This is a genomic window from Kitasatospora sp. NPDC023120 (genome assembly GCF_055560835.1).
Genome location: NZ_JBVHHY010000004.1, coordinates 280585 through 332805, shown reverse-complemented (window position 1 = coordinate 332805; position 52221 = coordinate 280585). Strand labels below are relative to the sequence as shown.

Here is a 52221-nt window from a genome sequence, read left to right as displayed (position 1 = left end):
CTGCTCGCCGTGCCCGCGCCCGCGGCCTCCGCCGCACCCGCGCCCGCACCTGCGTCCGTACCCGCGTCGGCGTCGCCCGCGTCGGCCGCGTCGGCCGCGTCGGCCGCGTCGGCCGCCGAGGCCGACGGGCCCGGCGGGCCGCCGCCGCTGGCGGACGGCTTCGGGCTGACCCAGGTCGGCACCGCCACCGGCAGCGCCACCAACTTCGTCATCACCGTCACCACGCCCCAGGTCGCCGGGCAGCACACCATCCGGATCCTGCTGCCCGCGGACTACGCGCAGCACCCGGACAAGCGCTACCCGGTGCTGTACTTCCTGCACGGCGCCTCGGACAACCCCAGCGACCCGGCGCTCGCCTACCCCGCGCTGACCGCCGCCCAGTCGATGATCACCGTCATCCCGGACGGCGGCCTGCGCGGCTGGTACACCGACTGGCTCGACCAGGGCACCGCCGCCGGCGCGCAGAACTGGGAGACCTTCCACCTGAACCAGGTCCTCCCGTTCGTCGACGCCAACCTGCGCACCCGGACCGACCGCGCCCACCGCGCCGTCGGCGGCCTGTCCATGGGCGGCTTCGGCGCCCTGCACTACGCCCAGGACCGCCCCGAGCTGTTCGGCCAGGTCCTCACCATGTCCGGCGCCAACGACCTGTCCGCCGCCGAGATGGTCATCCGCGGCGCCGTCGTCGCCACCCTCACCAACGCCGGCACCGTGCTCTGCGGCCCCAGCGACGGCCGCCCCTGCGGCTTCGACTTCGGGCCCACCGTCTCCAGCGACGCCGTCTTCGGCACGCCGTACCCGGTGTTCAACGCCGACTGGCGCTGGAACGCCGCCGACCCGGTCTCCCGCGCGGCCGTGCTCGCCCACACCGGCATCGCCGTCTACACCGGCAACGGCAGGGGCAGCGCCGCCGACATGGAGTTCTGGGCCGAGGGCACCGCCAAGCGCCTCAAGGACCGCCTGGACGCCCTCGGTCTGCCGTACCACTACGTCGACTACGGCGACGGCACCGGCTGGGGCACCGCCTGCCAGGGCGGCCACACCGCGGGCTGCTGGGCCCAGGACCTCGTGGACTACGTCCCGCGCCTGGAGGCGGCCTTCGCCGCCGCGCCCTGAGGCTCACTCCCGTTCCCCTTCACGTACCCGACGAAAGGACACCCCCCTTGCCCGCCACCGCGACCCCCGGCCGTACGGCGCCCTGGCTGCGCCTGCTCGCGGCCTTCCTGGTGACCTGTTGCGCCGCCCTCGGCCTGACCGCCGCGCCCGCCCGGGCCGCTTCGGGCCCCGAGGCCGCCCCGGCCCCGCTCGCCGCCTGCGCCACGCCGCAGCAGTGCCTGAGCATCAAGTCGCTCAGCAACGGGCGCCAACTCGACGTCCAGAACGGCAACACGGGCGACGGCGTCTACGTCGTCACCAACTCCGCGCCCGGCTACCACCAGTCCTGGCGGCTGAACGTCGACCCCTCGGACTACACCTTCACCATCGTCAACAACGACACCGGCAAGTGCATCGACCTGGCCGCCTGGTTCGTCCCGGCCCTGCGCCAGCAGACCTGCGCCGGGCAGGCCAGCCAGCGCTGGTTCCTGCAGCCGGCGCCGGGCGGCGGCGACGCCTTCATGATCCGCCACGCCGGCGACAACACCTGCCTGGACCTGCTGGGCGGCGCCCAGTACGACGACGCCTGGACCGACCAGTACGCCTGCAACGGCACCGTCAACCAGCAGTGGTCCACCGGCTTCCCGCAGGCCGCCCGCAACCTGGCCGTCGACCACGCCGCCAAGCAGTGCCAGAAGGACACCTCCTCCTGCTCCTGGTCCACGAAGAGCGAGGCCCCGGCCGCACCGCTGCCGCGCGTGTGCGCCTCCGCGGTCTGGTTCAACAACACCAGCGGCAACGTCCAGCAGAACTTCGCGGTCACCGACACCAGCGGCTGGCAGACCACCATCGGCACCGAGATGGGCTCCGAGATCAGCGGCGGCGCCCAGGGCGCACTGACGGCCGCGGTCAAGATCGGCCTGAGCTTCCAGAACGTCTGGAACGGCTCGCGCAGCGTCAACAACGCCGTCACCGTCGAGGTTCCGAAGCAGCAGTACGGCTGGGTGACGCTCGCCGAGATCGCCCGCAAGGTCACCGGCACCTGGACCTTCGACGCCCGCGGCTTCGCGTGGACCGCCGAGGACACCGTCACCGTCCCGGTCACCTCCGACCCCGACGCCGGCCCGACCGTCTACGTCGCCAACACCAGCCCGACCTTCTCCACCTGCGCCTGACGTCTCGTCAATTCTTCGGCCGCCGCCCAGCGTTCACGCCGGGCGGCGGCCCTTGTCCGTTCGCGTCACCGGGCTTCCGTACCCTCGGCTTCCGCACCCTCGGCTTCCGCACCCTCGGGTCCGCCGTACGCCCGGGCGAGGGCCTCGCGCACGGCCAGGCGTCCGGCCACGCGGAAGGAGTGCTCGCGCGAGTCCACCGCGTGCACGGTGGTGTGGTGCACCACCACCGCCAGCGCCACCCCCCGCCCCGGCGCCCGCTCGGCCAACTCCTCGCGCATCCCCGCCGCCAGCGCCGCGTGGAAGTACTCCAGGTCCCCCGGCTCGGGGTCGCCGCGCACCGTGGCACCCGGGGCGGCCTCCAGGTGCAGGCCCTCCTCCCACGGCTCGAAGTCCACGGTCACGATCGCGACATCACCCGGGCAGCCGGCCTGGCGGACGTAGCGGACGTGCACGCCGCGGATCGGGCGGGGCGGGAAGGACGCCGGTTCGGCAGCCACGGGGATCGCCGGGATCAGGAGTACGTGATCTCGACGGACTCGACCACCACGTCCTCGACCGGGCGCTCGCCCTCGGTCGGGGCGGTGGCGATCGCGTCCACCACGGCCTTGGAGGCCGCGTCGGCGACCTGCCCGAAGATGGTGTGCCGGCGGTTGAGGTGGGTGGGGGTGCCCACGGTGATGAAGAACTGCGAACCGTTGGTGCCCGGGCCGGAGTTGGCCATCGCGAGCAGGTACGGCTTGGTGAAGAACAGCTCCGGGTGGAACTCGTCCGCGAAGGCGTAGCCCGGCCCGCCGGTGCCGGTGCCGGTCGGGTCGCCGCCCTGGATCATGAAGCCCGCGATCACCCGGTGGAACGGCGTGCCGTCGTAGTACGGGCCGCTGCCCGGCTCGCCGGTGCGCGGGTCGGTGTACTCCCGGGTGCCCTCGGCGAGTTCGACGAAGTTGCGGACCGTCTTCGGCGCGTGGAACGGGAACAGCTCCAGGCGGATCGGGCCCGCCGTGGTGTGCAGGGTGGCGAACCGGGCAGTGGCCACGGGTGACTCCTCGGGTGCGGTGGGGCTGGTGCGGCGATCGCGGAGACCGGCTACGGCATCCTGGCACAGCTCGGGGGTTCGCGGCCGAACCGGGTGGAAGGATCCGCACGTAGGACGTCCTGTGTGACGTCACGTGTGCAGGAAGGGCAGGTGGTGGCCGTGGTGGTCGGTGCGGTGCTGATCGGGGTGCTGGTGCTGGTCGTCGCCGGGTGCGGGTGCGTGGTGTGGGCCGACCGGGGCGGGCCGCCCTGGGCGCGCGTGGTCGCGACCCTCACCATCCGCATCGGGGAGGTGCTGCGCGGCTGGCTGCGCAGCAGCCGGCGCCGCGGGAACTCGGGCAGCGGCGGCGGGGACTGAGGCGTGACGGACGACGACGAACGGCTGCGGGCCGTCTTCGAGGCGGTGCTGGCCTCCACCCTGGCCGGGCGCGGGGTGCCGAGCTGCCTGGGCCTGGACATGGAGACCGACGAGGCGCTGTGGGCGATCGAGTGCGCCCGCCCCGACGTGCCGCCGGAGCTGGTCGCGGCGGCGCGGCGCGCCTTCGCCGGACAGCTGGACGGCACCAACGCGGCCCGCTGGCACGAACGGCTCGCGCAGAGGTTCACCGGGCGCGAGGGCTGACCGGCACGACGGCTGACGCGCCGCGTCCCCGGCCGCCAGGGCGATGGCGGCCGGGGACGCGAGGGGCGTCAGCTTCCGGCGTCAGTCCTCGGCGGAGCGGCGGCGGGAGACCGCGACCAGCGCCGCGCCCGCGGCCAGGGCCGCGGCGGCGCCGCCGGCCTCCCAGCCGATCCCGTCGGTGCCGGTCGCGGCGAGCGCGCCGGAGCCGACGGTGGTGATCCCGGTGCCCGTGCCGGTGACGGTGGTGGTGCCGGTGGTGGTGGTCTCGGTGAGGCCCGCGGTCTGGACGCCCTGTCCCTGCTGCCCGGCGCCCTGCCCGGCCGGGGTGTCGGTGCCGGGCTTGGCCGCGGCGGCCTCGTCCTCGGCGCGGGCCTTGGCCCAGCCGTCCTTGAGGAAAGCCGCGATGTCCTCGTCGCTGCCCTGCAGGGCGGCCAGGGCGGCCTTGCGCACGGCCGGTCCACCGGTCTCGACGAGCTGGGAGACCTTCACCCGGTTGTCGCTGGCGCGCAGCCGGGGCAGTTCGGTCTCCAGGAAGCGCCGCAGGTCGGCGGGGGTGCCGTTGAGGGCCTTCTGGGCGCCCTCGGCGACGTGCCGGCCGGTCTCCTTGTTCGCCAGGATGACCAGGATCGCGACCCGGTCGTCCTCGGCCTGGGCGGCGGGCCAGCCCTCCGTGAGGAACTTCAGGATCGCCGCGTCGTCGCCGTCCATGGCCTTGCTCGCCGCCTCGCGCACCGCACGGCCGCCGGAGCCGATGAGCTGGGCGACCTTGACCCGGTTGTCGTCGGCGCGCTGCCTGGGCAGCTCGACCTCCAGGAAGTGCCGCAGGTCGGCGGCGGTGCCCTTGAGCGCCTTCTCGGCCGCCTCGCGCACGCCGCGTCCGCTGTCCTTGTCGGCGAGGATGCGCTCGACCTCGGCGCGGTCCTGGTCCTCGGCGCGGGCGATGTACTGACCGGTGTTCAGGAAGTCCAGGATGTCCTGGTAGGTGCCGCGCAGCGCCTTGTCGGCGGCCTTGCGCACGGCCGGGCCGCCGCGGTCCGCGATCTGGACGACCCGCAGCCGGTTGTCGGTCTGGCGGGCGTCCTCCAGTCCGACCTCCAGGAAGTGCCGCAGGTCGGCGGCGGTGCCCTTGAGCGCCTTCTGGGCCGCCTCGCGCACCTTGGGACCGCTGGCCGGGTCGGCGAGGATGCGCTCGACCTCGGCGCGGTCCTTCTTCTCCTGGTCGCCCGCACCGTCGGAGGCGCCGGGGGCGGCGTCCTTGCCGGCGTCCTTGCCGGTCTCCTTCGCCGTGTCCTTCGGGGCGTCCTTGCCCGTCTCCTTCGCCGTGTCCTTCCCGGGGTCCGACGCCGTGTCCGGCGCGGAGCCCGAGGCGGTGTCAGGGCCCGAGACGCCGACCGGCTGCGGGGCGTCGGCGGCGGAGGCCGTCGAGGGGAAGAGGACGGCGGGGGCCAGGACGGCGGCCGCGACGACGGCGGACACCCGGGGCAGCTTCAATGCAGCAGACCTTACTTCGCGTGAGGATCATGAACCCTCGACAGCATAGATCGTCTTTTACGTTTTCCGTACCGAATACGTGCACGTCCTCAACACCGCCCCCACACCCCCGCGTTGCCCCGCCCGCGTTGCCCCGCCCGCGGCCTGGATAGGGTGGGGCGGGTGAGCTTCCATCTCGTCGTCGGACACGGGCCCGCCGGGGCCGCCACCGCCCGCCTGCTGGCCGAACAGGGCCACGAGGTCCGGGTCGCCACCCGCACCGGACGCCCGGGGCCGCAGCCCGTCGAGGGTGTCGAACACCTCGCCGTCGACGCGAGCGACCCCGCCGCGCTGACCGCGGCCGCCCGCGGCGCCGCCGCCGTCCACGGCTGCGCCGCACCGCCGCTGCACCAGTGGGCCGCACGCTGGCCGGCCCTGGCCTCCTCGCTGTGCGCAGCGGCCGAGGAGAGCGGCGCGGTGCTGGTCATGCTCGGCAACCTGTACGGCTACGGGCCGCTGCCCGACCCGTCGCGCCCGATGACCGAGGACCTCCCGCTCGCCGCGACCGGCCCCAAGGGCCGAGTGCGGGCGGCGGGTTGGGAGCAGGCGCGGGCGCTGCACGAGGCCGGGCGGATCCGGGCGGTGGAGGTGCGCGCCTCCGACTTCTTCGGCCCCGGCGTCACCGACGGCGGCCACCTCGCCGGGCGCGTGATGCCGGGCCTGCTCAAGGGCCGCCCCGCCGCCGTCCTCGGCGACCCGGACGCCCCGCACAGCTGGACCTACCTCCCGGACGTGGCACGGGCGTTGGCCCAGGTCGCGGGCGACGAACGGGCCTGGGGCCGCGCCTGGCACGTGCCCACCGCCCCCGCCGTGTCGGTGCGCGCGATGGTCGACCACCTGGCCGCCGAGGCCGGCACCGCCCCGGTCGCGGTGCGCCGCCTGTCCCCCGTCCTGCTGCGCGCGGCCGGGCTGTTCTCCCCGCTGCTGCGTGAACTGCGTGAGACCCGCTACCAGTTCGACCGCCCCTTCGTCATGGACTCCACCGCCTACGAGACGGCGTTCGCGGCAGAGGCGACGCCGCTGGAGGAGCAGGTCAAGGCCACGGTGGCGTGGTGGCGCGAGCGCCTGGGGTCCTGACGGGGTCAATGCTTGAGCGAGTCCGCCCCGCGGTAACCGTCGCCCGGCACACCGTCGATCAGGATGATGTCGGCGACCATGTGCCGGGTGCGCAGCGGCAGGATCTCCTGGTAGGCGGGCGAGTCCCACCAGGCGCGGGCCCGCTGGTAGTCGGGGAACGCGATGACGATCGTCCCACCGGTGCCCCAACGGCCCTCCACCGTCTCGTACGCGCCGCCGTGCACGATGAAGCGCCCGCCAAAGGGGTCGAGGGTGGCGTCGATGCGCTCCAGGTACTCGACGATGTCGGGGCCGAACTCGACCGAGTGGACCTGGGCGATGGCGTAGGCGGTCATGGCTGCTGCTCCTGCGGGGGTTCGTCGTGGGCGTTTCCTGCTGACGTCCCCGACAGTAGGCCGCGGCGTACGGCGGGCGAATCAGTCGCGTATCGGTAGGGGCACTGGCGGGGGTGCCGGTCCTGGCGCCTCGTGTAGCATCCGCGCAGTTCAAAGGCGTGACCATACGACGGATGAGGAAGAGTGCGGAAGACAGCCGACGGCGGCCCCGGGGACAGAGCCGTGGACGACGGGATGACGCGGCGTCGGCGAACCCCCGTCCCCGCCTCCTGCCCGCACGGACAGATCGCCTCCTGGGACGGCTGCCACCCGCTCGGCCCGGCCATACCCGTCGGCCCGACCAACCCACCCGCCACACCCCGCTGAACCGCCCGCGGCCGGAAGAGCTTCGGCAGCCAGGGGTGCCCCGCCCGGCGATCGCGCCGGGCGGGGCACCCCTGGTGTCAGGTCAGTCGGCGGGGAACTCGCCGCCCTTGACCCCTGCGAGGAACGAGGACCAGGCATCGGCGGGGAACAGCAGGACCGGCCCGTCCGGGTCCTTCGAGTCGCGGATGGCCATTCCGCTCGACACCGGCTGCCGGACCTCCACGCACTCGTTCGCCTGGGCACTGTAGCTGCTCTTGTACCAACTCCGAGCGCCACTCTCCGGCACAGTCACGCGTCGCACCTCTTCTGATCTCATCGTCATGTCGCCGCAGCGATGGCCGCGATCATATCCAGCGACTCCTTGGGGTTCAGAGCAGCTGATCGCAGATACTCGAAGACCAGTCCGTAGCCGTCCAGTTCGCCCTGCTGCTCCAGGTAGTGGCTGCTTGTCAGTGTCTCCAGGAACACGGCTCCGGCGGTGGGCGAGTCGGAGAAGCCGTACATCACGAAGGCGCCGCACGCGCCGGCAGTCGCGCCGACGCCCAACGGCACTACCTGCAAGGTGACGTTGGGCAGCTGCGCCATCTCCGTCAAGTGCTGCAGCTGCTCCCGGTGTACCTCCTCCCCTCCCACCGGACACCTGAGCGCAGGCTCCCAGATGATCGCCCAGAACCGGGCCGGGTCCGGCTTCGCGAGGACTTCCTTGCGCTCCATCCGGATCTCGACCAGCTGATCGATGCGCTCCGGTCGCACCGCGGCCGGATTCGCTTCCAGCAGTGCCCTGGCGTAGCCCTTCGTCTGCAACAGGCCGGGGACCACCATGGTCTGCCACATGCGGATGTACCGGGCGTCGTCCTCCAGCCCGAGAACATCGACGTAGGCAGAGGGGATCGTGTCGCCGTAGTCGTGCCACCATCCACGCTTCTTGCTGTCCCTCGCCAGCCCCTCCAGAGCATCACGCTCCTTGCCGGCCACCCCGTACAGGTCCAGCAGGATCCCGAGGTCCAGCCGGCGAACGCCGGACGCGCCGGTCTCTATGCGGCTGATCTTGGCGCGGGAGCAGGCAAGGGCCTGCGCCGCGTCATCCGTCCCCTTGTTCACGGCTTCGCGGAGGCGGCGGAGCTCCGAGCCGAGTCGGCGGGCACGGACGGTCGGCTTCGGTTCATCGGCCATGTGCAAGTCCTCTCACCTGACGGCCCCAGTCTGCCTTGTGACGATTCGTCAATCCAGCGTAGCCGCATCTGCATCGTTGCAGTTGTTCTGCTTGCAGGTTGAACCAATACAGGTGCATGCTACCTGGAGTAGTGAGCGCGTCCACACACAGTGATCATGGCGGGCTCATCGTCCGGGCATTCCCATGCCTTCCTCGGCCGTCTTCACCCCGCACACTCCGGAGGTGGCTCCGCCATGCCTGAAACCGACTCCCCCTCCCCCTCCCCCGCCTCCACCGAGACGGCCTGCCGGCTGCCCCGGCGCCCGACCTCCCCCGGTGTCGCCCGGCAGCGGCTGCGCGAGTTCCTCGCCCCCTTCCCGGTCGGCGAACTCCTCCTCCCGACCGGCGAGTTGCTCGTCAGCGAGCTGGTCACCAACGCCGTCCAGCACGCCCGGGCGCCGCGCGACCGCCTGATCCACGTCCACTTCCGCCTCGACCCGGACGACACCCTCCGCATCGAGGTCCACGACGCCGGCAGCGAGAAGCCCGCGCTCCGCGACGCCCCCGTCTGCGCCGAGAGCGGCCGGGGCCTGCTCCTCGTCCACGAGTTGGCCCAGAGCTGGGGCTGCTGCCCGCGCGAGGGCGGCATCGGCAAGTTCGTCTGGTGCCACATCACTCCCGAGGAGTCCGCCGCGTGACCACCATCGTCCGGGCCGGGATCACCGGCATCATGGCGCCCGCCCTGTTCCCCGGCCTCGACCACGCCCTGCCCGTCCTCTGGGAGCACGTCCGCGAACTCCCCGTCCGCGAGGCCCACCGGGACTTCATCCGGATCTGCATCGGACCCGGCGGCGGCGAGGGCGTCGCCCGCTGCCTCGCCCGGGGCGGCATCTGGAGCACCACCCTCTACGTCGGCGGCATGACCGACTGGACCGCCCACCCGATCACCATCACCACCCACCACACCTGACCCCCCGCCCCGCCCAGCGTGCGCGCCGGGCGGGGCACCCCGCGTTGCCTCCGGTGCGGCCCGCTGCGGCCGGACGTCCTACCGGTTGGTAGGTTGACCCCCCGCAACGAGGAACTATCGGGGGAACCAGTGGGGAACCAAGACCGGCGCAGACGCGCCGGAGGCCTGTGGGCACGGGGCGCGGCCGTTCTGGCGGCCCTGGGCGGTGCGAGCTGGCTGCTGGCCCAGGCGGCGGCTCCGCCGAGGGGGTCCGTGGAGGCGCTGACCGGGCGGGGCCTCGGGGCTTCCGTCGCTTCGGTCCTGGGAGCGGTCACCGCCGGGTCCTGGATGGCCGCGTCGAGCGCGCTGGTGATCGCCCTGGCCATCGGCGCGGTGGGCGCGGTCCGGGACTGCTGGCGCGCGGGCCGCCGGTCCGGCATGAGCACCGGGGCCCTGCTCGGCTGGGGCGCGGCGGGCTTGGCGGCCTTGTTCTGGGTGCACCAGCTGGTAGCGGCTGTCGTCCCGACGGGTTCCGTCACGATGCGGCCGCACCCCGACGCCGACGGGTTCCTGGAGATCCCCTACGGGCCCGACCCGGCCCTGGCCGCGCTGATCGTCGCGGCGGTGGCCGTCGCCCGGTGGCTCCGCGCCGGCCGCCGGCTGCCGTGGACCCGCCGGATGAGGACGACGTAGGGCATCGAGGCCCTCCCTCAGGGCCCCCTGAACTCCCCCGTCCCCGCCCGGCGTGCGCGCCGGGCGGGGACGGAGAACCACGCGGGAGCAGGCCACCTCATTCGGCCGAGAACTCGCTCCACGAGCGGACACCCGAGGTGACGTCGAAGACCTCGGACAACGTCGAGAAGACGGCGGCATCCCCGTTCCCGACCCAGAAGGGCATTCCGGACCGGACGTTGCCCATCCCGTCGGAGGACTCCAGGAATTCGCGGTACCCCAGTTCCATCCCTTCGAGTTCCGATATCCGACTCGCACCGGGCAGATAAAGAGACACATTGACCCACGCGCGGAAGACCACGCTCCGGATCCCGTCGAAACACGGACCGCGGGGAACCGGACACCGGGTGCGGCCGCGCCCGGCTAGGCTCGCCCGTGCCGGGGTCTCCAGTCGGGAAGGCGGGGTACGCGCATGCTCGGATACGACGCGGACGGGTTCGTGCGGGACGGGGTGGCGCACCGGGTGGTGGCCGGGGCGGTGCACTACTTCCGCGTCCACCCGCAGCTGTGGGAGGACCGGCTGCGGCGGGTGCGGGCGCTGGGGGTGAACACGGTGGACACCTACGTGCCGTGGAACTTCCACGAACTCCCCGACGGGCGGGTGGACTTCACCGGCTGGCGGGACGTGGGGCGCTTCGTGCGGCTGGCCGGCGGCTTGGGGCTGGACGTGATCCTGCGCCCGGGCCCGTACATCTGCGCGGAGTGGGAGTTCGGCGGGCTGCCGGCCCGGTTGCTGGCGGTGGACGGGCTGCGGCTGCGCTGCGCGGACCCGGCGTACCTGGCGGAGGTGGACGGCTGGTTCGACGCGCTGGTGCCCGAGCTGCTGCCGCTGCTGGCGAGCCGGGGCGGTCCGGTGGTGGCGGTCCAGGTGGAGAACGAGTACGGCAGCTACGGCGACGACACCGCGTACCTGCTGCACCTGCGCGACGGCTTGGTGCGGCGCGGGGTGGACTGCCTGCTGTTCACCGCCGACGGCGCCCACGACACCATGCAGCAGGGCGGCGCCCTGCCCGGGCACCTGGCCACCGCGACCTTCGGCTCGCGCGCCCCCGAACGGCTCGCGGTGCTGCGCCGCCACCAGCCCGAAGGCCCGCTGACCGCCATGGAGTTCTGGATCGGCTGGTTCGACCAGTGGGGCCTGCCGCACCACGTGCGCGACGCGAAGGAGACCGCCGCCTCGCTGGACGAACTGCTCGCCACCGGCGCCTCCGTCAGCCTCTACATGGCGCACGGCGGCACCAGCTTCGGCCTGTGGGCCGGCGCCAACCACTCCGGTGCGCACCCGCTGGACGCCGGGTACGAGCCGACCGTCACCAGCTACGACTACGACGCGCCGATCGGCGAGGCCGGCGAGCTGACCGAGAAGTTCCACGCGCTGCGCGAGGTCATCGGCCGCTACCTGCCGCTACCCGAGGGCGAGTTGCCCGCCGACCCGCCCCGGGTATCCCCGCAGCGCCTGGAGCGGGCACAGGGGCGGGCGGCGCTGCTGGAGAGCCTGGACGCGCTGTCGCAGCCGGTGGAGCAGGCCGCGCCGCTGCCCATGGAGCAGCTCGGGCAGTCCCTGGGCCTGATCCACTACCGCACCCACGTACCCGGCCCGCGCCCCGAACTGCCGCTGCGCGTCGACGGGTTGGCCGACCGGGCGCAGGTGTTCGCGGACGGCCGCCCGCTGGGCGTGCTCGAGCGCAACTCCCCCGGCGCGACGCTGCCGCTGGCCACCGGGGCGGACGGCGTCACCCTGGACATCCTGGTCGAGGCGCTGGGGCGGGTGAACTACGGCCCGCAGATGGACGACCGCAAGGGCATCACGCGCGGTGTCTCGCACGGCGGGCAGCGGCTGTTCGGCTGGCAGGTCCGCCCGCTGCCGCTCACCGACCTGTCCGCGCTGGACCTCACCGGCCCGTCCGCGCTGGACCTCGGCGACGGCGCCGAAGTCCGCGACGGGGAGCCGGTGTTCCACCGCTTCACCGCCGAACTCCCCTCCCCCGCCGACGCGTTCGTGGCATTGCCCGGCTGGGGCCGCGGACTGCTGTGGCTCAACGGCTTCCTCCTCGGCCGCTACTGCGCCGCCGGCCCCCAGCGCACCCTCTACGCCCCGGCGCCACTGTGGCGCCCGGGCGGCAACGAACTGGTCGTCCTCGAGCTCGAACACCATGGCGGGGCGGTGGAGTTGCGGGACCGGCCGGACCTCGGGCCGACCACGGCGGCGCCGAGCTCCGAGTACTGACGTCCGAGTACCGGCGTCCGAGTACCGGCGTCCGAGTACGGGCGGGGCGCGGGCCGGGTCAGTCCCACCAGAAGGACCACCGGTGGGCGCCCACCAGCTGCTCGGCGTACTCGGTGAGGCTGCCGGTGCCCTGGAAGACCAGGTCGGGGCAGAGGGCCATGTGCTCGGCGGCCGGCCGCAGCGCCTCGGCGAGCGTGGCGGACGGCACGGGGACGCTCAACTCCAGGGTGTCGAAGCCGGCTTCGACGACCTGGGCGCCGAAGCGGCGCTCCCAGTCGGCGAGCACGGCGGCGATCTTGGCGATGTCGTTCTCGTGGTTCGTCGGGCCGCCCCACCCGCACACCGCCAGCGCCTCGGCGCCGCTGCCGGCCCGTACCAGGCCCAGGCGGACGTCCTTGACGCACTGCAGCACGTCGGCCAGGGCCCGGGCCTCGGCGCCGGCCGCGCCGTCGGGCACGTCCACGGCCGGGGCCGGGCCGGGCCAGGTCAGGCCGTAGGGGGCGAGGGCCTCGGCGAGCTCTTCGTCGTCCTCGCTGTCGCCGTCCTCGTCCGCGCCGCCCGTCTCCCACCAGCTGTTCAGCAGCGCGGCCGGGTCGTACAGCTCGACGGCGCAGGCGTCGCTCGGGTAGAGCTCGCCGGACAGCCAGGGACGGAAGTCCGGGTCCCCGGCGTTCAGCGGGCTCAGCAGCAGCGGCCACAGCCCGGTCCGCGGGTGCGCCCGGTGCAGCCGCGCCCACAGCCCGGCGGGCGCGGGGGCGTCGCTGACCCACAGCAGCGGCTCCCGCCCCTCGCCCTCGTCCCCGGCGACCAGGCGCCCGGGCGGCAGGGGTACGGGCAGGTCGGCGAGGGCGGCGGCGAGGTCCGGGGGCTGCGTCATGCCGCCCACCGTAGGCGCGGGCACCGACAACGGGCTGGGGGCGGCCGGGGCTGGGTTGCCCGACGGATCCGGCTTCCCACGTCCGGGGACGCGGGAAGCCGGGATACTGCTGCCCGCCGGGCGGGCGGGCCTGCGGTTACGGGCAGTTGCCGACGAGGCCGGCGAGGCTGCTGTAGGCCGGGCTCTGCGCCAGGGCCGACGCCGACACGACGGCGAGCGTGGTCGCGGCGAACGCCAGAACGATCACGGCGCCGATACGCTTCCTGATGTTCATCGTGGTGGTCCCCCCTATCCAACCGGCGGTCTTTTCTGGCCAGTTGGCCAATACTGTGCTCATGCCGCAACGGCAGCGCAGGCAACTTGTGCAGCGCACGTACCAGGCGTATCGGGCCGAACCGGCACCTCACGCCCAGGGCAGCTGCGAGCGGGTGCGCCAGTACGCCTCCGCCGGCTCGGCCATGGCGTCGAGGGCGGCGAGGTCCTGCGGGGCCAGGTCCGCCTGGGCCGCCGTCAGGTTGGAGGCGAGCTGGTCGAGGGTGGCGGCGCCGGACAGGACGACGTCGGCCCAGGGCTGGGCGGCGGCCGCGGCCAGGGCGAGGGCGTCGGGGGCGGTGCCGGTGCGGTCGGCCAGGGCGCGCAGGGGGGCGGTGTCGGGGCCGGTGGCGTTGCGGCCGGCCAGGCGGCCGTTGGCCATGCCCTCCTTGACCACCACCAGCCAGCCGGCCGCGTGGGCCTCGGCGAGGGCGGGGGCGGCGGAGGTCTCCAGCAGGTTCCAGGTGGCCTGGACGGCGGTGAACAGGGGCCGCCCGGCCACGGTGACGGCGAGGGCCTCGCGGATGGTGTCGCCCTGGGCCGGTCCGCTGGTGGACAGCCCCACCCGCACGCCCTCGGCGGCGAGCGCGGCCAGGCGCTCGTGCAGGGCGGGGTCGGTGAGCGCGGGGCTGCCGGGGACGACGGAGTGGACGAGGTAGACGTCCAGGCGGTCGCCGAGCAGGGCACGGGTCTCGCGGACCTGGCGGTCGAACACCGCCGTCGAGTGCTCCTTGACCTCGTGCGCCGCCACCCCGCTCGCCTGCCAGCCCGCCGTGTACGTGTAGCCCCACTTGCTGCCGACCGTCACCTCGCCCGCCGCCTCGGGGTGTTCGTCCAGCCACCCGGCGAGGAACTCCTCGGCGCGGCCGTAGGAGCGGGCGGTGTCGAAGTAGCGCACCCCGGCGGCGTACGCGGCGTCCAGCAGGGCGTGGGTGCGCTCGCGCAGCGCCTCGACGGTCCGCTCGGCGGGCAGGTCGGCGTCGCGTCCGAGGGTGATGTAGCCGGGCCGGCCGACGGCCGCGGTGCCCAGCCCCAGGCGCGCGGGGGCTGCGGCGGTTCCGGCGGCGGGGGCGGTCGGCAGGTCGGTCGGCATGGCGTGATCTCCTCGGGCGCGACGGTTCTCACCTGCGACTTTAGCCGCGCCGCCTCAGCCGCCCGCGATCACGGCCCGGATCCGGAACGCGCACCCGGGCCGGTCGCCGCACAGGCTCGGCCCCCGGTGCGGGGGCACCCGGCTCGAACCTGAAGCCGTTACCAGCCACCTTCATTCGGGTCGATACACCGTCAATTCCTGTGGCATCCAACCGATATGATTCTGGGAACGGGTGTGGCTTGCGGAGGTATCTTCGGTAGTACTGGTGCAGTCCCTGGGGGACCTGCACGCCGGCTACCGAAACTTCTTTTCCTCCGCCACCAATCGGTGTACGTGGAAGACCTCGCGGTGTCCGGCCTCGGACGGACGCGGCTCGCCAGGAGCGTTCACGACGCCGGATGGTCCGCATTCCTCGACATGCTGGAGTACAAGGCCGCCAAGCACGGCCGCCACGCCCGGGGAGTGAGGGGCGCTGCGGCAGGCCCGGGCGGTACTGCTCAACTCGGACACTGCTCAGCTCGGGCGGGTCGCACGCCATTCGTAGGTCATGGGGGACGTCTCCGCGACTTCACTGGGCCAGGTCTGCCGGACCTGCTCCAGCCGGTCGTGGTGCTCCTCCATCCAGCCCTCCTGCGGCCGGATCCACAGCATCACGCTGAGACGGTCGGGATCGTGGATCGTCACGGCCAGGGAGTGGTCCTCCTGCAGGTGGAGGGCCAGGCTCGGCCCGCGATCCCCACCGATGCCGGCGTCCGTGCCGGGAACGAGGCCGGCGAGCCCGTGCTTCCAGGCGTCGAGGTCCTGCCGGAAGAGGCAGAGCTCCAACCGGACGTCGACGAAGTCGGCGTGCGCCAGGACCTCGGCCCGGAGAACGTCGTGACCGCTCAGCACCCCGGGCTCGAGGCGACCGGTGACGCGCACGATGCAGCGGTCGCCGTCCGCGTCCTCCAGGTGGATCAGGTCCATTGCGTCCGGTTCGGTCACCGTCGGCCTCGCTCTCTCGTGCCGGTCCCGCGTGGATGTCGGCCTACCTCGCCCACCGGGCCGCGGTCAGCCGGGCCGGAGGGCCGCTGTTCCTGTCGCAGTCCCCGGTCCTGGGGAAGGTCGTCACCCCTGGGCCGGATACCCGATCTGGGCGACGTCCTCCGCGAGTCGGGGGATGTCCAGTTCCGGGTTCAGCAACGACACGACGTGCTGGGTGAGGGGGTGCAGCGCGTAGACGTGCCGGACGGCCGCCATGTCGACCGCCACCTCGTAGTACTCCTCCGCGAACCGCCGGTACGCCTCGGGACGGCCGTCCAGCAGCACCTCGAACAACCACTCGGCGCTGCCGTCGTCCTCCACGCCCTCCGGCAGGGGCTCGACGGCCCCGGCCTTCCACGCGGTGTCGGCTTGTTCGCGCCAGAAGCACACCGTCGCCCGCGGCGTTCCGTCGTCGCAGAAGGCGGGCTCCTCGACGTGGGCGCGGAAGGCCTCCGGCACCCCGTCGAACAGGCCCGGCCACGGCGCCGGAGGCGTCGCTCGGTACGGGGTCATCGGCGACTCGTGATCGAAACCGCGGGCATAAGTGCCTGCCGGTGAGAAGACGATCGCGTACTCGTTGCCGCAACCGTCGCGCATCGAGGCCATCTCCTCCGTCGGCGACCAGTGGGAGTCGAACGAGAAGTACCGGCTCCCCCACTCCGGGCTCAGGATGGCGTCCAGCATCGCCATGGCGCGGGAGCGGTCCCGGACGAGCGAGATCTCGGGCAACTGGCGGATCAGGTCAGAAACAGGCACGGCCACATCAAACCCGCCCCCACTGACACCGCCCGCACCGCCCTCACGGGAGCAGCGAAGAAGTTCAACGGTCACACAAGGGGAGCCGCCACCGAACTCGTGCCGGAACCACTCAGGGGTGAGTTCCATGCGGGATCGTGTCGCGGTCTTCCCGTCAGGTGGGTGAGCAGGCGCTGCGCCGTGTTCGGGGCGATGTCCTGCGGGGTGCCTGCCGCGACCAGGGCCGCGCCGAGTCGTGCCGAGGCCGTCTGCGGCAGGTCCAGGTCGTCGAGCAGGGGGAGGACGAGCAGCAGGCGGGTGTCGGAGTCCTCGACCCCGACCGCCCCGGGTGCGGGGTCGTCGGCGATCCGGACCAGCTCGCGCCACGTCAGGCCTGCCCCCGAGAAGTCTCCTTCCCAACTGCCGATCCGCTGGGCGCGGCTCCGTCCCGGACAGGTGAGGAGGTAGTCGATCCCGTAGTCGCCGACCAGATTGCGGTAGACCAGGACGACGCCTGGGGCGGATGCCGCCGGTATCCGGAACACCGGCCAGCGCTCGGGGTCGAACAGGACCTCGGACAAGGCGTCGGCATCGGCTCCGTCTTCGCCGAACCACTCCGGAACCGGACGCTCAGTGCCGGATGCGCCGCCGCACATCGCCATGAGGTGGTTCGACCAGAAGCCCGGGCCGGCCGCCAGCGGCTCCCCGGCGACCAGCGGGGCTTCGTCGTATCCCTCGATCAGCACCCCGCAAGCCTGTCACGAGCCACTGACACCACGGGATCCGGCGGATGAGGAGTGAGTGGCCGTGATCAGCCCGCTTCCAGGGCGTCGGCCCGCTCGGCCAGGTCGGCTGCGATGTCGTCCCATCCGCAGGCTGTCACCGGCCTCCCGCATCAGCGCCGGCTCGTCCGGCCGCTGCAGGAGCACCAGCCGGTAGGACAGGTTGCGGATCCAGACCGGCAGATAGCCGTCGACCAGGTTGGGGCACAGCTCGCGCAGCATGGCGAGGATCGCGTCCACGTCGGCGAACGTCAGCCGCTCGACGAACAGGAACTCCTGGTGGTCGCCGTCGCATGCCGGTGTCGGACCGTACTCGTCCCCGTAGAGACACCGCGCGTACTCCGTCAGGGTGTGCATGATCCGCAGCCTACGACGCCGCGATCCGCCGGACGGACGGCGTGGGAAGTCGGCGGGGTCGACTTCCTGTGCTTGGGGCAGCAACCCCAGCGCTCGGCAAGCTCGTTGACGAGGAACAGTCCGCGCCCGTGTTCGTCGTCGGGGGTGGAGGTGTGGAGGGCGGGTCGTCCGGTGCCGGCGTCGTGGACCTCGATGCGCAGGCGGTCGCCGATGAGGGCGAAGCGGACCTCGATCAGGCGGTCGGCGGGAGCGTCGGAGTGCTGGACGGCGTTGGCGAGTTCATCGCCGCGGTCCACGTGGGCGAGTTCCCCATCGAGGGCTGACCCGGCGCCGCAGGGCGGGAGTTGAGCACGGGAGCCGATTGCGGGCGAGGGCTCTCCCGGGACAGGGTGTGGGCGCTGACGCGTGTGCGACGCGAGAGGAACCCCGGCCGGTGAAGAGCTTCCTGCACCTCCTCCTCTATCCGCTGTCAAACTCGTGGACGCCCTGCAGGGCCCGGCATCGTGTGCCACGACCCGGTCGACCCGTCCCCGCACGGCAACCCGCGCCACACCCTGGACCGGACGCCGCCGGACGCCGACCCGGCGCGGCTGCTGCGCGAGGCCCGCGCGGACGGACGGGGCGTGGCCCTGGAGCTGGTCCTCGGTACGGAGTCGCACGACTACAGCCAGTACCACGTGGTGCCGCGCGGCGGATTCGCGGGGCGCGGGCGGCTCTGACATACCGCAGCGGGGTACGGCGTCGGCTGCGCCCGGGCACGCGGCCCGGGCGCAGCCGACCCGTTCCAGCCTCGTTTCAGCCGACCTGTTTCAGCCGCGGCTCAGCACTGGGGGCGGCGGCCGTGGTTGGCTCCGCGCCTGGCCCGGGCCTTCTTCTTGCGGCGGCGCTTCGACGACATGGCCACTCCTCTCGCAAGCGGACACCCCCGGTCTTCCACCGTTCCACACCCGGCGCGCGTCCGCTCGACGGCCCCGCCGCTCAGGCGCGGCTCGCGAGGGCGGCGCGCCAGGCGGGGCTGTCGACGTAGTGGTTGTCGAAGCGCTCGGAGGAGGCCGCGATCGCCGCCGGCGGCGTCTCGCCGCGCATGACGCCGCCCAGCAGGCGCAGGTAGTCGAAGCGGTCCATGCCGGTGGTGAACATGAACAGCACGTCGGCCGTGGCGCCCTGGGCGGCGGCGAAGGCGTGCGGGGTGTGCGGGGGCACGGCCAGGAAGTCGCCCGCGCCCAGGACGGTGACCTCTTCGCCGACCAGGACCTCCAGCGCGCCGCTGATGACGAAGAACAGTTCCCAGGCCCGGGTGTGGGCGTGCGAGGGGGCTCCGGCCGCGCCCTCGGCGAAGGTGGAGCGGTAGACGGTGAAGCCGCCCTGCCCCGGGTCCGTCTCGGCGAGCAGGGTCATGGTGGCGCTCGGGTCGGCGCAGGTCTCGGCCTCGGCGCGGCGGGTCAGGATCGGAGCGGCGGGGGCGGTGGTGTTCTTCGTCGTCATGTGATCAATCTACGGCCGGAAAGACCCATGATCAGGTGGCAATCAGCGGACGTTTTTCTGGGTCAATTCCGGCCTCGGGCGGTCATTCGGGCAGGTTGCCGTTGCCGCCGAGGTTGGCGACCATGCGGCGCAGCACGTTGATGGTGGTGACGAAGTCCTCGGGGTCGATGCCCTCGTGGGTGCGTTCGTGGATCTGCAGGTTGCGGTCCCGGGCGCGCTGGCGTCCGGCTTCGCCGTCCTCGGTGAGGGTGAAGGTGCCGTCGACGGCCTCGGTCAGCCAGCCGCGGGCGATCAGGTCGTCGAAGACGGTGTCGAAGTCGGTGTCCTGGTCGTCGTAGGGGGTGAGGCGCTCGACCAGGGTGGTGCGGGTCCAGCCGCCGGGCTTGCCGGCGGTGTGGTTGAGGGTCCACCAGTGCGGCTGGGTGAGGCCCTCCATCGCCAGCTGCTCGCGCAGTCCGCCCACCACGCGGCGGTAGGCCTCGCCGCTCCACGCGCCGATGGGCTGGGCGGCGATGACCTCGGGTGCGTACGCCTTGACCGTCATGTCCCGTACTCCTTCTGCCGGTTCGACCGCTGGTCGTCTGATCTTCAGGGCGTGATCGACAGTAGGACTTCAAGCTGACTTGAGGTCAAGGCGCTCCGTCGGACGCCGACACACCGGTGGCGGCCCCGGGCCCGGTTTGTTCGTCAACTCCCTTCTAGCCTGGGCGACATGAAGCCAGCATCGATGCTCGCCGCCCTCGCCCTGTCTGCGGCCGCAGTCCTCACCCCGATAGCCGCCGCCTCCCCGGCTTCCCCGGCCTCCGCCGCCGACCCGCTGGAGCGCTACCGCCGTCCGCTCGTCTGGGCCGCCTGCCAGGACCCGCAGCTGGCCGCCGCCGGGGCCCAGTGCGCGACGCTGACCGTCCCCCTGGACTACCGCGAGCCGAAGGGTCGCACCCTCGCCCTCGCCGTCTCGCGGATCAAGGCCGCCGACCCGGCCCGGCGGCGCGGCATCCTGCAGACCAACCCGGGCGGCCCCGGCAACCGCGCCCTGGCCATGCCCGTCGCGGTGCGGGCCGCGATGGCGCCCGAGACGGCCGCCGCGTACGACATCATCGGCATGGACCCGCGCGGGGTCGGCGCCAGCGGTGGGCTCGACTGCGGTCTCACCAGGGGCAGTTGGCTGCGCTCGGTGGGCACCGACCGGGCGGGCTTCGATCAGGCCTGGATCCTGGCCGAGGCCGACGCCGACGCCTGCCGGAGCAGGTACCCCGACCTGCTGCCGTACCTGACCACCCGCAACATCGCCCGCGACGCCGACCTGCTGCGCGCCGCCCTCGGCGAGCAGCGGACCTCCTTCCTCGGGCAGTCCCACGGCGCACTGCTGGGCGCCGTGTACGCGCAGCTGTACCCGGAGCGCGTCGACCGGCTCGTCCTCGACAGCGCCCCCGACCCGGCCCGCTACGGCATCCGCCTGTTCCAGGACATGGGCGGCGCCAACGAGCGCGCCCTGGACGACTTCGCCGCCTGGGCGGCCCCGCGCCACGGCGTGTACGGCCTGGGCGACACCCCGGCGGCGGTGCGGGCCACTGTCGAGGGCCTGGTCCGCCGGGCGCAGGCGGCGCCGATCGCGATCGACGGGTTCCGCCTCGACGGCGGCCTGCTGCCGTTCCTGCTCGCCGTCTGCCAGGGCGACGACCGCGACAGCGCCGACTACGCGGACGTGCTGCGCCGGCTCCTGGACGCCGCCGACGGCAAGCCGGTGCAGGCGGGCCCGGTCCTGCACGAGCTGCTGACCGCCGTCCTCGCCCCGGACCCGGTGGGCGGCGCCGACCTCGCGGCCGCGATCGCCGTCCTGTGCGACGACGTCGCCATGCCGCGCTCACCACAGTGGTACCGCGCCGCCGTCGAACGCGCCCGCCCCACCGAGCCCGTCTTCGGCCCGGTCCACAACGGCCCCACGCCGTGCGCCTCCTGGGACCGCCCGCCGCTGGAGCCGCCCGTCGAGGTCCGCACCGCCGTCCCCGCCCTGCAGCTCCACGCCACCGGCGACACCCACGCCCTCTACGGGGGCGCCCTCGCCCTCCACGCCCGCATGCCCGCCTCCCGGCTCGTCACCGTCCCGGGGCGCACCCACACCCTCTACCTCAACGGGTACAGCGCGTGTGCCCAACGGGCGGTCGACGGCTACCTGTTGACGGGGGTGCTGCCGGCGACGGACTCGACCTGCTGAGCGGGGGGAGCGGCTACCCGCTTCATGATGTCCAGCATCAGCCTGAGGTGCGTGGTCCAAAAGTCGCTGTTCTTCTCGGGCACCTCTCGGCCCTTCTCGGCAATGGCCTTCCGCAATGCGGATCCCAACTCCAAACTTCCGTGGTCCACACATGCCTTGTTGATCCGAACGAGGTGCTCGAGCGGTGCTATGGCGGCGATGGAATCCAAAAGGCGCGAACGTGCTTCGCTCTTCCCGCCCTCACCGGAGAGCCATCGGAAGAGGTCGATGGGCTTTCGGCTGCCGGCAAGTGCCCGTTCGGCCCTGGATCCGTCGTACGTACGGTGCAGGGCCGCGAATTCATCAGCCAGGCGCATGACGTCCCCGACGGGGTGTCCCAGCGCGATCTGCTCGATGAGGCGATCTGCGGCTTCGTCCTCATCCGCATCGCGCAGGTAGACCACCGAGGCGCAGATCCCCGCCAGCTCACCCGTGCCACCGCTCTCCCACAACGCCAGTTCGGCGTCCGTGGCGCGGGTGATCCGGTCCAGGGTCTCCGCATCCCTGTCCCGCAGCCGGAGCACGGCCCCGGCCTGCCGGATCTGGTCCTCGAGCTGCGCGATCCGGTCGAGCGCCGCGTCCCGCTCCTCCCTTGTCTGGGGGCGTACCGCGTTGTCGCAATCCCTGGAGATCCCCATGAGTCGTCCGCAGCGTCCGCAGCGTTCCCCGCGTCCGTTCCTGGAGTTCCGCGCGGGCGGCTTCCGCCTGACCCTGCAGTCCCGCCCCCGCCGCCTGCTGCTGCTCCTCGGCCCGGCGCTGACCGCCCTGGCGGGCCTCCTCGCGCTGCGCGGGTAGCGTGCGGGCGCGGCACCTGCCTGCGTCCTAGGTCGAAAGTCGCTCTGGTGCCGACTGGCGTGCGCGGGAGAGGATCCCGCGCATGATCAGCGTTCATCAGCTCATGGCCTTCTGCACCGCGTCCGTGCTCCTGTCGGCCGTCCCGGGGCCGAGTGTGCTGTTCGTCGTCGGGCGGGCGCTGGCCCACGGGCGCCGGACGGCGCTGGCCTCGGTGTTGGGCAACACGCTCGGTGGATACACCCTGGTCGTGGCGGTCGCCCCGGGCGTCGGCGCGGTGGTCGAGCGGTCGGTCGTGGTGTTCGACGCGATCAAGCTGGCCGGGGCCGCCTACCTCGTCCTCCTCGGTGGGAAGGCTCTGCGGGCGAGCTGGAGGAGCCGCGCGGAAACGGTGGGCTTCGCGGCGGCACCGTCGGTGCCGCCGGCGCCGTCCCGCCACTGGGAGTCGGTGCGGGCCGGTTTCACCGTCGGGGTGACGAATCCGAAGAGCGTCGTGTTCCTCACCGCGATGCTGCCGCAGTTCGTCGACCGGCAGGCGGGCCACGTCAGCGTCCAGATGCTGCTTCTCGGCTTGGCGGGCGCCGTGTTGGCGCTGGTCTCCGACGGCCTGTGGGGGCTGACGGCCTCTGCCGCGCGCACCTGGTTCGGCCGTTCGCCGAAGCGGATGTCGCTGGTCGGCGGCACCGGAGGGCTGGCCATGATCGGGCTGGGCGCGGCCGTCGCCGTGTCCGGCCGCGCCGACTAGCCCCTCCCGGCGGGACCACGCCCCTGCCCTCGCCCCGGCTACTCCCCCGCGCCCGCCGCCTCGCGCAGGAAGCCTTCGAAGGCCGCCACCGCCGGCGGCAGGCGCCGGCCGCGCCGGGTGGCGGTGTAGACGCGGCGCACCGGGGTGTCCTCGGGGTGGAGGGGGACGAGGGCGAGGTCGGGGCGGGCGGCGCGGGCGGCCAGGGAGGGGATGAGGGTGGGGCCCAATCCGGCGGCGACCAGGCCGAGTTTGGCGGTCCAGGCGGCGACCGCGTACTCGATCCGGGGCTGGAAGCCGCTGCGCAGGCAGGCCGCGAGGAGGGTGGACTCGGCGGTGCGCCGGGCGGCGATCCACGGCTCGTCGGCGAGTTCGGCCAGCCGCAGGCGCCGCCGTCCGGCGAGCCGGTGTCCGCGCGGCAGGGCGACGAGCACCGGGTCGTCCAGCAACGGCCGCAGCTCGAACTGCTCGCCGTCGTAGGCCTCGTGCGGGTCCTGCGCGTAGGAGGCGACCAGGGCGAGGTCGATCGCGCCCTCGCCGAGCAGGTCCAGCAGGTGCGCCGAGAGGCCCTCGGTGAGGCTGATCGCCACCTGCGGGTGCGCGGTCCGGAAGGCGGCGAGGGCTCCGGGGACGAGGGCCGCGTTGGCACTGTCGAAGGCGCCCACCCGCAGCTGTCCTGCGGTGAGTTCGGTGAGGGCGGCCAGGTCGCGCCGGGTGGTGTCGAGGCGCTCCAGCATCGCCTCGGCGTGCGGCAGCAGCGCGCGGCCGTGCTCGGTCAGCCGTACTCCGCGCGCCAGGCGGTCGAACAGCGGGGTGCCCAACTCGGCTTCCAGGGTGGCGATCTGGCGGGAGATCGCGGACTGGGTGAAGCCCAGCCGGTCTCCGGCGGCGGTGAAGGAGCCGAGGTGTGCGACGGTGCGGAAGACGTCCAGCCAAGCCATGTCCATATCGCATGGCTACCATGCGAGACATTCGTTTGTCGCCTGGCTCGTGGCTGCCTAGCGTGGTGGCCATGGAGAAGACCGAGAAGATCGCATTTCTGGGGCTGGGCCGGATGGGCCTGCCGATGGCCCGTCGCCTCGCCGCCGCCGGGCACCCGTTGACCGCCTGGAACCGCTCCCCCGGCCGCGCGGACGGCCTCGCCGAGGCCGCCACTGCGGCGCAGGCGGTGCGCGGCGCGGACATCGTGGTCACCATGCTGTCCGACCCGGCGGCCGTCGCCGAGGTCGCCGGGCAGTTCGCGGCGGAGCTGGCGCCGGGCGCGCTGTGGATCGACATGTCCTCGATCGGGCCGCGGGCCGCCGCCGACCTCCGCGGGCGACTCCCCTCCGGCGCGGGGATGGTGGACGCCCCGGTGCTCGGCAGTGTGGGCCCGGCGGCGACCGGCGACCTGGTGGTCTTCGCGGGCGGCGAGGACGCCGACCTGGACCGCGCGCAGCCCGTCCTGGAGCACCTGGGCCGGGTGCGGCGCTGCGGCGGCCCGGGGTCGGGGGCGGCGCTGAAGGTGGTGGTGATGGGCGCGATCGTCGCCTCGGTCGCGGTGGTCGGCGAAGTGCTGGCGGTGGCCGATGAGTTGGGCCTGTCGCAGGACCTGGCGCGGGAGGTGCTGGCGGCCGGGCCGCTCGCGGGGGTGGTGGCCCGGGCGCACAGCACCGACGCGGACTTCCCGGTCCGCCTGGCCGCCAAGGACCTCGCCCTGGCGGGCGGCGGCCCGCTCCTGTCGGCGGCCCGCGAGGTGCTGCTGGCGGACCCGTCGATCGCCGAGGAGGACCTGTCGGCGGTGGTGGGCTCCCTGCGGCGCAGGTAGGGCCCGTTCCCCGTGCCCGTCACGGGAGTTGACGCGATCGCCGACCGGGGCGGCGTGTGACGGGCGGTGTACTCCGCGCAGGGCGGCACGGGCGGCGGCCAGACGGCGTCGACCTCGACCTCGACCAGCCACTGCTCGTCGGTGAAGCGCGACACCTCCACGAAGGTGCAGGCCGGGCGGATCGTCGCGAAGCGCTCGCCGTGGGCGCGCGCGGCCTCCTTCCACCGGCCGATGTCGGTGAGCATGATGCGGGTGCGCACGACGTCCTGCGGCGAGGCGCCGGCCTCCCGCAGGGCGGCCTCGGCGATGTCCAGGCAGCGCACGGTCTGGGCGTGGACGTCGCCCGGGCCCAGGAGCTGCCGTCCGGCGGCCTGAACGGCGACGCCCCCGACAGCGCCCTGACGATCCGCCTGCGCGCCGCCTCCATGCGCTGGATGGGCCGTTGGCCGCTGCGCGGCATCCTCGCCGCCCAGGTCGCCAAGGCCGACGCCGTCGGCCTGCCCGACCACCCCCTGCCCGCGCCCGCCCGCCCCCGGCACCCGGACTTGCACCTCACGCGACGTCAGGAGGAATGCTGGTGCCATGCCCACCGAACAGACCTGGAAGGTCGGCCCGCTCGCCGAGGCGAGCGGCCTGACCGTACGCACCCTGCACCACTGGGACCAGATCGGCCTGCTCGCCCCCTCCCGGCGCACCGCCTCCGGCCACCGCGCCTACACCGAGCAGGACGTCGTCCGCCTCTACCAGATCCTCGCCCTGCGCCGCCTGGGCCTGGGGCTGGAGACCATCGCCACCTGTCTGGACGCCGGCATCGACCCGGTCCGGCTGGTGCGCGAGCACCTGGCCGCCACCGAGGCCTCCCTCACCAGCCTGCGGGCGCTGCGCGACCGCCTCGCCCACGTGCACACCGAACTCGCCGCCGAACGCTTCCCCGACACCGCCGACCTGCTGCGCCTGGTCCAGGCCGTCGGCGCCACCGGCCCGACCGGGCCCGCCGCCCAGGAGGCCCTGCACCGCCACCTCGACGACGACCAGATCCACGCCCTCGCCGACCACGCCGCCGCCCTCGGACCCGCCGCCCACTACCTGCTGGAGGTCGAATGGCCCCAGCTCTACCGCAGCGCGGAGGCCCTGCGCACCGCCGGCGCCGAACCCTCCGACGCCCGGGTGCGCCGCATCGCCGAACGCCTCGACGAACTCGGCCGCCTCTTCAGCGGCGGCGACACCACCCTGTCGTCCGCCGTCCGCACCGCCTGGCGCGAGGACCCCGCCGCGATGTCCGGCACCCCCGACGCCCCCGCCGACGCCTGGGCCGAGCTGCGCACCTACCTCGACCGCGCCCGGGAGGCGTCGTGACCGCCACCGACCCCGCACTCCCCCCGGTGCCCCACGGCCTGCGCCTGCGCCTCACCCTCGCCGGCACCCTCCCGGTCCTCACCCCGGCCACCCTCGCCGCCGCCGCGGGCATCCTGCCCTGGCCGGTCCTGCCCGCCGTCACCGCCGCCGAGGCCCTGCGGGCCTGCCTGCGGCAGGACCGCTCCACCCCCTGACCCCGGGCGGGTCCCGGCCCGGCCCCACGGGGGTGGACCGGACCGGGACCCGCCCGGGGACGGCCCGCCGGCCGCACACGGACCCGGGCGTCCCGGGCGGGGGCGGGGGACCTGTGGAAGGCTGGCCGCGGGGCCGTGCCGGAGCAGGAGGGTCGGCGCGGCGGGCCCGGAGTCTGCCGCGAAAGGGTGGCCGTGATGCCTCGGATCGATGCCGGTGACGTGCCGCTGTACTACGAGCAGACCGGTACGGGCGAGCCGCTGGTGCTGGTGCACGGGTCGTGGAACGACCACCGGTCCTGGCAGCCGGCCGTCGAGGCCGATCTGGCGGCGGGCTTCCGCGTGGTGGCGTACGACCGCCGGGGCCACGGTCTCAGCGCTCCCGCGCCGCGCCCCGGCACCCGTCGCCAGGACGAGGACGACCTGGCGGCGCTGATCGAGGCCCTCGGCCTGGCCCCCGCGACCGTGGCCGGGAACTCCTTCGGCGCCTCGATCACCGCGGGCCTGGCCGCGCGCCGCCCCGAGCTGTTCCGCAGGATCGTCCTCCACGAGCCCCCGCTGGCCGCCCTCGTCGCCGACGACCCGGACGCGGCCGCGCAGCTGCGGCCGGTGGAGGAGGCCATCGCGCAGGCCCTGCGGCTGCTGCGCGCGGGCGAGGACGAGGCCGGGGCGGAGCTGTTCGTCGAGCGGATCGCGCTCGGCCCCGGCGCCTGGGAGACGATGCCCGCACCGCTGCGGGACACCTTCGTCCGCCACGCGCAGACCTGGCTGGACGAACAGGACGACCCCGCCTGGTCCGTGCTGGACGTCGACGGGCTGCGCGCCTGCACCGCGCCGGTGCTGCTCAGCCACGGCACCGGGAGCCCGGCCTGGTTCGGCACCGTCCTGGACCGCCTGGCCGCCGTCCTGCCGAACGCGCAGCGGCACACCTACCGGGGCGCGGGGCACATCCCCCATGTGACGCACCCGCAGGACTACGCCGCGACGGTGACCGGGTTCGCCCGCCGCACCTGATGCCGCACCTGAGCCCTGCCGGCCGGGCTACGCCGTGCGGGGCTGGTTGAAGCGGAGCATGTTGCCCGCCGGGTCGCGGAAGGCGCAGTCGCGGACGCCGTAGGGCTGGTCCATGGGCTCCTGGAGGACCTCGGCGCCGGCGGCGCGGATGCGTTCGAAGGTGGCGTCGCAGTCGTCGGTGCGGAAGATGACGCCGCGCAGCAGGCCCTTGGCGAGGAGTTCGGCGGCGGCCTGGCGGTCGTCCTCGGAGGCGTGCGGGTCGGCCAGCGGGGGTTCCAGGACGATCTCCACGCCGGGCTGGTCGGGCGAGCCGACGGTGACCCAGCGCATGCCCTCGAAGCCGACGTCGTTGCGCACCTCGAAGCCGAGGACGTCGCGGTAGAAGGCGAGGGCCTTGTCGTGGTCGTCGACGGCGATGAAGCACTGCGCGAGTTCGATGCTCATGCCCGTCACGCTAGCTCGTGCGCCGCACCGGGCGGGTGCGGATCTTGGCGATGCAGGCGGGGATCGCGGCGCCGTCCCCGTGGTCGCGCGCGCGGTAGGCGCTGGGGCTCTCGCCGACGAGCTCGGTGAAGCGGGTGCTGAAGGAGCCCAGCGAGGTGCAGCCGACCGCCATGCACACCTCGGTGACGCTCAGGTCCCCGCGCCGCAGCAGCGCCTTGGCCCGTTCGATCCGGCGGGTCATGAGGTAGCTGTACGGGGTCTCGCCGTAGGCGGCGCGGAAGCTGCGCGAGAAGTGGCCGGAGGACATCAGCGCGGTACGGGCGAGCGCGGGCACGTCGAGGGGCTGCGCGTAGTCGCGGTCCATGCGGTCGCGGGCCCGGCGCAGCCGGACGAGGTCGTCCAGGGGCACCCGCGCCGCACGGCTCGCCGCACGGGGCTCACGGGTCGTACGGGGTTCGGGGGAGGACGCGGTGGACACACCGGCCACCGTACCCACCGCCTGCGACAGGCGGGCCCTTCCCCCGTCCGGCGCGGCCCGTTGGCGCCCGCGGCGCCGGGCCGACCACCCTGGGGGGACGGTCGGGCGACGACCGGGCGCGGCGTGATGCGGAGAGGGCGGCGGGTGGAGAGCGACGAGGGCGTCCCCCGGGCCCTGGTCCCGCGCGCGCCGGGCAACCGGGCGGTGGTGCTGGGGGTGCTGGCCGCCACCGTGGTCGTGCTGCTGGCGCAGGTGGCCAGCGGCACCAGCGCCCGCCTGGTGCTGCTGCTGGTGTTCCTGCCCGCGCTGCTGGCGGGTCTGGGCACGGTCGCGCAGACGGTGGCGGTCTCGGTGTGGGTGGCCGCGGTGGTGGTGGTGAGCACGGTGCTGTTCCCGCCGCCCGATCCGGAGGCGCGGGTGGGCATCCCGGTGGCGGTGGTCGGCGCGGAGGGCGCCGTGATCGGGCTGTGCGCGCGGCGGGTGCGGCGCGAGCGGGAGCTGTCGCGGATGCGGCAGAGCGCGGTGGCGCTGCAGCGCCAGCTGCTGCGCCCGCTGCCGGTGACCACCGCGCATGTGCGCCTGGACGGGCTGTACCGGCCGGTGGAGGAGGACGCCCTGGTCGGCGGCGACCTGTACGACATCGCCGAGACCCCGCACGGCACCCGGGTGCTGGTGGGCGACGTGCAGGGCAAGGGCCTGCCCGCGATCGGGACGGGCTTCGCGGTGCTGAGCGCCTTCCGGGAGGCGGCGTTCCGCGAGGCGGAGCTGACCGCCGTCGCCGACGCCCTGGAGGCGGCGGTCGAGCGGCACAACGCGTACGCGGTGCAGAGCGGGGAGCAGGAGCGCTTCGTGACCGCGACCGTCCTGGGCCTGCGCGGTACCGGGGCGGACGCAGGCGCCGGGGCGGACGCCGGCGCCGGAACGGGCATCGAGGTGGGGGCCGTCAACTGCGGCCACCTCGCCCCGTACCTGCTGCGCGCCGACGGCCGGGTGGAGCCCGTCGCGCTGGAAGCCGGGATCCCGCTGGGCCTGGCGTCGCTGGCCGAGCTGACCGGCGGGGCCGAGCCGCGTACGGTCCGGCGCTTCGCGCTGCCCGCCGACGGGGTGCTGGTGCTGCTCACCGACGGCATCACCGAGGCGCAGGACGCCTGCGGCGCGTTCTACCCGGTCGAGCCGGGCCTGGCCGACCTCGCCGCCACCCCCGCCGAGGACCTGCCCGAGGCCCTCGACCGGCGGGCGCGGCGCTGGAGCGGCGGGCGCAGCCGCGACGACGTCACGGTCCTGGCCCTGCGCGGTGCCGTGCGGGCCGGACGCGCGGCGTGAACGCGGCGCCTTGAACCTGACACCGGTGTCAGCTCCTACCGTCCCGGTGTGACGGACACACCGGTGACGCAGGAGGAGACCATGGGCGAGCTGACCGGCAAGGTGGCGCTGGTGACCGGCGGCAGCCGCGGGATCGGTGCGGCGATCGCCAGGCGGCTGGCGGAGCAGGGCGCGGCGGTGGCGCTGACCTACGTGCGGGCGCGGGAGCGGGCCCGCGCGGTCGCCGAGCGGATCGAGGCGGACGGCGGGCGGGCGGTGGTCGTCCGGGCGGACCTGGCGTTGCCGGACGCGGCGGCGCGGGCGGTGGAGCGGACGGTGGCGGAGCTGGGCGGCCTGGACGTCCTGGTGAACAATGCGGGCTTCCTCGCCCACGGGCCGCTGGAGGAGGTCACGGCCGAGGACCTGGACCGGGTGCTGGCGGTGGACGTCCGCTCGGTGTTCCTGGCCGCCCAGGCCGCCGCCCGGCACATGGGCGAGGGCGGACGGATCATCAGCATCGGCTCGTGCTTCAACGGGCGGGTGCCCGGGGCGGACTTCGTCCTGCAGGCCACGGCCAAGACCGCCCTCACCGGGATGACCAGGGCCCTGGCGCGCGAGCTCGGCCCGCGCGGCATCACCGCCACCGTCGTCGACCCGGGCCCGATCGACACCGACATGAACCCGGCCGGCGGCGAGAGCGCCGGCTTCCAGCGCTCCCTCACCGCCCTGGGCCACTACGGGCGGGCCGAGGACGTCGCCGCCGCCGTCGCCTTCCTGGCGGGGCCCGGCGGCCGCTACATCACCGGCACCGCCCTCGCCGTCGACGGCGGCTACACCGCCTGACGGCGGCATCCGGCCGGGCCTTCGGTGCCGCGCGGGGGGCGGCACCGGGGGCGCCCGGGCGGGCCTGGCGGGCCTGGCGGGCCGGGCGGGCCGGGCGGGCCGCTCCTCCCCCGCCCGCCCGTCAGCCCGTCAGCCGGTGGCGTGCATGCGGGCCGTCAGGGCGTCCGGGGGCACCAGGGGGTCGGGGTAGTCGAGGGGTCGACTATGGCGAGGGGCCGGCGCCCGGCGCCGGGGACGCGCCGTGCGCGCGGGGCGCAGCGTACCCCCGGCTGCGGGGCCCGGCTGCGGCGATCTAGGGTGCTGGCATGATCCCCACACCGATATCCGGTTCGATGTCCGACCCGCTGTCCGGCCCCGGCGAGGCGCTGCGGGTGCTGATGGAGGGCAATGCCCGGTTCGTCGCGGGCAGTCCCGAGCACCCCAACCAGGACGCGGGGCGGCGGGCGGCGCTCGCTCCGGCGCAGCGGCCGTTCGCGGTGCTGTTCGGCTGTTCGGACTCCCGGCTGGCCGCCGAGATCATCTTCGACCAGGGGCTGGGCGACCTGTTCGTGGTGCGCACGGCCGGGCATGTGACCGGGGCCGAGGCGCTGGGCAGCATCGAGTACGGGGTGAGCGTGCTGGAGTGCCCGCTGGTGGTGGTGCTGGGGCACGACTCCTGCGGTGCGGTGGCGGCGGCGCTGGACTCCCTGGAGCAGGGCCGGCTGCCGGGCGGTTTCGTGCGCGACGTGGTGGAGCGGGTGACGCCGAGCGTGCTGTCGGCGAAGGCGGCGGGCATCGAGGACCGGGACGCGATCGTGGACGAGCACATCCGCCAGACCGTGGACCTGCTGGTGGAGCGCTCCCAGACGCTCGCCTCGAGGGTCGCCGAGGGCACGGTGGCCGTGGTGGGCCTGTCCTACCGGCTGCGGGACGGCAAGGCCCGTCAGGTCGCCGCCCACGGGCCGGTGGGCTGAGGGCCGGTGGGCTGACGGGCGGTGAGGTGCGGGGACCTGCGGGAACTGGATGTCCGATCACCGCCAGCGCCCCCGGGCCGGCGGGGGCAGAGTCGGTGGCCGAACAGCGGGTTCCTTCTCCCGCGCCCCTTCCACGCCCAAGGACGGCAATTCCCGTGCACAAGGTCACCGACCTCAAGGTCCTGTACTTCGGCACCCCGGTGGTGCTGATCGGTTCGCGCAACGAGGACGGCAGCGCCAACCTCGCGCCGATCTCCTCGGCGTGGTGGCTGGGGCAGTCCTGCGTGCTGGGCCTGGGCAACGGCTCCCAGACCTCCGTCAACCTGCGGCGCGAGGGCGAGTGCGTGCTCAACCTGCCGTCCTCGGCGCAGGTGGACGCCGTGGACGCCCTGGCGCTGCTGACCGCCCACCCGCACATCAGCGAGCTGCGGCGGCAGCAGGGCTACCGCCACGAGCGGCGCAAGTTCGAGGCGGCCGGGATGACGGAGCTGGCGGGCGAGCTGGTCCGGGCGCCGCGCGCCGCGCAGTGCCCGGTGCAGCTGGAGTGCCGGCTGGAGGCGGCGACGCCGATGGCGGGCAACGACCGGTGCACCGCCTTCGAGGTGACGGTGGTGCGCGCCCACGTCGAGGAGGGCCTGATCGTGCCCGGCACCGACCACTACGTCGACCCGCTGGGCTGGGACCCGCTGATCATGAAGTTCTGCGAGTTCTTCGGCGACGGGCGGCGCCTGTCCCCCTCCCGCCTCGCCGAGGGCTGGCGGATGCCCGGGCGCCTGCCGGCCGCCGTCTGACGGCAACAGCAAGCGCAACAGCACCGGCGGCGCCGGCGCCGGCGGCTCACGGTGCGATGGTCGCCCCGCAGGAGTCGCACACCCGCGTCGCCGGAAGCTGCAGGAAGCAGGTGGGACAGATCGCCGGCGGGCGCTCCTCGGCGGCGACGGCCGCCTTGCGCTCCACCTTGCGCTCCACCGAGGCCCGCAGGCGCGGGGCGAGGGCGGGGGTGCCGCCGTCGGCGGGCAGGTCGGCGCCGAAGTGCCGGTAGCAGGCCAGGCGGGCGGCGGCCGCGTGCTGCTCGCGGTCCATCTCCGCGGCCAGCGGCGGCTGCCCGGCCACCGCCAGCACCTCCTGGTAGCCGGCGCCGACCTTGCCGTCCGCCGCGTGCACCACGAGCGAGGTCAGCGGCGGGTCCCCGCGCCGGTGCGCTTCCAGGATCACCAGGGACAGCACCTTGCCGATCCAGTGCCGCTGGTTGATCCGGGTGCGCACCCCGGAGGCCTCCTGCACCGCCTCGGCCAGCTCGGCGTAGGTGACCACCGCGTGGTAGCGGCCGGCCACCTCCACCAGGGCCGGGTAGGCCGCCCTGGTCCACACGATGTGCGCCTGGGTGGCGCTGACCGCCGCGCCGTCCGACACCCGCCAGTAGCCGCGCTGCTGCTCCGTCATCCGCCCGCCCCTGTTCGCCTCGTCCGTGTACTGCCCAGCAGGCCCTCGCCGTGAGCGAGGCTACCTGGCTCCGGGGCTGCGGGGTCGGGCGGGGGCAGGGCCGGGGCGGGCGGGGGCGGACCGTCGCGGGCCGTCGCGGGCCCCGGGGGTTGACTTCAAGCCCTGTTGAAGTTGTCGAATGGCACCCGACCGCAGCCGTACGGGCACCACCGCGGTCGATGCCCCGCCCGTACGGACCCGTCCCCGGGGCCGGGGCCGCCGTCTTTCCGATCGTGCCGTCGGCGGCCCCGGCCCCCGGGTTCCACCCGACATCCGCCACCCGCCCGCTGCCCGTCAGCTCCCGGCCAGCAGCGCGCCCAGCGCGGTGCGCCGGTGCAGCACCGCCCGTCCCGCGCGGTCGGTGGTGATCAGTGCGGCGGCGCGCAGGGCGGCCGTGTGGGCGGAGACCGTGGCGGCGCTGACGCCCAGGCGGCGGGCGAGGTCGGTGGTGGTGCGCTCCCGGTCGTCGGCGAGCAGGTGGAGCAGGTCGGCGCGGGTGGTGCCGATGACGGCGGCCAGGGCCCGCGCTCCGGTGGCGCCGTCGGGGCTGGGCAGCAGGCCGGGCCCGGCCGGGTAGGTGAGCGCGACGGGGGCGTCCGGGAGGTCGGCGACCAGTGCGGGGCCGTACCAGTGGAAGCTCGGCACCAGGAGCAGCCCGCGCCCGGCGAGGCGGACCTCCCGCGGCGCGCCGGCCGGCAGCTCCCACACCTGGGCCCGCAGGCGGGCGCCGGGCAGCAGGCCGGACAGCAGCGCCGCCGTGCCGCCCTCGGCCGACTGCACGGCCCGGCGGACGAACTCGGCGCGGTGCAGGTCCCGTACCTGGTCCCAGACCGGGGCGAGCAGGGCCTCGAACGCGGCGCGCTGCGCCCGGTGGAGCAGCCGGCGGGCGTCGGCGTCGCCCCGGGCGAGGTCGCGGATCCAGGGCGGTGCGGGGGCGGGCGCGGGCTCGTAGACGCGCCGCAGTTCGGTGCGCAGCAGCGCGGGCGGGGCGGTGGCGGCCTGTTCCAGGGCCTGCGGCAGGTCGTCCGCGACGACGTCCAGGAACGCCGGGGCCAGGCCGGCCGGGACGAGGTCCGCGAGCGGGGCGGCGGCCTGCGGCAGGGAGCGCAGCGCGCGGCGGCGCCAGGGGCCGTGGAGCAGGTCGCCGTCGCGGCGGCACATCGTGGCGAGCGCGGTGTTGAGCTCCTGCAGCGGCGCGGGGCGGGGTGCGAGGGTGACGCGGGCGAAGTCCGCCGGTGTGAAGTGGATGCGCAGCACGGGCACCGCCCCCCTTCTCCCGCTGTCGGCAAGCTTTGAGCCCTCAACCTAAACGATCGCCCGGCGGCGGGGCGCGGCCCGAGCATGGGCCGCATGACCCGTGACCTCACCGTGAGCCGGCGCACCGTCACCCGCTCCGCGCTGCTGGCCTCCGCCGCCCTCCTGCTGCCCGCCGCCGGCGCCCGTCGTGCCCGGGCGGCCGACCGGTTCTCCGGCCGGGACGGCGACCGGGCCGCTTCGCCGCAGGGCCTCATCCTGGACTTGCCCGCGCCGAGCGGCCCGCACCCGGTGGGCTGCCACACCGCCTACCTCGCCGACACCTCCCGGCCCGACCCGCTGGAGCCCGAACTGCCCGTGCGGGAGCTGATGGTGACGGTCCTCTACCCGGCCCGCCCCTCCTCCGGTGCCACCGCCTCCTCCGGTGCCGTCGCGCCGCAGCTGCCGCCGCTGGCCGCCGACTGGTTCGGCCGGATCGCCCCGCGCACCCCGCTGCACCTGCCCGCCGAGGGCGTCGACTGGGCCGCCACCGCCACCCACTCCCGCCCGGGCGCGCCGGTGCTGCCGGGCCGGCGGCCGGTGCTGGTGTACAGCCCCGGCGGCGGCGACCCGCGGGGCCTGGGCACCTGCCTGGCCGAGGACCTGGCCTCCCACGGCGCGGTCGTCGTCCTGGTCGACCACCCGGGCGACGCGCTCGCGGTGGAGTTCCCGTCCCCCACCGCCTTCCGCGCCGACCTCGTGCGCGCCACCGTCCTGCGCGGCGACCCCCGCGACCAGCCGGCGCTGTGGCGCACCGTCATCGACGCCCGCACCGCCGACCTGCGCTTCGTCCTGGAGCGCCTCCACCACCCGGGCGGCCTGCCGCTGCCGCCTGCCCTGGCGGATGCCCTCGACCTCGGCCGCCTCGCCGTGTACGGGCACTCGGCCGGCGCCAGCGCCGCCACCGCGGCCTTCCACGAGGACCGGCGCGTGCGCGCCGCCGTCAACCTGGAGGGCTACCTGGACTACCCGCCCGCCGCCCCGGGCGCCGCCCCCGAACCGCTGCCGGTCACCGCCGAGGGCACCGACCGCCCGCTGCTGCTGCTCGGCAGCGAGCACTTCCCCCAGCGCGCCGAACTCGACCGCTCCTGGGACGCCCTGGCCGCCCGCTCCCCCGCGGCGGTGCACCGCGAGCGCATCGCCGGCGCCGCCCACTGGGTGTTCACGGACTACGCCGCGATGCTGCCCCGGCTCGTGCGCGCCGGGCTCCTCGCCCCCGCCGGCCGCGACGCCCTGGTCGGCCCGCTCGCGCCGGCCCGCTCCGTCCCCCTGGTGCGCCGCGCCGTCCGCGGCTTCCTCACCCGCCACCTGCGCGCCGCGCCCGCCCGCTGACCGCCCGCCGGCCGCCCGCCCGGCGCAGGGCGTGGGTCAGCCGGAGGCGGCGCGGTAGGCGGTCACGGCGGCTTCGAGGACGTCCTTCGTGCAGGAGGTCGGCGGGTGTTCGACGACCTCCTGCACCGTGAGGATCACATCGCCCATGCGGACGAAGGCGGTTTGGTTCACCCACGGTTGCGGGTCGTGGGGGAAGGTCGACACGATGCGCAGCAGGAGGCTGTCGTCGGCCCGGGGGTCGGCCGTGGTGACGGTCGCGGTCGCCTGGAGCTGTTCGCCGCCCGGGGGCCTGGGCGGGGGCCTCGGTCAGGCGGTGCGTTCGGTGAGGGTGTGGGCGACGAGGGCGTTGGCGTGGCCGTGGCCGAGGCCGTGCTCGGCCTTGAGCCAGGCGACGAGTTCCATGTGCTTGGTGAGGGGGGAGGCGCGGATGAGGTCCTTCCAGTCCTCGATCGGGCGGCCGTACTTCTTCTCGATGGACGGGAAGTAGGAGGCGGGGCCCTTCACGGGGGCGTTGTTCACGGGGGTCGCGGTCATCGGCGTGGTTCCTCTCGAAGCGGTGCGTTCACGGGTGATGACCGTGGCCGCACCGCCGACTCATCGCCCGACGGGGGTGATCCGCGTCACAGCGCTGCCGCGGCCCGGCGACGGCGGCGGCGTCCGGCGGGCGGGGTGGGGTCGGCGTTCCAGGCGGCGACGGGGTTGCCGAGCCAGCGGGTGGCGCCGGGGACGTTCTCGCCGCGCATGACGAGGGAGGCGGGTCCGACGGTGGTGTTCGCGCCGAGGGAGGAGTCGGGCAGGACGACGGAGTGCGGGCCGGTGGTGGAGCCGGCGCCGAGGTGGACGGGGCCCAGCCGCATGACGCGGTCGTGGAAGAGGTGGGTCTGCAGGACGGTGCCGCGGTTGACGCTGGCGCCGGCTTCGACGGTGACGAGGTCGCTCTCGGGCAGCCAGTGGGTCTCGCACCACACGCCGCGTCCGATGCGGGCGCCGAGGCTGCGCAGCCACACGTTCAGGTAGGGGGTGCCGGTGATGGTGTGGCCGCCGAAGGGCATGGCGAGTTCCTCGACGAAGGTGTCGTAGAGCTCGTTGCGCCACACGAAGGAGGACCACAGGGGGTGTTCGGCGGCGCGGAAGCGTCCGACCAGCAGCCATTTGGCGGCGGTGGTGACGGCGCAGGCGACGACGGCGGCGCCGGTGAGGACGAGTCCGGCGGCGGCGAGGGCGGCGGTGAGCCCGTAGTCGTCGCGCAGTTCCTGCAGGACGGCGAGGACGAGGTCGCCGAGGAGGGCGGCGAGGACGACGGGCAGCAGCCGGCAGGCCTCGACGCCGGCGCGGGCCCACATCAGGCGCCGGGGCGGGTCGTAGGTGCGGGCTTCGCCGCCGGTGTCGGCGACGCGGGGCAGGGCGAAGGCGGGGCGCCCGAGCCAGGAGGAGCCTTCGGGGGCGTGGGCGGGGGTGTCGGACAGGACGCCGACGAGGGAGCCCGCGGGCAGGTGGCGGCCGGGGCCGACGATGCCGGAGTTGCCGACGAAGGAGCGGCGTCCGATGCGGGCGGGGCCGAGGTGCAGCCAGCCGCCGCGCAGTTCGTAGGGGGCGACGAGGGTGTCGTCGGCGAGGAAGGCGCCGTCGTCGACGCGCATCAGGCCGGGCAGGGCGAGCACGGTGGAGGCTTCGACGCGGCGCCCGACGCGCGCGCCCAGCAGGCGCAGCCACACGGGGGTGAACAGGCTTGCGTAGAAGGGGAAGAGGGTGCGCCGGGCGGTGTCGCTGAGGCGGCTGACGGCCCAGGCGCAGAAGGCGACGCGGCCGTCGGCGGGGTGGAAGCCGGGGCGCAGCGGGCGGGAGAGCAGGCGCACGAGCAGGGCCATGAGCGCGGCGTGGCACAGGAGGGTGAGGGCGGCGAGGGGGACGGTGGCGGGCAGGAGTCGGACGAGGGCGTCGGCCAGGGTGCGGTCGGTGTCGATCATCGGGTAGACGATGGCCAGGGCGGGCAGCGCGGAGACGAGCGGGAGGAGGCCGAGGAGGGCGGAGCCGGCGCCGTGGGCGAGGTTCCAGGGGTTCCAGCCGCGGGGGGAGGGCGCGGGTTCGGCGGGCCAGTCGGCGAGGGGTTCGGTGGTGGGGCGGGCCGGGGAGCCGTGCCAGTGCTCGCCGGGCGGGACGGTGGCGGTGACGCAGGAGCCGGGGGCGATCTCGGCGCGGGCGCCGATGCGGGCGCCGGGCATGAGGGTGGCGCGGTGGCCGATGCGGGCGCCTTCGCCGACGTCGATGCGGCCGAGGTGGAGGGTGTCGCCGTCGAGCCACCAGCCGGCGAGGTCGGCTTCGGGTTCGAGGGAGCTGTGGGCGCCGAGGCGGGCGAGGCCGGTGACGGGAGGCAGGGTGTGCAGCCGTACGCCGTCCCCGACGCGGCAGCCCAGCGCCCGGGCGTAGCGCACGGCCCAGGGGGTGCCGGCGAGGGAGGCGGTGCCGAGCATGGCGGTGTAGCGTTCGGCGGCCCACAGCCGTAGGTGGACGTGGCCGCCGCGGGGGTGGCTGCCGGGGTGGATGCCGGCGGTGAGCAGGCGGGCGCCGGCGGCGGCGAGCAGGGTGCGTCCGGGGGCGCTGTACAGGAGGGCGAGGCCGGCGGCGACGGGCCACCAGGAGCTGTGCGGGGCCCAGGGGAGGTGGTTGCCGGTGAGGTTGTCGAGGGTGATGAGGGCGAGGATCCAGCGCAGTCCGGCGAGGGTGAACATGCCGAGGAGCAGGAGGGTCTGCCACAGGGCGGCGCTGCGGGGGGTGCCGGGTACGGTGCGGCCTGTGGGGGTCGGGGCGGTGGCGCTGCGGGGTGTCGCGGTGGGGGGGTCGAGGCTGTCGAGGTGGGCGGCGAGGTCGCTCAGGACGGGGTGGGCGTACAGGTCGGCGACGGAGATCCCGCGGTGGCGGGTGCGCAGTTCGGAGACGAGGCGGGCGGCGGTGAGGCTGGAGCCGCCGAGGGCGAAGAAGTCGTCGTCGGCGGCGGGGGCGGTGCCGAGCAGGCGTTCCCAGTGTCCGGCGAGCAGGCCTGCGGTGCCGTCCGGGGCCTGCGCGGCGGTGGCGGTGGCGGTGGTGGCGAGCGGCCAGGGCAGGGCGTTGCGGTCGACCTTGCCGGAGGTGCGGGTGGGCAGGGAGTCGACGAGGGCGAGGACGGGGACGAGCGGGGCGGGCAGGCGCTCCAGCAGTTGCCGGCGGGCGGCGGCGAGGTCGGGGGCGGTGCCGGGGCGGGCGACGAGGTAGCCGACGAGCAGGTCGGTGCCGGCGGGGGTCTTGCGGACGGCGGCGGCCGCGGCGCGGATGTGGGGCAGGGCCTGCAGGGCGGCGTCGATCTCGCCGAGTTCGATGCGGCGGCCGCCGAGTTTGACCTGGTCGTCGGCGCGGCCGAGGAAGACCAGGCCTTCGGGGTCGTTGCGTACGAGGTCGCCGCTGCGGTAGACGCGCGGGGAGGCGAGGGCGGGGTGGGCGCTGAACTTCTCGGCGTCCTTGGCGGGGTCGAGGTAGCGGGCGGTGCCGACGCCGGTGATGAGCAGTTCGCCGCTCTCGTACCAGGGGACGGGGTTTCCGGTCTGGTCGACGACGGCGATCTCCCAGCCGTCCAGGGGTGTGCCGATGCGCACGGGCGCGCCGGGCAGCAGGCGGGCGGCGGTGGCGACGACGGTGGTCTCGGTGGGGCCGTAGGTGTTCCAGAACTCGCGGGTGCCGGTGGCGAGGCGGTCGACGAGTTCGGCGGGGCAGGCCTCGCCGCCGACGATGATCAGGCGCACGGCGTCGAGGCATTCCTGCGGCCACAGGGCGAGCAGGGTGGGGACGGTGGAGACGGCGGTGATGCGGCGCTGCACGAGCCAGGGGCCGAGGTCGGTGCCGGCTTTGACCAGGGAGCGGGGGGCGGGGACGAGGCAGGCGCCGTGGCGCCAGGCCAGCCACATCTCCTCGCAGGAGGCGTCGAAGGCGACCGACAGGCCCGCCAGGACGCGGTCGCCGGGGCCCAGGGGCCGCTCCTGCAGGAAGAGGCGGGCCTCGGCGTCGACGAAGGCGGCGGCGGATCGGTGGGTGACGGCGACGCCCTTGGGGCGGCCGGTGGTGCCGGAGGTGAAGATGACCCAGGCGTCGTCGGCGGGGGCGGGCCAGGCGGGGCGGCCGCCGGGCCGGGCGGGCCCGGCGTCCAGGGCGCGTGCGGCGCCGATGACGGCGCAGACGGCGGCGTCCTGCCAGATCGTCGCGGCGCGTTCGTCGGGGTCGTCGGCGTCGACGGGGACGTAGGCGGCGCCGCAGCGCAGGACGGCGAGGATCGCGGTGTAGAGGTCGGCGGTGCCGGAGGGGATACGCACGCCGACCCGGTCGCCGGTGCCGATGCCGTGGGCGGCGAGCTGCCCGGCGAGGGCGTCGACCTCCTGGAGCAGGGCGCGGTAGCCCAGCACGGTGTCGCCGGTGTCGAGCGCGGGCGCCTCGGGGTGGGCGTCGGCGGTGGCGGCGATGACGTCGAGCAGGCTGCGGGGGTGGGCGGGCCGGGCCGCCGGCCAGACGGCCGCGGATCCCGGGTGGGGGCGGTGCAGCGTGCCCGGTCCGGCCGTGTCGTGGCGTGCGTCCATGCGGGGTTGTTCCTCGGCTCCGTGGTCCTGGGGGCGCGTGCGGACTTGTGTCGGCGATGACGGGGGGTGAGGGGAGGTGACACTGAGGTCACCGGCGGGCGCGCCCACTCACCATGACTCCGCCGGGAGTCCGCCGGATGCAGCGAAGGTGCAGTCAAAGGAGATTCTCATCATCGATGCCGTGCGGGGCCGACAAGGCATGAATCGAATGTCATTTCGGTGCTCTCCGGGCGCTTTCGCCGGTGCAGCGTAATCGAGAGGGAAGAGCGGTGGACACCATGGCGGGCGGCACCGGGGGCGGGGGCGGCACCGGGGGCGGGGGCGGGGGCGCGCTCGTCTGGTACGTCGCGTACGGCTCGAACCTGCGCGCCGCCCGGCTCACGTGCTACCTGCGCGGCGGACGCCCGGACGGCGGAGCGCACACCTACCCCGGCTGCCGCGACGCGAGCCCCGCGCGCCGGGCGGTGTCCACCGCCCTGCCGGGCACGCTGTACTTCGCCGACCGGTCACTGACCTGGGGCGGCGGCTCCGCCTTCTACGACCCGTCCGTACGCGGCGAAGTGCCCTGCCGCGCCTACCTGTTGACGGCGGGCCAGTTCAGCGACATCGCCGCCCAGGAGATGCGCCGCTCCCCCGGCGCCGACCTCGACCTCGCCCGGGTGATCGCCGACGGGCAGGCCGCCCTCGGCCCGGGCCGCTACGAGACGCTGCTGCACCTCGGCGCGCTGGACGGGCACCCGCTGCTGACCTTCACCGCCCCCTGGGGCGTGAGCGGCGCCGCCCTGAACGCCCCCTCCGCCCCCTACCTGCACACCCTGGCCGCCGGCCTCGCCGAGTCCCACGCCTGGGGCCCCTGGCGCACCGCCGGCTACCTCGCCACCCGCCCCGGCGCCGACGGGCACTGGACCCCCGGCGCGGTGGCGGCCCTGCTCGGCTGAGCCGGGGGCCTCGGGCGGGGCCCGGTGGGCGTCGCGCTCACGGGCCGGCGCCGGGGGGGCCGAGTCCTGCCCGCACCGGTGAGATCGGCCCCGAGACCTCTGACGAGGCGTGGATGAGACCTCTGACACCCCGGCGCCCGAGAGCGCGCGAAGGCGGCCTCGGGTGCCGGGCCTCAGGCGTCGGGGGTCCGGAAGCCGACCAGCCGGGCGACGCCGGGTTCGAGACTCTTCCAGTCCCCCTGGAAGGTCAGCACCGCGGCGCAGGCGTTCGGGAAGCCGCAGTCCTCCATCCGCTCGCGCAGGTCGCCCTCGGCCGCGCCGGCCAGCGCGTCGGCCAGCGCGGGGATGCCCGGGTTGTGGGCGACCACGACCAGGTCCTGGACGTCGTCGGACACCTCGTCCAGGACCGCGGTCAGCTGCCCGGGGCTCGCCTCGAACAGCCGGTCCTCGAAGACGGTCCTCGGCTGCGCCGGCAGCTCGGCGGCCGCGAGCTGCCAGGTCTGCCGGGCCCGCAGGGCCGTGGAGACGAGCGCGAGGTCGGGGACCAGGCCGGCGGCGGCCAGCCACCGGCCGAGCAGCGGGGCCTGCTCGCGTCCCTGCGCGGACAGCGGGCGCTCGTGGTCCTCCCCGTCGGACTGCTCGGCCTTGGCGTGGCGGACCAGGACGATCCGGCGCGGCATCTCCTCGGACACGGACTTCTCCCTCTCCCCCGCACGGGCCCTGCCCGCACGGACGCGACGCGACGCGAGGATCGTGACAGGCCCGTGGCCGCAACCGCCGCGCGCCGACCGCCCGTCGACCGGGATGCACCGCCAGGTTCACTCACCCGGCCGTACGCCCCCGGGCCGGTCGGGGCTCAGTGGAGGAGCGACTCCGGCCCCAGCCGCCCCCACACCACGAACGCGGCCGGCAGGACGTAGACCGCGTCCACCGCGACGAGCCCGTACTCCTCGCGCCGCAGCCGCACCACCCCCGCCCCGGCCATCAGCAGCACCAGCCCGAGGGCCGCCAGCGCGACGAGCACCGGCACGGTGTCGAGCACGGCGGGCAGGACCAGCCCCGCCGCCGCCGGCACCTCCAGCGCGCCGATGCCCTTCACCCCGCCCGCGCCGATGCGTTGACCAGGGCGATGGCGGACGCGGCACACCGGGCTCAGAGGTGGTGCTCGCCGACCTCGTAGCCGCCGCCGGGCTGGCGGATCATCACATTGCCCCGGTTGAAGGCGTTGATGATCGCGATCACGCCCACCAGCGCCGCGAGCTGCTCCTCGTCGTAGTGCTTCGCCGCGTCCTCCCACGCCTCGTCGCCGACCCCGCCCGCCGCGTCGGCGATGCGGGTGCCCTGCTCGGCCAGCTCCAGGGCGGCCCGCTCGGCGTCGGTGAACACGGTGGTCTCCCGCCAGGCGGCGACCAGGCCGAGGCGCACCGGGTCCTCCCCGGCGTGCAGGGCCTCCTTGACGTGCATGTCGATGCAGGCGCCGCAGCCGTTGATCTGGCTGGCGCGCAGGCGCACCAACTCCTGGGTGGCGTACGGCAGGACCGACTCCGGGACGGCCTGGCTCGCGGCGATGAGGTGCTTGAAGACCTTGCCCAGGACGGGGCTGGCGAAGGGGTTCAGGCGCGGTTCCACGGTGTGCTCCTCGGTACGTCGTCCGTTGCTGCCCTCTGAGACAGGGCGGCCCGGGCGCCTGTGACAGGTCCGGGTGTGACGTGCGCCACGGAGCAGGAAGTCGGACCGGCCGACGTCCCGTTCCCCGCGGCCGGTGGAGGCGCTTGCGTCCTCGCCGGGCGCCGGTGCACGATCGGCCCGTGTTCGAGTTGCTGCCCGGAGTCGGGGTCGCCCTTCCCGGCGGCACGGGCACCCTGCGCTTCGGGTCGGACGGGCGGACGGCGGCCGAGGTCCTGGCGGGGCTCGGTCGTGTGCGGCAGCCGCCGCAGGCCCCCTGGATCCGCACCGTCCGCTGGGGCGACGTCGAGGTGACCGCCCGCGCGGAGCGGGCGGGCCCGGCCGTGGCCGGGCCCGGCGAACTGCCGCTGCGTTCCGTCGTGCTGAGTCGCGGCGGTTCGGCGTCGGGCGTGCCGGGTGGCACGCCCGTCGTCCTCGCAGACGTCGACCTGTTCGGCTACCCGGCTGCCGACGTGGTGGAGGCCCTCGGCGACGACCGCCCCGCGCAGCTGGAGATCCGACCCGCCGACGGGCGCGGCTACCTGACGAGCGTCGCCCTGCACGCCACCGCGCCGACCACGTCGAGCGGCCGCCGTGCCCGGGCTGCGGCCGAGGCGGCCGAGGTCGAGCGCGCCTGGCCGAACTGGAGCCGCTGTGGACCACGGAACGCGACCGGTGGCAGTTGCTGGAGGCCGGCGGCGGTCACCTGCCCTGCCACCGCAACGATCCGCAGACCGTCCTGATGATCTGCGACGAAGCCGTCGCCCGACGGGTCACCGCCGCGATGCTCGCGGCCGGCGTGGAGGTCGTCCCGGAGCGGCCCTGAGGCGCTGCGGCACCCTCGGGCGGCCCGCGTGAGGCGCGTGCCCCGAGCGCCGGGGGCGCCGGGGGCGCCGGGAAGGGTCGGCGTGTCAGCCGGCGGGGGTGCCGACCTGGTCGCGTTCGAGCGCGGACCGCAGGGTCGACAGCGCCCGTGCGACCGCGGACAGCGAGGGATCGTCGAGGGTGTCTGCGAGCAGCTCGGTGAGGCCCCCGGTGAACGTCCGTTCCGCCTCCTCGACGAGCCGCGCGCCGTCGTCGGTCAGGGCCAGCAGGCAGGAGCGGCGGTCCGCCGGGTTCGGCCGGCGCACGGCCCACCCCTGCTTCTCCAGGCGGTCGATGCCTTTGCTGGTCGCCCCGACGCCGATGGCGAACTCGGCGGCGAGGTCCGCCACCCGGCACCCGGGGTGGTCGCGCAGGTAGGCGAGGAACTCGTACTGCGAGGTGACGATCCCGTGCCGGGCGCGGAGCCGGTCGCCGAGGGCGTTGTACAGGCGCGTCTCGCACCGGACCAGGTCGGCGAACAGCCCGGAGGGATCGGCCGCGGTACGGTCACCGCCCAATGTATATTCCACGGCATATAGTGTACGGGAAGCTACTTGTGGCGGGAGTGTGCCCATGAGCAGGGAACAGCGCATCCGGGTCGACGGCATCCTTCGGCAGCCCGGCCCCGACGGACCCCGGTCGGTCGAGCAGATCCGGGCCGGGTTCAGGGAGTTGATGGCCCGGATGATCGTGCCCCACGGCGCCATCCGCACCGCGCCTACGACGCTCGGCACCCGGCCCGCCCTGCGCGTCGAACCGACGCCCGCACCGGGCCCCGGGGCGGGCGAGGGCCCGGGCGGCGGGACGATCCTGTACTTCCACGGCGGCGGCTGGGTCTTCGGCTCCCCCGAGACCGCCCTCTCACTGACCGGCAACCTCGTGGCCAGGACCGGCCTCCCGGCGTACTCGCTCGACTACCGGCTCGCCCCCGAACACCCCTTCCCGGCCGCGATCGAGGACACCTTGAGCGCCTACCGCGCCCTCCTCGACCGGGGCGAGGACCCCTCGGCCATCGCCTTCGCCGGGGACTCCGCCGGCGGCGGCCTCGCCGTCACCACCTGTCTCGCGGCCCGGGACGCCGGCCTGCCGCTGCCCGCCGCCGTCCTGGCCTTCTCCCCGGGCACCGACGCGACCCGCAGCGGCGAGAGCATGGACACCAAGGAGGGCATCGACCCGGTCTTCACCCGCGCGGCCCTCGAACACACCGGCGCCATGTACCTCGCCGGAGCCGACCCGCACCAGCCGCTGCTCAGCCCGGCCGTCCACGCCGACCTGACCGGCTTGCCCCCGATGCTGATCCAGGTCGGCGCCAACGAGGTGCTGCTGGACGACTCCACCCGCCTGGCCGCGCGGGCGAGCGCGGCGGGCGTGGACGTCATCCTCGACGTCACCGCCGACGTGCCGCACGTGTTCCAGTCGTTCGCCGGCGTCCTCGACGAGGCGGACGAGGCACTGGACCGTGCCGCCCTCTTCCTGCACCAGCGGATCCGCGCCGGGCGCGCCGCCCGGATGTCGGTCGGGTAGCCCCGAAGCCGAGTCGGGTCCCGGTCGGCGCGTCGCCCGCGCAGGAGGACCGGCGGGCACCGGCCGTCCTGGGCCCCGGGCGGCGCGGGCCGCCCGGGGCCCAGGACGGGGCCGGCGACGGGGGTTCAGGCGCGGTTCCACGGTGTGCTCCTCGGTACGTTGTCCGTTGCCGCCCTCCAGGACAGGGCGGCCCGGACGCCTGCGACGGGCCCGGATGTGACGTGCGCCGCCCCGGGGCCGGGGGGCGCCGGAGGGAGGGGGTCCCATGGCGGAGTCGGCGGCTGCGACGCAATCGGCGACTGTGGCGGAGGCCGCGGGGTACCGGCCGCTGCTGTTCTCCATCGCGTACGGGATGACGGGCTCGGTCGGCGACGCCGAGGACCTCGTCCAGGACGCCTTCCTCGGCCTGACCCGCGCCGTCCGGGCCGGCACCGCGATCACCGACCCGAAGGCGTACCTGACCACCGCGGTCACCCGACTGGGCATCAACCACCTCACGTCGGCCCGGGTGCGGCGCGAGTCCTACGTCGGGCAGTGGCTGCCCGAGCCGCTCGTCGCCTTCACCGGCGGTGCCGCTCGCCCCGGCGGCCCCGGCGACCCGGCCGGGCACGCGGAGGCGGCCGACGCGCTGTCGATGGCCTTCCTGCTGATGCTGGAGTCCCTCTCCCCCGCCGAGCGGGCGGTGTTCCTGCTGCGCGAGGCCTTCGGGTACGGCTACCCAAAGGTCGCGCAGATGACCGGCAAGTCCGAGGCGAACTGCCGTCAGATCTTCGCCCGGGCCCGCAAGCACCTGGCACCGGCGGCCCCGGACACCGCCGCGCCGGCCCCGCAGCGGCGCGCGCAGGGCGACGAACTCGCCCGCCGCTTCTTCGCCGCCGCCGAGGGCGGCGACCTGGACGCCCTGCTGGACCTGCTCGCGCCCGACGTCGTCTTCCACGGCGACGGCGGCGGCAAGGCCCGCGCCGTCGGCACGTCCGTCACCGGCCTGCAGCGCGTCGCCCGGCTGCTGCTGTTCGGCTTCGGGCGCAACCGCACCCGCGGCATCACCGCGCGCCCCGCCCTCGTCAACGGCCGCCCCGGCGCCGTCCTGTACGACGCCGAGGAGCGCGTCACCGGCGTCCTCGAGCTCGACATCGCCGACGGCGGGATCCGCGCGCTGCACTCGGTGTCCAACCCCGACAAGCTCGCCCACCTCGGACCGGTCTCCGACCTCGGCCTGCTGCCGCGGAAGTAGTGCCGGAGCGGGAAGTCGCACCGGCCGACTTCCCACTCCCAGGGTCCGTCGGCCCGCAGGCCCACCGGTCCTCGGCACCGAGGACTAGGCCCAGCGCCCGATGGCACGTTCTCCCATGATCCCTAGGCTCGTTGCCGTCCGTGATCACGGGCACGGGCGCCGGTCCACCGCCGGGCCCCTCACCCCGCAGGAGGTACCCCGATGCCGGCCGACGCCGCAGCCCACATCCGCATGGCCCGCCCCTCGCGCGACCTCGGGGCGGCGGAGCGCTTCTGGACCTCGGGCCTCGGCCTCGACGTCCTGTACCGGCACGCGGCGGACGGGACCCCGGGGGTGCACTCCCTGCTCATGGTCGGCTGGCGCGACGCCCCTTGGCACCTGGAACTCGTCCACGATCCCGCCGCCCCCGTGCAGCCGCAGCCGACCCCCGAGGACCTGCTGGTCCTCTACCTCGGCGAACCGGTGCCCGACTCCCTGGTGGAACGGCTGGAGCGGCACGGCGGGACGCGCGTGCCGGCCCACAACCCGTACTGGGACACCTGGGGCGTCACCCTCCGGGACCCGGACGGCTACCTGCTGGTCCTGTCCACCCGCGCCTGGTCCCACACCTAGGACAACGCCCGGGACTTCGCCCGGCACGTCGTCAACGCGCCGATCACAGCCCCTCGTCGAGGTCCACTTTTGGTACGGGCCCTAGCCCGGCCGAGCGCCGGTGTTCCTCCGCCCGGGTAGCGGGACGCCGCGCCCTCCGGCGGCGGGCGGGACCGTTCGGGTACGCATCGGATGCGACGCAGGGACCCGCCCTCCGTCAGCGAGAGCCGCAACCCGATCCATCAGGAGACCACGCATGGCCCGCATCACGCCCCTCACCCTGACCGCCCTCGCCGTCGTCGGCCTGCTGGCCGGCAGCACCGTGGCAGCCGTCGCCGACGACAAGCCCGTCGCGAAGCCGACCGTCACCGTCCCCAACGACCCCACCGCCGCTGACGCTTCGATGCTGGCCGCGCACAACCAGATCTTCGGCGACTGGGTCGTCGTGCACCCGGGCAACAACGGGTACGCGAGCGTCAGCTGTCCGTCGGGCCAGGTACCCACCGGCGGCGGCGGACAGACCAGCGCGTTCAAGATCTTCGTCACCGACTCCTACCCGAGCGGCAGCGCCTGGGTCTTCCGCGGCACCAACACCAACACCGTGGACGAGTCCATCCGCGCCACCGCCGTCTGCACCACCCCCTGACCCGAGCGGCTCGAGCGCCCCGGGACCGCACCTCCGGTCCCGGGGCGCTTCGCCGCACCCGGCCGGTCACGCCGCAGGGCGGCGGTACTCCTCGGCGAGCAGCCCGAGCACGACCTGGTCCGCGAACCGCCCGCACGCCCACGCCGAACGGCGCAGGGTGCCCTCGACGGTGAAGCCGGCCCGGATGGCGGCCCTGACCATCGGCGCGTTGTCCGCGAGCGTCTCCAACTGCAGCCGCTGCAGGCCGAGCACCACGAAGCCGTACCGGCACAGCACCCGCAGCACGCCCGCCGCGAGCCCGCGCCCGCGCAGGGCCGGGCGCAGCGCGAGGCCGAGGTGGGCGCTGCGGTTGTGGGCGTCGATGCCCCACAGCAGGGCCTCGCCGGCCGGCTCCCCCGAGGCGATCTCGACCACGGAGAAACACGCGGCCTCCTCGGACGGCCCCGCGACGGCGTACGGCGACCGGGCGGAGCCCGGCGGCAGCGGGCGCCAGGGCCGGGAGTCGGCCCGCGCGCGGGTTGCGACGTCGTCGTACAGCTCGGCCTCCAGCACGGGGAGGTCGGTGCCGTGCCGGGCTCTGAGGGTGATGCCGTCGCCTTGTAGCATGTCACATTTCGATCGTCGGGCGCCGGCGCCCGGCCACCGGTTTTCACGAGGGGGTACCGGCCGGTTCGGGGAAGCCGTCCGACTCGCGTCGACGGACTGGCGCGACCTCCTGGCAGCGGCCGAACTGGCCGACGAGGACTGGCCGGAGCGGCTGGATGCCGAACTCGGCCCTGAGCGCCCCCCTCGCGCCTGACAACGGCGGACGGGGCCGCCCGGCACGTGCGCCGGGCGGCCCCGTCCGCCGTTGCCAGGTGGCGCGTTGACCGTGCAGGAGGACCGGCGGGGAGCGGTTGGCGAGGGCCTCGGCGACGCGCGCGGCCGGGGAGGGGGCCATACGGTTCGGCAGGTCGTGGGCGGGGACGAAGCCGCGAGCGCGCTGCTCCTGCTGGTCGGCGCCCCGGACCCGGCGGCGGCGATCGTCGGGACCGTCCGCCGGGACCGGCGCCTCGCCGGGGTCCTGATCGGCGCCCCGGCGGGGCAGCCGGAGTTCGCCCAGTGGGCGCAGCCGCTGGGCGACGGCGGATCGGCGATCCCGTTCCTGCGCTACCTGCCCGAGCGCCTCGCCCCGCTCGGCGCCCGGGTCGAGGCGGCCCTGCGCGAGCGGTTGGGCGCAGCGCCGTCCTTCGTGGCCTTCGAGGGCTACGACACCGTCGCCGTCCTGGCCGAGGTTCTGCGGTCGGCCGGTGCGGAGCGGGTGCGCATCGCCGGGGCGTGGGCGGGTGTGGACGTCGAGGGCACCCGGGGGCGGATCCGGGTTCTCCCGGGCGCCGGGCGGCGGCGGTGTGTGGCAGTGGGGGTGGCCGCCGGTGCAGGTCGTCGACCGGGATCCGGCGGCGCCCGGGCGCTTGCGGGTGCTCCACTCGGGGTGAGGGTTCCGCGCGGGAAGTCGGCGGGTCCGACTTCCCGCGCGTGCCCGGTCGGGTCTACCAGGCGGTGCGCGGGTCCTGACGCTCGGTGGTGTACCCGTCCGGGGCGGGGTACTCCTCGTGCCACAGCAGGCCGGGGCTGGGCGGGTACTCCTCGGTGGGGGGTGCCGGTGGGTGGAGGCGCCGGTGTCCGGGCAGGGGCACCTCGCGCAGTTCGCCGTCGCGCAGCATCCACAGCCCGTAGCAGTCGTCCTCCTCGTCGTGGAGGAGCACCTGCACGCTCGCCGGGTGCGGCCACGCCAGCGACTCCAGGTGGCGCAGCAGGCCGGTGCGCGTGTGCATCCGGTGGAACTCGACGACCCATCCTTCGGCGAACAGGCCGAGCGGCCGGAAGCAGCCGTCCCAGGTGCGTGAGTCGTCGTGCCGGGTCAGCGGTTCCATCACGTCGTCCGCGTACTTGGCCAGGACGATCACCTGCGCGATTCTGCTCATGGGGCAGTATCGGCGCGGCCCGGGGGCGGGCGGCAAGCGGTTTGATGGCCGCCGGGGTTGCGGTCGCCTGACATCACCCGCCGGGACACCGACGGCCGCCCACTCCGCCGTGGGTGGCCGTCGTGCTTTCCCCCGGTACGGTCGCGCGCGATTTCGCGCGGGTGGGGTTGGATGGACCCGGTTCCATGCAACGAGGAGGAGATCAGATGACCGCGCGTGAGATTGTTCTCGTCGCGGTCGGGCCGGGTGCCACGCCGGCCGGTGCTGTTGCCGCGTGCGGGCTCGAGCCTGTGGAGGCGAGGGCTGAGAACCTGTCCGGTCTCGTGCAACTGCTGCTCGGCAACCGCGTCGAGAGCGCCTACGTGAGCGGATTCAACGGGCAGTCGGCAGACGTGATCGTCCGCAGCAACGGATCCCTCGTCCCGCATGCACCCGGGCTGAACGACGCGCGGCACGCTTTCGGCTGCGGGCGGGCCTAGTAGTAGCCCTTCGTGCCGTCGAGGAGTTCGCGGACGAGGTCGGCGTGTCCGGCGTGGCGGCCGGTCTCCTCGATGAGGTGGACGAGCATCCAGCGGAGGTTGGCGCCGGCGGAGTGGAAGCCGGTGTGGCGGCCGGTGTCGTCGAGGGAGGCCGCGGCGAGGATCTCGTTGCTGCGGGCGCACTGGGCCTCGTACTCGGCGAGGAGTTCGGCCAGGGGGCGGCCGCCGGTGTCCCAGTCGGCGTCCTTGGTCGACTCGTCGAAGGCGGGGTTCTGCTTCTCGTCGCCGCCGAGGAACAGCACCTCCAGCCACAGGTGCTCGGTCCAGCGCATGTGGGAGAGGAGGCCGGCCATCGTCATCGCGGGTGAGGTGGGGATGGGCGAGCGGTGGGCGTCCTCGTCGCCCAGTCCTTTGCACTTCCAGCGCAGGATCTGCCGTTGCAGGTCCAACCAGCCGATGAGCGTGGTGCGTTCGTCCGCTTGGAGCGGGGGGCGTTGCAGTTCCGATGCCATGGTGGCGCAGGCTACCGGGGCGGTCGGCAGGGGGCATCCGAATTTGCGCTGCGCCGGCGCAGCCGTGATGGTCCGAACCACCTTGGCCTCAACCCCGCTTGAGGTCCTAGCCTCGCGGTCGTGACGACGGCGAGCACCCCGCACAACGGCACCGCCACGCTCGACCAGCGGCCCCTCGCGCTGGCCGTCTGGGCCGCCACCGAGGCGATCCTGCGGCACTCGCAGGCCGCCCCGGCACGCGTCGACACGACCCAGCCCCAGTGGTGGGCGCTCGACAACATCGTCCGGGCCGAGCACGGCCTCACCAGGCAGGAGATCGGCCCCGTGGCCGTGCCCTACGGCATGGACACCCGGGTGATCGTCCACGCCGCCGACTCCCTCGTGCACCGGGGCCGGCACCGCCTCGGCGCGGACGGCCGGCTGACGCTCACGGAACAGGGCCGCCGAGGCCTGGCGACGGCGAAGGAGCACATGGACCGGGCGCGCGCGGAGTTCCTCGGCGACATCACGGAAGAGGAGTACGCGACTGCGCTCGGCGTGCTTCGGCGCATTGCCGACAACGTCCTCGCCCGGGGGCTGTTGTGACGGTGCCGGTCGCAGCCGTCCGGGGCGGACAGGGTCGACGGCGACCGAGCGGTGCCCCCGGAGGCCGAGTTCGGCCTGCGGCGGCGCGAAGGCGAAGGGGTCGCAGAAGGCCCCGTGGACCAGGACGAAGGTCCGGTTGCGTCGGTTGCATCCGCACAAACCTGATGATCATCACGGCCGGCCGGCAATGATCACCGGGGGCCGGCCCGCGGATCGGGCTTGACCTTGACGCTGCGTCAGGGTTGGAGGCTGCTCGCATGACGAACGAGACCACCTCCTCCCAGGCCCCGCTCACCGCTCCCCTCGGGGGCTTCCGGGAGGTCGACGGCCGCCGCCTGTACGTCCACCGCAGCGGCGACGGCGGGCCGGCCGTCGTCTTCCTGCCGGGCGCCAGCGCGATCGGCCTCGACTACTACGGCATCCAGCAGCACGTCGCACACTTCGCCACCGCCGTGGTGTACGACCGCGCCGGCACCGGCTACAGCGACGAGGCCGCGCTGGCGCGCACCGCCGCCGAGGTCGCCGCCGAACTGCGCGAACTGCTGCGCGCCGAGGGCGTGGCCGGCCCGTACGTGCTGGTGCCGCACTCCCTGGGCGGCGCCTACGCGCACCGCTTCGCGCAGCTGTACCCCGAGGACGTCGCCGGACTGGTGTGGCTGGACGCCTTCCACCGCGACTGGGACGACTTCGTGCCGGCCGAGGCGAGCCTGGCGGCGAGCGTGGCGATGTCGCCCACCGAGGAGCAGCTGCGCCAGGCGCTGCCGATGATCCGGCAGATGTGCGAGGAGCTGCTGGTGGACTACCCGCAGGACGTGCGGGAGGCGGTGACCGAGTACCACGTGAGCGAGCGGTGGATCCGCGTCGGCATCGCCGAACGCGCTTCGATGCCCGCCCTGGCCGAGGAGTTGAAGGCGGGGGCGGACCTGCCGGACGTGCCGGTGATCGCGCTGACCCCGCTGGGCGTCGACCCCGGGCAGCAGGCGCTGATGTCCGAGCAGACGCTGCAGGCGATGCACGACGGCAAGTCGGGCCTGGACGCGGCGATGGCGGGCGCGGTGACCCGCGGCGAGCAGCGGATCCTGCCCGACACCGGGCACAGCCAGCTGTGCTTCGAGCGGGCGGACGCGGTGGTGCAGGCGATCCGGGACGTCGTGGACTGGGCCCGGCGCGACTGAGGGCACACCCCTGCCCCGCGTCGGCCGTCATCCCCATGCAGGGTCGGCCAGGCGGCGGTACCACCAGCACTCGGTACGCCATCCGCGCCGGCCGGCGAACGGGTCGGGCCGGGCGCGGCGGCGCAGCCCGGCGTCCAGGGGCCCTACCAGGCAGGCGCGGTACGCCATCCGCGCCGGCCGGCGAACGGGTCGGGCAGGGCGCGGCG

Annotated in this window: 64 protein-coding genes and 3 pseudogenes (1 of these 67 only partly in view); 33 read left to right on the top strand and 34 right to left on the bottom strand. The window is 74.7% G+C overall.

From position 1 onward, the window contains the following. Positions 1-1116 carry the 3' portion of an alpha/beta hydrolase gene (locus tag ACZ3TI_RS08445; protein ID WP_465724766.1) on the top strand. The gene continues 78 nt to the left of window position 1, outside the view, so only the last 1116 of its 1194 coding nucleotides appear in the window; its start codon lies off the left edge, out of view; its stop codon occupies positions 1114-1116. 47 nt (positions 1117-1163) lie between these two features. Continuing rightward, entirely contained in the window at positions 1164-2270 is a 1107-nt protein-coding gene (locus ACZ3TI_RS08440; protein ID WP_465724764.1) for an RICIN domain-containing protein, read from the top strand. Between the two features lie 65 nt (positions 2271-2335). Here ACZ3TI_RS08440 and ACZ3TI_RS08435 read toward each other — a convergent pair whose 3' ends face one another. Beyond that, entirely contained in the window at positions 2336-2767 is a 432-nt protein-coding gene (locus ACZ3TI_RS08435; RefSeq protein ID WP_465724762.1) for a hypothetical protein, read from the bottom strand. A 14-nt stretch (positions 2768-2781) separates the two neighbouring features. Next, complete coding sequence (locus tag ACZ3TI_RS08430) at positions 2782-3303, bottom strand: peptidylprolyl isomerase (RefSeq protein WP_465724760.1); 522 nt, start codon at positions 3301-3303, stop codon at positions 2782-2784. 123 nt (positions 3304-3426) lie between these two features. Between ACZ3TI_RS08430 and ACZ3TI_RS08425 the strand changes: the two genes are divergently transcribed. After that, complete coding sequence (locus ACZ3TI_RS08425; RefSeq protein ID WP_465724758.1) at positions 3427-3660, top strand: hypothetical protein; 234 nt, start codon at positions 3427-3429, stop codon at positions 3658-3660. A gap of 3 nt (positions 3661-3663) precedes the next feature. Beyond that, positions 3664-3924, top strand: a complete 261-nt coding sequence (locus tag ACZ3TI_RS08420; protein WP_465724756.1) for a hypothetical protein — start codon at positions 3664-3666, stop codon at positions 3922-3924. Between the two features lie 81 nt (positions 3925-4005). Here ACZ3TI_RS08420 and ACZ3TI_RS08415 read toward each other — a convergent pair whose 3' ends face one another. Then, entirely contained in the window at positions 4006-5400 is a 1395-nt protein-coding gene (locus ACZ3TI_RS08415) for an ALF repeat-containing protein (protein ID WP_465724754.1), read from the bottom strand. 177 nt (positions 5401-5577) lie between these two features. Between ACZ3TI_RS08415 and ACZ3TI_RS08410 the strand changes: the two genes are divergently transcribed. Then, positions 5578-6531 carry an NAD-dependent epimerase/dehydratase family protein gene (locus tag ACZ3TI_RS08410; RefSeq protein ID WP_465724752.1) on the top strand — a complete coding sequence of 318 codons (954 nt, stop codon included), beginning with the start codon at positions 5578-5580 and terminating at the stop codon, positions 6529-6531. Positions 6532-6536: 5 nt separating this feature from the next. On the opposite strand, the gene ACZ3TI_RS08405 is transcribed toward ACZ3TI_RS08410, so the two are convergent. The 3 genes from ACZ3TI_RS08405 to ACZ3TI_RS08395 all read right to left on the bottom strand — a co-directional run bounded on the left by ACZ3TI_RS08405 (position 6537) and on the right by ACZ3TI_RS08395 (position 8405). After that, entirely contained in the window at positions 6537-6866 is a 330-nt protein-coding gene (locus ACZ3TI_RS08405; RefSeq protein ID WP_465724750.1) for a DUF1330 domain-containing protein, read from the bottom strand. 448 nt (positions 6867-7314) lie between these two features. Then, positions 7315-7524, bottom strand: coding sequence for a DUF397 domain-containing protein (locus ACZ3TI_RS08400; protein ID WP_465724748.1), 210 nt, complete (start codon positions 7522-7524; stop codon positions 7315-7317). Between the two features lie 26 nt (positions 7525-7550). Continuing rightward, complete coding sequence (locus tag ACZ3TI_RS08395) at positions 7551-8405, bottom strand: helix-turn-helix domain-containing protein (RefSeq protein ID WP_465724746.1); 855 nt, start codon at positions 8403-8405, stop codon at positions 7551-7553. A gap of 234 nt (positions 8406-8639) precedes the next feature. On the opposite strand from ACZ3TI_RS08395, the gene ACZ3TI_RS08390 reads away from it, so the two are divergent. The 3 genes from ACZ3TI_RS08390 (at position 8640) to ACZ3TI_RS08380 (ending at position 10027) form a co-directional block, all read left to right on the top strand. Further along, on the top strand, positions 8640-9083 hold the full coding sequence (locus ACZ3TI_RS08390) for an ATP-binding protein (RefSeq protein ID WP_465724744.1): 444 nt from the start codon (positions 8640-8642) through the stop codon (positions 9081-9083). Next, positions 9080-9355, top strand: a complete 276-nt coding sequence (locus ACZ3TI_RS08385; RefSeq protein ID WP_465724742.1) for a hypothetical protein — start codon at positions 9080-9082, stop codon at positions 9353-9355. The genes ACZ3TI_RS08390 and ACZ3TI_RS08385 overlap by 4 nt, the downstream gene beginning before the upstream one ends. A gap of 327 nt (positions 9356-9682) precedes the next feature. Beyond that, a complete protein-coding gene (locus ACZ3TI_RS08380; RefSeq protein ID WP_465724740.1) occupies positions 9683-10027 on the top strand; it encodes a hypothetical protein in 345 nt (114 codons plus the stop codon). Between the two features lie 97 nt (positions 10028-10124). Here the strand turns inward: ACZ3TI_RS08380 and ACZ3TI_RS08375 are convergent, their stop codons facing one another. Beyond that, entirely contained in the window at positions 10125-10295 is a 171-nt protein-coding gene (locus ACZ3TI_RS08375) for a hypothetical protein (RefSeq protein WP_465724738.1), read from the bottom strand. Between the two features lie 183 nt (positions 10296-10478). Here ACZ3TI_RS08375 and ACZ3TI_RS08370 point away from each other — a divergent pair, with 183 nt between their 5' ends. After that, positions 10479-12293, top strand: a complete 1815-nt coding sequence (locus ACZ3TI_RS08370; RefSeq protein WP_465724736.1) for a glycoside hydrolase family 35 protein — start codon at positions 10479-10481, stop codon at positions 12291-12293. Positions 12294-12351: 58 nt separating this feature from the next. Here ACZ3TI_RS08370 and ACZ3TI_RS08365 read toward each other — a convergent pair whose 3' ends face one another. The 3 genes from ACZ3TI_RS08365 to ACZ3TI_RS08355 form a co-directional block, all read right to left on the bottom strand. Then, the gene (locus ACZ3TI_RS08365; protein WP_465724734.1) at positions 12352-13170 is read right to left on the bottom strand and encodes a DUF4253 domain-containing protein; all 819 of its coding nucleotides are present in this window, start codon (positions 13168-13170) and stop codon (positions 12352-12354) included. 136 nt (positions 13171-13306) lie between these two features. Beyond that, positions 13307-13444 carry a hypothetical protein gene (locus ACZ3TI_RS08360; RefSeq protein WP_465724732.1) on the bottom strand — a complete coding sequence of 46 codons (138 nt, stop codon included), beginning with the start codon at positions 13442-13444 and terminating at the stop codon, positions 13307-13309. Positions 13445-13573: 129 nt separating this feature from the next. Continuing rightward, positions 13574-14575 carry an aldo/keto reductase gene (locus ACZ3TI_RS08355; RefSeq protein ID WP_465724730.1) on the bottom strand — a complete coding sequence of 334 codons (1002 nt, stop codon included), beginning with the start codon at positions 14573-14575 and terminating at the stop codon, positions 13574-13576. A 318-nt stretch (positions 14576-14893) separates the two neighbouring features. Here ACZ3TI_RS08355 and ACZ3TI_RS08350 point away from each other — a divergent pair. Further along, a pseudogene (locus ACZ3TI_RS08350) lies at positions 14894-15025 on the top strand (RNA-guided endonuclease TnpB family protein); the annotation flags it as partial. 63 nt (positions 15026-15088) lie between these two features. On the opposite strand, the gene ACZ3TI_RS08345 reads toward ACZ3TI_RS08350, so the two are convergent. From ACZ3TI_RS08345 to ACZ3TI_RS08325, 5 genes are all read right to left on the bottom strand, one after another. Further along, positions 15089-15559 (bottom strand): DUF5959 family protein, encoded by a 471-nt coding sequence (locus tag ACZ3TI_RS08345; RefSeq protein ID WP_465724728.1) that lies wholly within the window; start codon positions 15557-15559, stop codon positions 15089-15091. 123 nt (positions 15560-15682) lie between these two features. After that, positions 15683-16354: a hypothetical protein gene (locus tag ACZ3TI_RS08340; protein ID WP_465724726.1), complete on the bottom strand. Its 672-nt coding sequence runs from the start codon at positions 16352-16354 to the stop codon at positions 15683-15685. A gap of 71 nt (positions 16355-16425) precedes the next feature. Further along, positions 16426-17079 (bottom strand): hypothetical protein, encoded by a 654-nt coding sequence (locus tag ACZ3TI_RS08335; protein ID WP_465724724.1) that lies wholly within the window; start codon positions 17077-17079, stop codon positions 16426-16428. Between the two features lie 12 nt (positions 17080-17091). Further along, the gene (locus ACZ3TI_RS08330) at positions 17092-17472 is read right to left on the bottom strand and encodes a hypothetical protein (protein WP_465724722.1); all 381 of its coding nucleotides are present in this window, start codon (positions 17470-17472) and stop codon (positions 17092-17094) included. Further along, complete coding sequence (locus tag ACZ3TI_RS08325; protein ID WP_465724720.1) at positions 17460-17768, bottom strand: ATP-binding protein; 309 nt, start codon at positions 17766-17768, stop codon at positions 17460-17462. The genes ACZ3TI_RS08330 and ACZ3TI_RS08325 overlap by 13 nt, the downstream gene beginning before the upstream one ends. A gap of 207 nt (positions 17769-17975) precedes the next feature. On the opposite strand from ACZ3TI_RS08325, the gene ACZ3TI_RS08320 reads away from it, so the two are divergent. After that, complete coding sequence (locus ACZ3TI_RS08320) at positions 17976-18191, top strand: hypothetical protein (RefSeq protein WP_465724718.1); 216 nt, start codon at positions 17976-17978, stop codon at positions 18189-18191. Between the two features lie 101 nt (positions 18192-18292). On the opposite strand, the gene ACZ3TI_RS08315 is transcribed toward ACZ3TI_RS08320, so the two are convergent. The 3 genes from ACZ3TI_RS08315 to ACZ3TI_RS08305 all read right to left on the bottom strand — a co-directional run bounded on the left by ACZ3TI_RS08315 (position 18293) and on the right by ACZ3TI_RS08305 (position 19501). Further along, complete coding sequence (locus ACZ3TI_RS08315) at positions 18293-18370, bottom strand: hypothetical protein (protein WP_464336931.1); 78 nt, start codon at positions 18368-18370, stop codon at positions 18293-18295. Between the two features lie 80 nt (positions 18371-18450). Continuing rightward, complete coding sequence (locus ACZ3TI_RS08310; protein ID WP_465724716.1) at positions 18451-18957, bottom strand: cupin domain-containing protein; 507 nt, start codon at positions 18955-18957, stop codon at positions 18451-18453. Positions 18958-19039: 82 nt separating this feature from the next. Then, on the bottom strand, positions 19040-19501 hold the full coding sequence (locus tag ACZ3TI_RS08305) for a MarR family winged helix-turn-helix transcriptional regulator (RefSeq protein ID WP_465724714.1): 462 nt from the start codon (positions 19499-19501) through the stop codon (positions 19040-19042). Between the two features lie 168 nt (positions 19502-19669). Between ACZ3TI_RS08305 and ACZ3TI_RS08300 the strand changes: the two genes are divergently transcribed. Then, complete coding sequence (locus ACZ3TI_RS08300; protein WP_465724712.1) at positions 19670-21172, top strand: alpha/beta fold hydrolase; 1503 nt, start codon at positions 19670-19672, stop codon at positions 21170-21172. On the opposite strand, the gene ACZ3TI_RS08295 is transcribed toward ACZ3TI_RS08300, so the two are convergent. Next, a complete protein-coding gene (locus ACZ3TI_RS08295) occupies positions 21127-21849 on the bottom strand; it encodes a hypothetical protein (RefSeq protein WP_465724710.1) in 723 nt (240 codons plus the stop codon). The two genes, ACZ3TI_RS08300 and ACZ3TI_RS08295, sit on opposite strands and share 46 nt — an antisense overlap. Between ACZ3TI_RS08295 and ACZ3TI_RS08290 the strand changes: the two genes are divergently transcribed. Both ACZ3TI_RS08290 and ACZ3TI_RS08285 read left to right on the top strand, forming a co-directional pair. Beyond that, positions 21848-22006, top strand: a complete 159-nt coding sequence (locus ACZ3TI_RS08290) for a hypothetical protein (RefSeq protein ID WP_465724709.1) — start codon at positions 21848-21850, stop codon at positions 22004-22006. The two genes, ACZ3TI_RS08295 and ACZ3TI_RS08290, sit on opposite strands and share 2 nt — an antisense overlap. Before the next feature lie 82 nt (positions 22007-22088). Beyond that, complete coding sequence (locus ACZ3TI_RS08285; RefSeq protein WP_465724707.1) at positions 22089-22748, top strand: LysE family translocator; 660 nt, start codon at positions 22089-22091, stop codon at positions 22746-22748. Between the two features lie 38 nt (positions 22749-22786). On the opposite strand, the gene ACZ3TI_RS08280 is transcribed toward ACZ3TI_RS08285, so the two are convergent. After that, on the bottom strand, positions 22787-23686 hold the full coding sequence (locus ACZ3TI_RS08280) for a LysR family transcriptional regulator (protein ID WP_465724705.1): 900 nt from the start codon (positions 23684-23686) through the stop codon (positions 22787-22789). A 71-nt stretch (positions 23687-23757) separates the two neighbouring features. Between ACZ3TI_RS08280 and ACZ3TI_RS08275 the strand changes: the two genes are divergently transcribed. Continuing rightward, a complete protein-coding gene (locus ACZ3TI_RS08275; protein WP_465724703.1) occupies positions 23758-24552 on the top strand; it encodes an NAD(P)-dependent oxidoreductase in 795 nt (264 codons plus the stop codon). Between the two features lie 161 nt (positions 24553-24713). On the opposite strand, the pseudogene ACZ3TI_RS08270 reads toward ACZ3TI_RS08275, so the two are convergent. Then, positions 24714-25136, bottom strand: a pseudogene (locus ACZ3TI_RS08270) (Rid family hydrolase); the annotation flags it as partial. Here ACZ3TI_RS08270 and ACZ3TI_RS08265 point away from each other — a divergent pair. The 3 genes from ACZ3TI_RS08265 (at position 25135) to ACZ3TI_RS08255 (ending at position 27113) form a co-directional block, all read left to right on the top strand. Continuing rightward, positions 25135-25908 carry a MerR family transcriptional regulator gene (locus ACZ3TI_RS08265; protein WP_465724701.1) on the top strand — a complete coding sequence of 258 codons (774 nt, stop codon included), beginning with the start codon at positions 25135-25137 and terminating at the stop codon, positions 25906-25908. The pseudogene ACZ3TI_RS08270 and the gene ACZ3TI_RS08265 overlap by 2 nt on opposite strands. Beyond that, positions 25905-26102: a hypothetical protein gene (locus ACZ3TI_RS08260; RefSeq protein ID WP_465724699.1), complete on the top strand. Its 198-nt coding sequence runs from the start codon at positions 25905-25907 to the stop codon at positions 26100-26102. The genes ACZ3TI_RS08265 and ACZ3TI_RS08260 overlap by 4 nt, the downstream gene beginning before the upstream one ends. A 195-nt stretch (positions 26103-26297) precedes the next feature. Next, positions 26298-27113, top strand: a complete 816-nt coding sequence (locus ACZ3TI_RS08255; protein WP_465724697.1) for an alpha/beta fold hydrolase — start codon at positions 26298-26300, stop codon at positions 27111-27113. A gap of 27 nt (positions 27114-27140) precedes the next feature. Here the strand turns inward: ACZ3TI_RS08255 and ACZ3TI_RS08250 are convergent, their stop codons facing one another. Then, entirely contained in the window at positions 27141-27557 is a 417-nt protein-coding gene (locus ACZ3TI_RS08250) for a VOC family protein (RefSeq protein ID WP_465724695.1), read from the bottom strand. A 10-nt stretch (positions 27558-27567) separates the two neighbouring features. Then, a complete protein-coding gene (locus ACZ3TI_RS08245; protein WP_465724922.1) occupies positions 27568-27966 on the bottom strand; it encodes a helix-turn-helix transcriptional regulator in 399 nt (132 codons plus the stop codon). Positions 27967-28179: 213 nt separating this feature from the next. On the opposite strand from ACZ3TI_RS08245, the gene ACZ3TI_RS08240 reads away from it, so the two are divergent. The 4 genes from ACZ3TI_RS08240 to ACZ3TI_RS08225 all read left to right on the top strand — a co-directional run bounded on the left by ACZ3TI_RS08240 (position 28180) and on the right by ACZ3TI_RS08225 (position 31924). Continuing rightward, positions 28180-29358, top strand: a complete 1179-nt coding sequence (locus ACZ3TI_RS08240) for a PP2C family protein-serine/threonine phosphatase (RefSeq protein ID WP_465724693.1) — start codon at positions 28180-28182, stop codon at positions 29356-29358. Between the two features lie 81 nt (positions 29359-29439). Further along, positions 29440-30180, top strand: coding sequence for an SDR family oxidoreductase (locus ACZ3TI_RS08235; RefSeq protein WP_465724920.1), 741 nt, complete (start codon positions 29440-29442; stop codon positions 30178-30180). A gap of 332 nt (positions 30181-30512) precedes the next feature. Beyond that, entirely contained in the window at positions 30513-31133 is a 621-nt protein-coding gene (locus ACZ3TI_RS08230) for a carbonic anhydrase (protein ID WP_465724918.1), read from the top strand. 155 nt (positions 31134-31288) lie between these two features. After that, positions 31289-31924 carry a flavin reductase family protein gene (locus tag ACZ3TI_RS08225; protein ID WP_465724691.1) on the top strand — a complete coding sequence of 212 codons (636 nt, stop codon included), beginning with the start codon at positions 31289-31291 and terminating at the stop codon, positions 31922-31924. A 46-nt stretch (positions 31925-31970) separates the two neighbouring features. On the opposite strand, the gene ACZ3TI_RS08220 is transcribed toward ACZ3TI_RS08225, so the two are convergent. Then, positions 31971-32576 carry a hypothetical protein gene (locus ACZ3TI_RS08220; protein ID WP_465724689.1) on the bottom strand — a complete coding sequence of 202 codons (606 nt, stop codon included), beginning with the start codon at positions 32574-32576 and terminating at the stop codon, positions 31971-31973. A 333-nt stretch (positions 32577-32909) separates the two neighbouring features. Continuing rightward, entirely contained in the window at positions 32910-33878 is a 969-nt protein-coding gene (locus ACZ3TI_RS08215; protein WP_465724687.1) for an ArsR family transcriptional regulator, read from the bottom strand. Between the two features lie 87 nt (positions 33879-33965). On the opposite strand from ACZ3TI_RS08215, the gene ACZ3TI_RS08210 reads away from it, so the two are divergent. Further along, on the top strand, positions 33966-35240 hold the full coding sequence (locus ACZ3TI_RS08210; RefSeq protein WP_465724685.1) for an alpha/beta hydrolase: 1275 nt from the start codon (positions 33966-33968) through the stop codon (positions 35238-35240). A gap of 306 nt (positions 35241-35546) precedes the next feature. Here the strand turns inward: ACZ3TI_RS08210 and ACZ3TI_RS08205 are convergent, their stop codons facing one another. Next, positions 35547-35774, bottom strand: coding sequence for a DUF4287 domain-containing protein (locus ACZ3TI_RS08205; RefSeq protein ID WP_465724683.1), 228 nt, complete (start codon positions 35772-35774; stop codon positions 35547-35549). An 86-nt stretch (positions 35775-35860) separates the two neighbouring features. Next, positions 35861-39838, bottom strand: coding sequence for a Pls/PosA family non-ribosomal peptide synthetase (locus ACZ3TI_RS08200; protein ID WP_465724681.1), 3978 nt, complete (start codon positions 39836-39838; stop codon positions 35861-35863). Between the two features lie 278 nt (positions 39839-40116). Between ACZ3TI_RS08200 and ACZ3TI_RS08195 the strand changes: the two genes are divergently transcribed. Continuing rightward, entirely contained in the window at positions 40117-40776 is a 660-nt protein-coding gene (locus ACZ3TI_RS08195; protein WP_465724916.1) for a histone deacetylase, read from the top strand. Positions 40777-40949: 173 nt separating this feature from the next. Here the strand turns inward: ACZ3TI_RS08195 and ACZ3TI_RS08190 are convergent, their stop codons facing one another. From ACZ3TI_RS08190 to ACZ3TI_RS08180, 3 genes are all read right to left on the bottom strand, one after another. Next, positions 40950-41468: a SixA phosphatase family protein gene (locus ACZ3TI_RS08190; protein WP_465724679.1), complete on the bottom strand. Its 519-nt coding sequence runs from the start codon at positions 41466-41468 to the stop codon at positions 40950-40952. 164 nt (positions 41469-41632) lie between these two features. Further along, positions 41633-41875 (bottom strand): DoxX family protein, encoded by a 243-nt coding sequence (locus tag ACZ3TI_RS08185; protein WP_465724677.1) that lies wholly within the window; start codon positions 41873-41875, stop codon positions 41633-41635. A gap of 53 nt (positions 41876-41928) precedes the next feature. After that, on the bottom strand, positions 41929-42405 hold the full coding sequence (locus ACZ3TI_RS08180; RefSeq protein WP_465724675.1) for a carboxymuconolactone decarboxylase family protein: 477 nt from the start codon (positions 42403-42405) through the stop codon (positions 41929-41931). A 179-nt stretch (positions 42406-42584) separates the two neighbouring features. On the opposite strand from ACZ3TI_RS08180, the gene ACZ3TI_RS08175 reads away from it, so the two are divergent. Continuing rightward, positions 42585-43184, top strand: a complete 600-nt coding sequence (locus tag ACZ3TI_RS08175) for a hypothetical protein (protein ID WP_465724673.1) — start codon at positions 42585-42587, stop codon at positions 43182-43184. Positions 43185-43352: 168 nt separating this feature from the next. Here ACZ3TI_RS08175 and ACZ3TI_RS08170 read toward each other — a convergent pair whose 3' ends face one another. After that, a complete protein-coding gene (locus tag ACZ3TI_RS08170; protein WP_465724671.1) occupies positions 43353-43835 on the bottom strand; it encodes a MarR family winged helix-turn-helix transcriptional regulator in 483 nt (160 codons plus the stop codon). 43 nt (positions 43836-43878) lie between these two features. Here ACZ3TI_RS08170 and ACZ3TI_RS08165 point away from each other — a divergent pair, with 43 nt between their 5' ends. The 4 genes from ACZ3TI_RS08165 (at position 43879) to ACZ3TI_RS08150 (ending at position 47300) form a co-directional block, all read left to right on the top strand. After that, positions 43879-44829 carry an alpha/beta hydrolase gene (locus tag ACZ3TI_RS08165; RefSeq protein WP_465724669.1) on the top strand — a complete coding sequence of 317 codons (951 nt, stop codon included), beginning with the start codon at positions 43879-43881 and terminating at the stop codon, positions 44827-44829. Positions 44830-45094: 265 nt separating this feature from the next. Further along, positions 45095-46063 (top strand): RNA polymerase sigma factor SigJ, encoded by a 969-nt coding sequence (gene sigJ, locus ACZ3TI_RS08160; RefSeq protein WP_465724667.1) that lies wholly within the window; start codon positions 45095-45097, stop codon positions 46061-46063. A gap of 201 nt (positions 46064-46264) precedes the next feature. Beyond that, positions 46265-46675 carry a VOC family protein gene (locus ACZ3TI_RS08155; RefSeq protein ID WP_465724665.1) on the top strand — a complete coding sequence of 137 codons (411 nt, stop codon included), beginning with the start codon at positions 46265-46267 and terminating at the stop codon, positions 46673-46675. Positions 46676-46910: 235 nt separating this feature from the next. Then, complete coding sequence (locus ACZ3TI_RS08150; protein ID WP_465724663.1) at positions 46911-47300, top strand: hypothetical protein; 390 nt, start codon at positions 46911-46913, stop codon at positions 47298-47300. 66 nt (positions 47301-47366) lie between these two features. On the opposite strand, the gene ACZ3TI_RS08145 is transcribed toward ACZ3TI_RS08150, so the two are convergent. Further along, the gene (locus ACZ3TI_RS08145; protein ID WP_465724661.1) at positions 47367-47906 is read right to left on the bottom strand and encodes a GNAT family N-acetyltransferase; all 540 of its coding nucleotides are present in this window, start codon (positions 47904-47906) and stop codon (positions 47367-47369) included. 367 nt (positions 47907-48273) lie between these two features. Between ACZ3TI_RS08145 and ACZ3TI_RS08140 the strand changes: the two are divergent. Then, positions 48274-48775 (top strand): annotated as a pseudogene (locus ACZ3TI_RS08140) (ABC transporter substrate-binding protein); the annotation flags it as partial. A gap of 54 nt (positions 48776-48829) precedes the next feature. On the opposite strand, the gene ACZ3TI_RS08135 reads toward ACZ3TI_RS08140, so the two are convergent. Continuing rightward, positions 48830-49264 (bottom strand): hypothetical protein, encoded by a 435-nt coding sequence (locus ACZ3TI_RS08135; RefSeq protein ID WP_465724659.1) that lies wholly within the window; start codon positions 49262-49264, stop codon positions 48830-48832. Positions 49265-49470: 206 nt separating this feature from the next. Between ACZ3TI_RS08135 and ACZ3TI_RS08130 the strand changes: the two genes are divergently transcribed. Beyond that, complete coding sequence (locus tag ACZ3TI_RS08130; RefSeq protein WP_465724657.1) at positions 49471-49743, top strand: hypothetical protein; 273 nt, start codon at positions 49471-49473, stop codon at positions 49741-49743. On the opposite strand, the gene ACZ3TI_RS08125 is transcribed toward ACZ3TI_RS08130, so the two are convergent. After that, the gene (locus ACZ3TI_RS08125) at positions 49740-50255 is read right to left on the bottom strand and encodes a DinB family protein (RefSeq protein WP_465724655.1); all 516 of its coding nucleotides are present in this window, start codon (positions 50253-50255) and stop codon (positions 49740-49742) included. The genes ACZ3TI_RS08130 and ACZ3TI_RS08125 overlap by 4 nt on opposite strands. Positions 50256-50375: 120 nt before the next feature. On the opposite strand from ACZ3TI_RS08125, the gene ACZ3TI_RS08120 reads away from it, so the two are divergent. Further along, entirely contained in the window at positions 50376-50840 is a 465-nt protein-coding gene (locus ACZ3TI_RS08120) for a MarR family winged helix-turn-helix transcriptional regulator (protein WP_465724653.1), read from the top strand. Between the two features lie 257 nt (positions 50841-51097). Further along, positions 51098-52015: an alpha/beta fold hydrolase gene (locus ACZ3TI_RS08115; RefSeq protein WP_465724651.1), complete on the top strand. Its 918-nt coding sequence runs from the start codon at positions 51098-51100 to the stop codon at positions 52013-52015. Positions 52016-52221: the final 206 nt, after the last annotated feature.

Coding starts and splice junctions, on each gene's coding strand:
- ACZ3TI_RS08405 (WP_465724750.1), bottom strand. CDS start 6,866: ATGACCGCCTACGCCATCGCCCAGGTCCACTCGGTCGAGTTCGGCCCC.
- ACZ3TI_RS08395 (WP_465724746.1), bottom strand. CDS start 8,405: ATGGCCGATGAACCGAAGCCGACCGTCCGTGCCCGCCGACTCGGCTCG.
- ACZ3TI_RS08390 (WP_465724744.1), top strand. CDS start 8,640: ATGCCTGAAACCGACTCCCCCTCCCCCTCCCCCGCCTCCACCGAGACG.
- ACZ3TI_RS08380 (WP_465724740.1), top strand. CDS start 9,683: ATGGCCGCGTCGAGCGCGCTGGTGATCGCCCTGGCCATCGGCGCGGTG.
- ACZ3TI_RS08375 (WP_465724738.1), bottom strand. CDS start 10,295: ATGGAACTGGGGTACCGCGAATTCCTGGAGTCCTCCGACGGGATGGGC.
- ACZ3TI_RS08370 (WP_465724736.1), top strand. CDS start 10,479: ATGCTCGGATACGACGCGGACGGGTTCGTGCGGGACGGGGTGGCGCAC.
- ACZ3TI_RS08365 (WP_465724734.1), bottom strand. CDS start 13,170: ATGACGCAGCCCCCGGACCTCGCCGCCGCCCTCGCCGACCTGCCCGTA.
- ACZ3TI_RS08360 (WP_465724732.1), bottom strand. CDS start 13,444: ATGAACATCAGGAAGCGTATCGGCGCCGTGATCGTTCTGGCGTTCGCC.
- ACZ3TI_RS08355 (WP_465724730.1), bottom strand. CDS start 14,575: ATGCCGACCGACCTGCCGACCGCCCCCGCCGCCGGAACCGCCGCAGCC.
- ACZ3TI_RS08330 (WP_465724722.1), bottom strand. CDS start 17,472: ATGCACACCCTGACGGAGTACGCGCGGTGTCTCTACGGGGACGAGTAC.
- ACZ3TI_RS08315 (WP_464336931.1), bottom strand. CDS start 18,370: ATGTCGTCGAAGCGCCGCCGCAAGAAGAAGGCCCGGGCCAGGCGCGGA.
- ACZ3TI_RS08310 (WP_465724716.1), bottom strand. CDS start 18,957: ATGACGACGAAGAACACCACCGCCCCCGCCGCTCCGATCCTGACCCGC.
- ACZ3TI_RS08305 (WP_465724714.1), bottom strand. CDS start 19,501: ATGACGGTCAAGGCGTACGCACCCGAGGTCATCGCCGCCCAGCCCATC.
- ACZ3TI_RS08300 (WP_465724712.1), top strand. CDS start 19,670: ATGAAGCCAGCATCGATGCTCGCCGCCCTCGCCCTGTCTGCGGCCGCA.
- ACZ3TI_RS08290 (WP_465724709.1), top strand. CDS start 21,848: ATGAGTCGTCCGCAGCGTCCGCAGCGTTCCCCGCGTCCGTTCCTGGAG.
- ACZ3TI_RS08295 (WP_465724710.1), bottom strand. CDS start 21,849: ATGGGGATCTCCAGGGATTGCGACAACGCGGTACGCCCCCAGACAAGG.
- ACZ3TI_RS08285 (WP_465724707.1), top strand. CDS start 22,089: ATGATCAGCGTTCATCAGCTCATGGCCTTCTGCACCGCGTCCGTGCTC.
- ACZ3TI_RS08280 (WP_465724705.1), bottom strand. CDS start 23,686: ATGGCTTGGCTGGACGTCTTCCGCACCGTCGCACACCTCGGCTCCTTC.
- ACZ3TI_RS08275 (WP_465724703.1), top strand. CDS start 23,758: ATGGAGAAGACCGAGAAGATCGCATTTCTGGGGCTGGGCCGGATGGGC.
- ACZ3TI_RS08265 (WP_465724701.1), top strand. CDS start 25,135: ATGCCCACCGAACAGACCTGGAAGGTCGGCCCGCTCGCCGAGGCGAGC.
- ACZ3TI_RS08255 (WP_465724697.1), top strand. CDS start 26,298: ATGCCTCGGATCGATGCCGGTGACGTGCCGCTGTACTACGAGCAGACC.
- ACZ3TI_RS08250 (WP_465724695.1), bottom strand. CDS start 27,557: ATGAGCATCGAACTCGCGCAGTGCTTCATCGCCGTCGACGACCACGAC.
- ACZ3TI_RS08235 (WP_465724920.1), top strand. CDS start 29,440: ATGGGCGAGCTGACCGGCAAGGTGGCGCTGGTGACCGGCGGCAGCCGC.
- ACZ3TI_RS08230 (WP_465724918.1), top strand. CDS start 30,513: ATGTCCGACCCGCTGTCCGGCCCCGGCGAGGCGCTGCGGGTGCTGATG.
- ACZ3TI_RS08220 (WP_465724689.1), bottom strand. CDS start 32,576: ATGACGGAGCAGCAGCGCGGCTACTGGCGGGTGTCGGACGGCGCGGCG.
- ACZ3TI_RS08210 (WP_465724685.1), top strand. CDS start 33,966: ATGACCCGTGACCTCACCGTGAGCCGGCGCACCGTCACCCGCTCCGCG.
- ACZ3TI_RS08205 (WP_465724683.1), bottom strand. CDS start 35,774: ATGACCGCGACCCCCGTGAACAACGCCCCCGTGAAGGGCCCCGCCTCC.
- ACZ3TI_RS08200 (WP_465724681.1), bottom strand. CDS start 39,838: ATGGACGCACGCCACGACACGGCCGGACCGGGCACGCTGCACCGCCCC.
- ACZ3TI_RS08195 (WP_465724916.1), top strand. CDS start 40,117: ATGGCGGGCGGCACCGGGGGCGGGGGCGGCACCGGGGGCGGGGGCGGG.
- ACZ3TI_RS08165 (WP_465724669.1), top strand. CDS start 43,879: ATGAGCAGGGAACAGCGCATCCGGGTCGACGGCATCCTTCGGCAGCCC.
- sigJ (WP_465724667.1), top strand. CDS start 45,095: ATGGCGGAGTCGGCGGCTGCGACGCAATCGGCGACTGTGGCGGAGGCC.
- ACZ3TI_RS08155 (WP_465724665.1), top strand. CDS start 46,265: ATGCCGGCCGACGCCGCAGCCCACATCCGCATGGCCCGCCCCTCGCGC.
- ACZ3TI_RS08150 (WP_465724663.1), top strand. CDS start 46,911: ATGGCCCGCATCACGCCCCTCACCCTGACCGCCCTCGCCGTCGTCGGC.
- ACZ3TI_RS08145 (WP_465724661.1), bottom strand. CDS start 47,906: ATGCTACAAGGCGACGGCATCACCCTCAGAGCCCGGCACGGCACCGAC.
- ACZ3TI_RS08135 (WP_465724659.1), bottom strand. CDS start 49,264: ATGAGCAGAATCGCGCAGGTGATCGTCCTGGCCAAGTACGCGGACGAC.
- ACZ3TI_RS08130 (WP_465724657.1), top strand. CDS start 49,471: ATGACCGCGCGTGAGATTGTTCTCGTCGCGGTCGGGCCGGGTGCCACG.
- ACZ3TI_RS08125 (WP_465724655.1), bottom strand. CDS start 50,255: ATGGCATCGGAACTGCAACGCCCCCCGCTCCAAGCGGACGAACGCACC.
- ACZ3TI_RS08115 (WP_465724651.1), top strand. CDS start 51,098: ATGACGAACGAGACCACCTCCTCCCAGGCCCCGCTCACCGCTCCCCTC.